A 57,671-nucleotide genomic window follows, 5' to 3' on the forward strand; every position below is an offset into this window, starting at 1 on the left:
AATATTTAGACAGAGTTAAAATTAACTTTCTCAGCTTAATAAAACGTCCACCCATCTTAGAAGATGCGGTAAAAATGGTTGTCTTATCACCTTTGTTAGATTTAGCAGGATTTTATCGCGAGCCTTTTTCTTTGGCTACCGAACAATCTATAGAAATTGCTTTGGAAGATAAAGAAGAAATCGTCAGAGGGCGAATTGATGTTTTAGTAATTCAACAACAGTTGTGGTTGTTGGTAATTGAATCAAAAAGGGCTAGTTTCTCTCTTCTAGAAGCGATACCCCAAGCACTAGCTTATATGTTGGCTAATCCCGATCCTACAAAACCTGTGTTTGGATTAGTGACGAATGGAGAAGATTTTCAATTTCTTAAGTTATCAAAACAAGTTACAGCAAAGTATGCTTTGTCTGATAAATTTACTTTATCTCGAAGAGAAAATGAATTGTATCGGGTTCTGAGTATAATGAAAAAATTGGGTACAATTTTGATTTGAAAATTTGGTTATCCTTTTTAGGTAAATTGGATTTTTGGTATATTCTATGCTTTTTGCCTTTTGAGGAAAAGGATTAGAAAGAAAAAGCCTGTAATTATTCAAATACATATTTTTCAGCAACTTTCCAGTAACGAGAGAAGCGCTTAAGGTCAATATATCCGTCATAATCAAAAAACGGCTCTACCTCAAAAACTTCTAATTCTACAGAAAGTTCAATTTCATCGCAAATAGCACTAAAGCGAGGGCTTGGGCTAGCTGATGTCACTACTTTATTAGCATTATGCTCTTTCGCAAAAGCCAAAACTTCTTGCGCTACATTACCACGTCGGATAATCACAGGTAACTCTAATAAGCATTCGTAGATAAAAGCAATACGTTTGAGACTGAGCTGCCATTCCTCTATTAACGCATCGTCCCATACCCAAATAGCAGGTGCATCGGGGTATTCTTGTAATGCGGGGTTGTACGGACTTAAGCAGTCTCCATGTACCCAAATAACAGGTTTATTCATAAAAGCTACTGGTAAGGTGCTGAAAAGCCTTTACAAAACTTTACTTTAACCGAAAAAGCCAAATATATCAAAAATATGTACATCAAACACTTATTCTGGTTATCTATCTTCATGGTTGCTATCGGTTTGTTATCTGGCTGTCAAGAAATTGAATTTAATGCAGCAACAGAAGCATCTCAAAAATGTCCTGGAGAAGATGAAAAATTCAGTATTAGTTTCTTTAAAACTGATAATCAGGGTAGAAAATCTGCAAGAGGGATTAATCATGTCATAATTTTTAATCCCAAATCAGAAGTATTAGATTTTAAAGTGAATGTTGGTTTAGCTCATCAACTTTATGCGAAAGATAAGCGGGGAAAATTACGCAAAGAGTATGTTCCAAAAGTATTTTATGAATTAATTACTGGTGAGAATGCTCAGTTAAACGAGCAATTACCCATCGCAGCAATTAATGCAGATTATATAGATACTGAAAATAAACCGCAGGGGCTGAATATTTCTCGTGGTTATGAGTATTCTGGTGCGTTTAAAAATAAGCGCTCTTCCTTTGGTATATCAGCAGGCAAACCACAGCAACGAAAAGCCACAATTCAGACAGGAAGAAGAAATAATGAGATTCTTAACTATAATATTGTAGGTGGAAATGGTAGATTTTATAGTAATGGTCAATTCAAAGATATTTGTGTAAATTTAGGTGAATTTGCTTGTAAAGTTGCAACTAATCGCTCAATGGTAGCAATTACTAATCAAGGTTATGTAATTTTCTTAGTTAACGATATCAAAGCTAATTCAGAGGTTGAAGTTTCTCAACTCAATCAAGAGCTTTTGCCAGATATGTTTGATAATGTTTTAGAAGGTATTGCTCGTTCTAATTGTTTAGGTAAAATTCAAGAAGGTATGTTATTTGATGGAGGTCAATCTCCAGGACTGTACTATGATAATAAAATTTACGTAGAAAATACAGGGCCGATTGGTTCGGTATTTTTGATTTATAAAAAAAGAAATGATTAGGAAAAACAAATTTGATAGATGATGTCCTGTGAAAACAAAAAATTTCTTTTGTGAACTCACCTCTACTAACTATCAGCTATTAACCATTAACCATTAACTACTATCTATAAAGCGAAACTCACAATCGCAAGCATACCTAAGCTGCGGTAGGCTAGATAATGACGCAAAAAAACGATTATGACACCTACAGAAATTGCAGGTACGCTGGCAGAATTGTTTGGTGCAGAAGCAACAGTTGCGATCGCACCTGGTTCCTGGCAAGTAGAAACTCCTGCTTTTCGCTTATTAGTACTACTTTCGGATGATGAAAGTTGGTTGCGATTATTGCTACCAATTGTACCAGCACAACAGGCTCGACCCTTTTTAGAACAATTTTTAGAAGCCAACTTTGATGAAACTCTCCAAGTACGCTATGCCTCACACCAAGGTGTAATCTGGGGGGTATTTCAGCACAACTGTAGCAGTTTAAGTGTAGAAGATTTTCGAGATGCGATCGCTCAACTTATTTCTTTACATGAAGTTGGTTTAGATGATGTATTTAATCGACTAGTTGAAAGTCGTGTACGACAAATTATCTTAGCAGCAAAAATGCAAGGTCAATCCCTAGAATTTACCATGCAAAACCTGGAACGTTTTTATGCAGAAGGTTTAATGGGAGACGAAAATCAAACTTCACAAGCACGAGAAGAAACTTTAGCTGCTTGGCGGCGTCAGTTAGAACGGCTTTGGCCAGAAATAGAACCGTAAATTGATGGGAGACTTGTAAAAAGGCTTATGTATTCTATTACTAGCAAGAAAAAAGCTTGGTTAGTTTGCTCTAACCAAGCTTAATCTCATATCACACAACTACATGAGGTACTAAATTTTTAAGTTAGTTGACAGCCTCGGCTAACTGAATAGATACTCAAAACAAATTAGGCAGCATCTTGTTCCAAATTGACTTTGACGACTTTATTCTTTTCTGCTTGAGTTTTGGGCAGTGACAAATTCAAAATACCATCTTTGTATTCTGCTTTCACATCAGTATTTTGAATTTTAGCAGGGAGAGGAATTACACGTTGAAATTTGCCGTAATGGAATTCAGTGCGAGTATAACCTTTGTCTTCAGTTTTATTTTCAGACTTGCGCTCACCGCTAACATATACGGCATTCTCTGTAACTTTCACATCTAAGTCTTTAGCTTCAATTCCTGGCAGTTCTAATTTCAGGTGAATAGCATCTTCAGTTTCTTGTAATTCTGCAGCAGGAACTTTGATTAAATCTCTTTCAAGCAATTTATTTGGTACCCTTGTATCTTCAAATAAACGATTGATTTGGCGTTGGAAAGTGTTAATTTCTTGCCAGGGGTTGTAACGAATAAGCATATTGTGTTTTTCCTAGGATCAGTTTTATTGTTTCCACCAACCAATGCAGGAGTTAAATCCTTGCTTTGATTCTTATATTATTAGTAATTGATTAGGGCGTAAATTCGGTTTTTATCACTTAGTTAATGATGATTACCGACCATTATTTATAGATAATAAAATATGTGGAAAACCCGATTTTTTGGTTCGGTAAACGCTATAGTAATCCTATTTCATTTATAAAAATCTCAGGGTACAGATTCCCGGCTTCCTTTGAGAAATAGGGGATATCATCTTGTCCCAACAATAAATTGAGGAAAACAGCTACTCTGATACTTGAAAGAAAAGGTACGCTAGGGTAACTTACTATGCTGTCAGTCCAAGATGCAGAAACAACTATTTTTAATTTGGTACAACCATTAAATCCTCAACGCAATACAGAAGTTGTAGATTTACTAGCAGCCAATAGCCGTGTTCTAGCTTCTCCTGTAACGAGCCAGCTTGACTTTCCCCATTGGGATAATTCGGCAATGGATGGCTATGCAGTTCGTTACACAGATGTGCAGCACGCCAGTCAACAACAGCCAGTTACTTTAGAAATAGTTGAGGAAATCCCTGCTGGATATCAGCCCCAATCAACTATTCAACCGGGGCAAGCAGCGCGAATTTTCACTGGTGCGGTAATGCCAGCAGGCGCGGATACAGTGGTGATGCAAGAACGAACGCAGCGAGAAAATAATCGGGTGTCGATCCTGGCTGCACCAAAACCGCAAGAATTTGTCAGACACCGTGCTTCTTACTACAAAGCTGGAGGGCAATTACTTCCTGCAGGAATAATGCTAAATGCTCCAGAAATAGCCGTCTTAGCTGCTGCTCAATGTACTCAAGTAAAAGTTTATCGCCGCCTATGCGTAGCAATTTTATCTACAGGAAATGAACTAGTAACCCCTGAACAGCCTCTACAACCCGGACAAATTGTCGATTCCAACCAATATGCCCTAGCAGCTTTGGTAAAACAGAGTGGAGCAGAACCACTGATGTTAGGAATTATCCCCGATCAGGCGATCGCTATCTCTGAGGCGATCGCCCATGCCATATCAAAGGCTGATATCATTCTTTCTTCCGGTGGTGTCTCTGTAGGAGATTACGACTATGTTCAACAAATTATTGAGTCTTTGGGGGGGAAAATTCACATTTGTGCCGTAGCCATGAAACCTGGTAAACCTCTTACTGTTGCGACATTCCAGGAAAATCAGATATCTACTCCACGATTATATTTTGGTTTACCAGGAAATCCTGTTTCGGCATTGGTGACTTTTTGGCGATTTGTACAACCAACAATCAAAAAACTTTCTGGAATTAGCGAGGGTTGGGAACCAAAGTTTGTTAAAGCACTTACTTGCCATGAGTTGCGATCGGATGGCAAGCGCGAAACTTATGTTTGGGGTAAGTTGCGTTTACAAGATGGAGTATACGAATTTCAACTTGCAGGCGGAAACCAAAATTCTGGTAATTTAATTAATCTTGCCCAAACAAATGCTTTAGGAATTTTAATAGAAGGTCAAACTTTAATTTCTCCAGGAGAACAAGTGCAAGTTTTACAAGTTGGCTGAAGCGCAGGCATTAAGTAGAAGGCAGTCCCAATGAAACAAGTTTCATCACTTCACATCTGTCTTGAAAAAGGGTTAAAAGGCAGCTAACGGAGCACACCCATAACCCATCTGTATGTATCTGTGTCTATCTGTGTGTATCTGTGGTCGATTTTTCATGCCCTGATTGTGGGCAGTCGTCCATGAGAGTCTTGCAACAGTTCCGACAGCCTGGAGGCGGCAGCCCACAAACTCTCGTTACCAGGTTGAACCTGGTAACGAGAACTCTCCTCTTCTTCTCAGTGAGCCTCAAAGGGCGATCGCTTCTGCCAGAAGAAGTAAGACTTAGAACAGAGGTGCTAATCCTAAAAAATTAGTTATAATTTATTGACATTACAGAAAAATGGTTACAATAAATACAGAAAAATCGTTCATCTCCTGAAGCAAATGATTCCAGATCGTACTCACAGGCAGAGAGTGTGATTTTGTAGACATAGCTTTCAACACCTGTGAATGTTATTTGGTAAGAGATTCAGATCAGGAGACGGAAGTAAGGAGAAATCCTGAAGGAACGCGCCTCATTTAATTCCAATCGAAGCAGCAAAAAATTTAAAGCGAGGCGAAGCAGATGAAACTTACTTATCGCGGTGTTGATTATGAACACAATCCTTTAACCGTGGAACTAACCCCAGAAGAAGTAGGTGGTAAGTACCGTGGTGCAACTTGGGAGCGTCGTTATCCTAGACATATTCCTGTACCTCAACCAGTGGCTGAGTTGAAGTATCGCGGAGTTCCTTATCATATTGGCGATCCGCTAGACGTAGAAGTGATGATGCACCGGAAACAGCATACTGCTACTAAAACTGAAGCAACCGTCACTAGACGCAAGAAATTGAGTGAGGATTTAGCGAGAACTCATTTGGTACATATCCGGCGTAATTTGGAACATCGCTTGCAAGTAGCCAGAGAACAAGGAAATCAACACCTGATTCAGCTACTAGAAGAAGAAGCAAAGCAGTTGGCTTAAAGGTTAATTGTTAATAGCTAATAGCTAATGGCTAATAGCTATTGATTACTAACTTTCACGGTTAATCCAAATGCCTCTTAATCCTGCTGCTTTTGCTCCGTGATAATCTTCTGTAAAACTGTCCCCAATGTGCCATGCTGCGGCAGGGGGACAGTTATGTTTTTCTAAGGCTATGGTAAAAATTTTTGGATCGGGTTTAGCAGCACCTGCTTGGGTAGAAATGGTTATAGAACTGAAAAAATCTCTCAATTCTAAAGCCTGCAATACTGAGTAAATGCGAGAATCAAAATTCGATACTATCCCTAGTTCAATTCCCATCTGCCGCCAGTTTGTCAATGCTGGTAAAACATCGGTGTATAAGAACCACGGTTCGGCTGTGCCAAAGTGAATGTAAATTTCGCTAAAAAAAGTAGAAAAATCGGAAAATTTATCTATAACACCTGCTTGCTCAAAGGTTTTAGAGGCTATACGAAACCACCAGTCGAATTCGTACTGGAGAATATCTTGGTCTTGTGTATTTGGAAATACAGGTGGCGGTGCGGCTTTAAAGCTAGAGATGAATGTTTTATTCAAAATTTCGGCTGAAACTTCGACGCCAAATTCCTGTGCTAATTGACTATAAACCTCACCCACACTACCCTTAACGTTGAAAAGTGTGCCAACAGCATCTAAAAATATAACTTTCGGTCGTTTCATCAACCTTTGACAACTTTGAATTTTGGATTTTAGCTACTTACATTAGGCGGTCATTAGGCGGCAGAAATCAACACATTTCCCGTGGTGACTGTTAGTGGGTAGTAGAGAGTGGATAGTGAGTCATATAAATAACTAACTACTGTACGGCCTTTCTGGTCGTTTGCCTCTACTAACTACTAACGACCTTGGTAGATTATGTTTATCTACACTCAGTTACTGAAATTTATTTTGAGAGTGTCTCTATAATAGGACGAGCTAGCCAGTTAAAACCAACTTTTAGTTTATGATCTAAAGTTGGCAGGCGATAGAGGTAGGCTAGACGACGAGCTATATAAGCAAAAGTCCCTTCTAAAGTGATGCCCAAACCACTGAAAGTAGCACTATCTATCCCCAATGTCATCATCTCACCTAAGTGCTGGTAGCGTAAAGGAAGTAAGGGGCGATTAGTTAAGCTTGCCCAAATATTCCAACCAGCATAATCGGCTTGTTGAAAAGCTGCTTGAGCAGTAGCTGGAACTTGTTGTCCTTCAGCATCCCGACAATCTGCTAAATCTCCTAAGGCAAAAATTTCTGGATGATCTAGGATTTGTAAAGTGGGTGTAGTAGTAATTTGACCACGCTTATTTTGTTTAAGAGCAAGATTACGCACTACAGGTGCCACTTGCGTTCCCACTGTCCAAATTACTAAATCTACGGGAATAGTATCTACTTGAGCTTTATATTCTAAGGAAATAGTATCTTGTCCGATTGATACTACCTTGGTTTCCAAGTCAATAAATACACCTCTCTCATCTAGGGCTTTTTTTGCTGCTTGGCGATTAAATTCAGGAGAGGTTCGCAAAATTTGATCTGTCAATTCAATTAAGCGAAAGCGTCCTTTTTGCCCCAGTCTATCTGCCAATTTACAAGCTAATTCAACACCACTATAACCAGCGCCAACAATTGCTACTCGAATTTTATCTGCATCTGATTCTTCCAAGACTCGCAGGCGTTCTTCTAAACGATATGCATCTGTAATAGTCCGGAATGTGTATGCATAAGCTGTAGCTCCGGGCACCATATCTAAGGGTGTTTCGCCACCCAGCGCCAACACCAGACGATCGTAATTGATTTCTGGGCCGTCGTGTAAGTGTACTCGGCGTTGATCTATATCAATTCCTGACACAGTAGCTTGATAAAAGCGCACACCTGTGTTCTGTAAAAGTTCTTCAAAGGGAGGGGCAATTTCCCAGGATTGTAGTTCCCCAGTTAGTAGTTCGTAGAGGAGGGGAGAAAAAAGAAAGCGATCGCTTTGATCTACCAAAACTATTTCAGGTTTTGAAGACGGTTGCCAAGGTAACTGGCTTAACCGTAGTGCAGTGTAGAGACCACCAAAGCCTCCACCCAGGATACAAATTCTAGCTCTTTGTTCGGTCATGTGTCTAATGGGCAGTCAATCCCAGTAGGGCAACTTCTATCAGTGTAATGATTTCTTTCGGTCTATAACCATCAACCAGTTATCTTGGTATTTTCCCTCATGTAGTTCATGTTTTGGCAAAAGCTTTACTTTTACGAAGCCGCATTTCTCATAGCAACGAATAGCGCGAGTATTCCTCACATCTGGATCTATGACTACTTTTATCGCTTGTAATTGCTCAAAAAGATAATTTACAATCCCCAATACCACTTTCGTGCCAATTCCTTGGTTCCAATAAGTACTTTCGCCTATAAATAGGTCAATACCATAGATAAAATCAGTATTTTCCAAACAATACTTTTGCCTATCGGTTTCAGGTAAGTCATTGAGGAAATAATACTGTATATAACCGATGGGGATATTTTGATCGTAGAACAGGCAGGGTACAACTGGATCATATCCCCTAACTATAGGTTGATATGTTTCTATAATTCTTTCTAAAGGAAAAGGATTATCTCTACCTTCATAAAATTCTAATACTTTTTCGTCAGTCAGCCATTTCGCCATTAATTGATAATCATGGATATCATCTTGCATGAGGCGAATGCTGATTCCATCTTTTTCAAAAAGCATCTCTATTATCTAATTTTTTTGGTTTGCAATTGTCAATAGCCTCTTCTAATAAATTATTATCCACATCCCACCACTCTTTTAACCGGATTAAAACTGAATATAATCTTGAGTCTCTAATTTCCTTTGCTGCTTCTATAGCTAATTTACCAACCCACTTAGATGTAAGCTCTTCTATTAATAAAGGTACGACTCTTTCATCTCGTCTTATAGATAAACCTAGTAATGCTTCTCCACGAATTTCACTTTCAGTTTCAGTTTCATTCTTCTCAGCGATAAGACGTTGAAACAAAGCATCTCTAATAGCTGGCGTATTAATTTCTATCATTGAGCCTAATCCAAAAGTTGCCCAATTTCTCACATCTGCGTCTTCATCTGCGGATAAGTCAATTAACGTATTAATTGCTAACTCATCTGTTTGAGATAGTAACCCAAAAACGACACCAAAACGGACATTAGCACTAGAATGGTCTTTTAATTTCACTAATGGTTTTATTGCTCTAGAATCCTTAAGGTGACCTAAAGCAACTCCAATCGCGCCCAGAACTTCAGTATCTTCTTCCTTCTCAAGCAGTTGGAGAAGTATATTCACAGATTCATCAGGAAAAGTTCTTTTTGGTATTCCTAGCTGTGCTAATATATCTACTCCTAACTCTCTTTCTTTAGGATTTTGACTATTACATAATCGTGATGCTGCTTCAAATACTTCATAGCTACCACGGAAATGTAGAATACTGACAATATCCCTAAAAGCATATTCATTCTCTTGTGCTAGCGCAATTTGAATTAACTCTTCAGTACTTCTTGGATCGTTACGTTGTTCTTCAATATAATTATCTGACGGTTTCATAAGCTTAAAATCCTGAATTAATCTCTAAGAGGAAGTCTGAGAAGTTTAATTTCATGCTTAACCTAGCAACTAGAAGCTGCACAACAGATGACGCCACTTGACGCCAGTAGGGCGATCGCACAGTGTGGAGTATCGCTAACGGCGGGACTTCTCTTGGCAGTGCTGGCTTACCACGGCAGTGGCTTGGCTACACAGACAAAACTACCTGTGCAGGTTTAAAACTCTTAATTTTTCTTTAGTCAGCACAGGCAGACTTTGTTTGTATAGTAGCGAATTATATTTGCCCAATACTTTTCAAAGAACTTCAAAAATAGACACAATTATTATTTATCTAGTAAATTTTGTGTATTCACTTGGTAACCATTATAAAAACAATTAAAAAGCGGTTTGTGGTTTGCACAAACCGCTTTAAATCTAACATATATTTACAAGGATATTAGTTGCCGCCAGAGGTAACAGCTTTATAATGTTGGGCGGTAACTTCACCCTTGGCGTGCCATTGACCATCTAAGCCTTTTTCAAACATCTCGCGGACGCTGTTCCAAGCGATTTGACGAGCGCCCTCTTCACTTATACCGTCACTTTGGGCAGCTTTCATAGCAGCAACAAAAATTTGTTGAGCTTCTTGGGGCAGGTTTTCTCCTCTGATTTCTTCTGGCAATTCCTGCTGGTTATTACTTGCACTTTCCTGTGTGGTTTCCTGTTGTGCTTGCGCTGCGTCGGCATTTCTAGTTTCTTCTGTCAATTCCTTGTTAAAACTCATCAGTTTACTCCGATTATTTAATCTTGAATTATTTGTTGAGTTAATCGTAAAAAGTTAAAGACTTGTTCTCATCTTTCTGCAAGCATAGATATGACTTACCCATTGGTAGGAATTTAATGATGGAATTTACTCTTCATTTTTCTTTATAGACTGGTATAAATGTATAAATTATCTCCTAGATCCCTGAGTGAATAAACTTATTTTTGATTTCTGAGTCTTTTGATTGTTCTGAAGTAGTTTCTTCTAAAGGTGGACGCAAGCACAGGTAAAGTAACGGGCCAAACAAAGGTAAGAGTGCCACTGCCCAAAAAATGCGAGTATCCTTAATACCTCTGCGTGCCATGTCATCCTCAAACAAAGATGTGATGGGGAATATCAAGCACATCAAACAAAAGTCGATACTGATCAGATGTACAAAATGCCTAGTCTGAAATTGATGAACGTAGTCTTGCCAATCTCCGGCAGTGACTGCATAAACTAGTAAGGCAATAGTGCCGACTAAAAGAAAAATTCCTGTTGAACGTTGGTCAAAAAATTGCAGCCACTTATCTTTTTGCCCGTAAAACTCCTGATTTGATTTGCGCAAGATTAAGTAGGGTAAAAGGCAAATTACTCCAGTGAAATTTGAGCCGATAAAATAAGGCCAAACACGAAAGTTTTGCATTCTGCCATCGGCAAACATCATTGCGCCGTAAATCATCGGCCAAACACCCATCAAAGAAAAGATAACTGGAATGAAGGCATTGAGTTTATCCCATTGGAGTGTTAACAATTTCCATCCTAAAGGCCAGGTGTCGGCTTGATCTAGGGGAGCTAACCAAAGGGTGTAGGCGACAAATGCCACCCAAATTACCAAGAGAATAATTTTTCTAATAGCCATAAATTTAAACAAGGTTCTGTGGAGCTAAAACACAAGGATTATTTGGATCGCCAATTTCTAATTGAATAGTTGTATGTTCAATACCAAAAATATCGTGGAGTTCTTGGACAACTTTAGCTAAAAATGCATCTCCTGGATGTCCATTTGGCATCACTAAATGGGCAGTTAAAGCTACTTCTGAAGAACTCATTCCCCATATATGTAAATCGTGAACTTCGATTACACCTGGTAGTTCACTTAAATAAGTACGAACGGCAAGAAGTTCAATGCCGATGGGGACAGCATCGAGTGCTAAGTTAAGAGATTCCCAAAGAAGTTGCCAGCTGTTAATAATAACAACTGCAACCACAATCAAACTAATCGCGGGATCGAACCACAACCAACCTGTTGTTAAAATGGCAACACCTGCCAAAACAACACCAAGAGACACCATTGCATCAGCCGCCATATGTAAAAATGCACCACGGATGTTAATGTCTCGTTTGCGACCAGAAAGAAACATTAAAGCAGTGATAGTGTTGATGATAACTCCCGCGATCGCTACTCCTATAACTACATTGCCGGGGATAGGACTAGGATTGCTGAAGCGGCGTATTGATTCCCAGGCAACTCCCCCCATTACCAACAGCAGGATAATAGCATTTAACAGAGCAGCCAAAATTGAAGAACGACGAAGCCCATAGGTATAGCGTTTGGTAGGTGGGCGCTGAGAGAGGAAACTTGCTCCCCAAGCCAGCACTAACCCCAAAACATCACTCAAATTGTGTCCGGCATCAGCCACAAGTGCCAAAGAGTTAGTCAAAAAACCGTAGGTTGCCTCTACAACGACAAATCCGGCATTTAGGATGAATCCGATCGCGAAGGCACGATTGTAATTCAACTGTTTGTGACTATGACTGTGATTGTGGCTAGCAGACATAAGTTAATCACTGCCTTCTACTTGAGAAGTGAAGCTGCCATGTAGTCCATAGGGGATGTGGTGTTTAAGGTGTAGATTGGCGATCGGCCCTTTTTCTAGATTTTTGCTATCTAGAATTACTACGTCGGTACGGTGATGAGCAGCGTTGTAGACTAGTGTAAACACCCAACCATCATCTTCATTAGTAGCACCCGGTTTAGGTACAAACACTGGTTCGCCCACAAATCCCTTGGGTGCTGCACTCCAGAATTGCTGCTCGCCAGATTCTGGATTGATTTTAATAATTGCTTGCTGGGGGGCATCTCCTTCTGGTTGATGGGCAGCGGCTAAGAATATCCAACGATGATGTTTACCAACAAGTGCGGGATGAACAAATGGAAATTCACAAGCACGTTTATCGATGAGATGCCGTTGTGATGTCTGCGTTTGAAAATTGATGCGAAAACGCCAAAGTTGGGCTGGAGGGCGGCTGTCAAAATCAATTTCCTGATAATTCAGGTTGTGATCGACACCAGGAAAGGTTTCGTAGCAAATTGAGTCTACAACGATTTCGTCATCCTGCTCAAAGGCGTTGGCATGATGGAAAACAAAACAGGGATCGGCTGGAATACATTGTGCCGGATGTGAGCGATCGCGAGGAATTACCCAAATTTTTGTCGGGTTTTGCTCCTGAAATTTGATACACTCTGCCGCACCTCGAAAGCCTAATACGTAGGGCAGAGGATTAAAAGAAACAGGGTTTTGAAAGAACAGACAATAGTTGGGCGTAATGGCAAAGTCATGGATGAAGGCAAAGCCTGGTACTTGATGGTCATGTTTTTGTACAACCTTACCCGTTAAGTCTATTTCATAAACAGTAATAGTTGTTAAAGGGCCTGGTTTGATAGCAAACGTGACTAAGCACGGTTCCCGACTTTCATCGCCTGGATCTATCATCGGATGCGCGGCAAAGGGCGAATCTTTACCCAGTACACCATCTAGAGTTTCGATGCCCAAAGTCTCTAATGTCTGCGGCTCTAGACGATAAGGGTGGGAAGCTTCCCAAAGGGCTAATAATTTTCCACCCCAATAGATGATATTGGTGTTGGCAACGTTTTTCTTTCTCAAGTCAAAGGCATTTGCCAACCACCCTCCTGGTTTCTCAGTACCGAAAACTCCCCGATACAGCATTCGCCCTGCTGCTTGTTCTGCACCATAACCTTCTGTACGAACAAAGCGATTGCGAAAATGAGCACGTCCATTTGAGAAGGAAATAGCACACACCATGCCATCTCCATCAAAAGGATGGTGAACAGGGCGACCGAAGATATCTAGTAGCCCAGGGCCGTTACGAAATAGAGTACCGTTGAGATCTGTAGGAATTTCTCCCTCCACATCTTCAATCCAGTAGTCAAATTCCTGTGTCAGCGAACGGTTGGCTCCCCGCCAGTCTTCCATTGTGTAGGGCTTGGACACAGAGGAGGTAAAATTTTGTTGGGATCTAGTTGTTTGCATGAGCCGCATCAATGAAAATCAATACTAGGCTGGAGAAGTAGTGCGATCGCCCCTACAATCACAAAGGATATTGTTATCCAAAGCAACATCATATTCAGCTTCATTATGTGCTCCTGATTGATGAAATTTCTCAAAACAGAATGTTAAAAGTAAAACTAATTAGATGCTATGAAGAGAAAACAGAAATCATCGTCTTTCTTGGGAAAGGTTTGATTAGTTAGATTCAAGCCACAAAATATAAAAAATTACCATACTTTTGGGAGAAGCTTAAATAGCTGATGAGATAACTCATACAAAGATTTAACTTTTTTCATCTCGGTGCCGAGATTTGAACCATCAGAGAGTTCTTGTACGAGCAACTACTTTCGTCAGTGAATACGAACAAATCTCCAAAATTATCTGGTGTATCAGAGTACAATTACTGAGTTATGGCTCGTTTATAGTACAGAATCCTCGGATTTTAGATTTAAAACGCCAATTTACAATCTAAAATCTAAAATTTCTAATCTACGACTACAATGACAGATCTGACTCCTAACTCTAGTTTTAGTTTGACACTCCGCCTAGAAATTCCCAACCGCGTGGGAATGTTAGCTAACGTAACTCAAGCAATATCTAATAGTGGTGGTAATTTCGGTCAAATAGATCTTATCGAACAAACCAGACATATTTCCATTCGCGAGATTACCGTTGATGCCGCAAGTACCGAACACGCTGAAGCGATCGTGCAAGCAGTCAAGGCATTACCAGACATCAAGGTGCTGAATGTTTATGACCGTACCTTTAATCTGCATCGTGGTGGCAAAATTAGTATAGCTAGCAGAATTCCTCTTAAAACTGTATCTGACTTGGCAATGGCATATACGCCTGGAGTCGGACGTATCTGCAATGCGATCGCTCAAGATCCAGAAGAAGTTTACAAATTAACGATTAAACAAAATACTGTAGCTATTGTTACTGATGGTAGCGCAGTTTTGGGCTTAGGAAATCTCGGCCCAGAAGCAGCATTACCAGTAATGGAAGGAAAAGCAATGCTATTCAAAGAATTTGCAGGCATCGATGCTTTCCCCATCTGTCTTGCAACTCAAGATACAGATGAAATTGTTAGTACAGTTAAAAATATTGCCCCTGTTTTTGGAGGCGTAAATTTAGAAGATATTGCTGCTCCTCGTTGCTTTGAAATAGAAGAGAGACTGCGGCGTGAGTTAGATATTCCCGTTTTTCATGACGATCAGCATGGCACGGCAATAGTGACTTTAGCAGCACTTTTCAACGCTTTAAAACTAGTGCATAAATCAATGGATCAAATCCGGATTGTGATTAACGGTGCAGGTGCAGCAGGAATCGCGATCGCTCGTTTACTCCGCAAGGCAGGAGCAGAGAAAATTTGGCTATGCGATTCTAAAGGAATTCTCTCTGTTAGTCGCACCGACTTAACAGAAGAAAAACGGGAATTTGCCGTTAAAGCCCAGGGTACTCTAGCGGGTGCCATGCAAGGGGCAGATGTATTTATTGGCGTCAGCATACCGGGAGTATTGACACCAGAAATGGTACGTTCGATGACCAAGGATTCTATTGTGTTTGCAATGGCAAATCCAATTCCAGAAATTCAACCAGAATTAGTGAGCGCAGAAGTTGCCGTTATCGCCACTGGTAGAAGTGACTACCCAAATCAAATTAATAACGTTCTTGCTTTTCCTGGAGTATTTCGCGGCGCTTTAGATTGTCGGGCACAGACAATTACCACTTCAATGTACTTAGAAGCAGCAAGCGCGATCGCTTCTTTAATCAAACCAACAGATTTAGACAAGGAACACATTATTCCTTCTGTGTTTGATGAGCGAGTCGCCACTACTGTTGCTGCTGCGGTGCAACGTGCGGCACGCCAAGATGGTGTTGCTCGCTCTTAGTGATTGGTTGTTTTACTACTGTACGGGCGGGTTTGGCAAATCAATAGTCGCTTTCAATAGAGATATTATTGGCAAAACCTGCTCCTAATAACTACTTATCGCGTGATATTTCATGCGGGGAATCGAGCGATCGCCGCGTTTACGTTAGATAGCCTCCTCCCCGTTACTTTTTGCTGTCTGGATTTATCGCTATTGTTCCAAATCTTTCTCGGTAAGTTCAGCGTCCTTCATGATGCTTTTTAAAGTCCCTTTTGGCAAATCACGATTGCTGTAAACTGGTACGCAGAGAATAGCGTCAACGCCTTCTTTTGTATAAATGTGATGACTTCCAGTAATTCGCTTTAGCTTCCAACCATTGCGTTCTAAAATCTTGCAAAGTGCCTTACCAGAAATCATTTTCATAAAGATAGCTCGATCAAATGCTGATCTGGTTCAAGCTCCTCTCGCTCACTGGCAACTTCCAGCCAGCCTTGAATGGCATCTTGCAGCATTTCTAATAGGTGTTCGTAGCTGTTTCCCCAAGTGTGACACCCTGGTAGAGCAGGTACAGAGCCACACCACACCCCATCTTCTTGCCAGATCACTGCTTTGATTTTCATCGCAAATTACGTCCATCAGGCTTCACTGAAGATTTTAGCGTACAGGGCAACTTCCACCACTGAGCCATGATGCAATCTTCTTAGCTCCTTTTTTTGGGAGCCTCACACCCAATTCCCTCACTAACAATTATTCTGCACTCAAAAACTCCAAATACCCATTACTAAGTTCTTTCACTGCCAATTCATAAAACTGCTTGCCGTGTTCGGGTGTTGCCAAGGCAGGATTTGAACCCATTCTGCCATCTGGGTAGTACTGGCGAAAGTCTTTAGCACCATAAATTCTATGCCCACTGCCAACTTCAGAGGAAAGGGGTGCTTGCTTAATCGCCTCTGGATAAACATACTGAGTGAGGGCTACTTCACTTGGCGTCGCATGGGAGCCTTCTTGATCGCCGTATAATTCTTTTGCTAGCTTGTATACCGAACTGCACATAAACCAGTTAGCAACTTGGCATTGCACCTTGTGGGCGTTTGGAATCTGCAAATCATCTAAATGTGCGTAAGTTTCAGAGAAAGCAGCTTTCAGCGTGGCGATGTTGCCACCGTGTCCATTAATGAAGTAGAACTTGGAAAAGCCAGCTTTAGCTAAACAGGTGATGTAATCTCGCACTACCTGAATCATAGTGCTAGGACGCAGACTGATTGTGCCGGGAAAAGCTGTATGATGTAGTGCCATTCCTACATTGATTGTGGGAGCAACTATTGCCTGGGTTGTTTCACCCACACCACGAGCGATCGCTTCTGCACAAATCGCATCAGTACCAATTAATCCTGTTGGGCCGTGTTGTTCTGTAGAACCAATCGGAATAATAATACCACCAGATTGTTGCAGATATGTTTCTACTTCTTGCCAAGTACTCAAATGCAGTAACATTGATGCCGACCTATTTATGAAACGCTTTCATATTGTAGTCACCATCACGCTACTACGATACTCAAAGGGGCACCAGGAGCAGAAGAGATAGGGAGAACAACTAACCACTATCCACTGTACGGGAGGCAGCGCGTTGTGGAGCCAGTGCGCCCTTGCGCTTTGCCGACTTGTAGACGCCCGAAGGGCGGCTTCCCGCAGGGTAGCACCTGGCGTCGGGTTTCCCGCGTTGTAGCAACTGCCGTGCGGGTTTAGAAGATAAATTATCTGTTGAACGTCAAGATGATTGGCAAAACCCGCCCCTACCAACGAACCAATGACAAATGACTAATAACTAACCAAAACAATAATGCTTTTTAACATCACTTCTAATTTCCCACGTGCAGGACATACCAGCAGGAAAAGTTACCAAATCACCTTTGCCCATCTGCACTGGTTGCCCGCCATCAGGAGTAACTGTTACATCACCTTCTAAAAAGTAGCAAGTTTCTTGAGTGTCATAAGTCCAAGGAAATTTTGAGACTTCTTTTTGCCAGATTCCCCATTTGGATACACTCAATTCATGAAGCTGTTCTTGACTGGGCTGACGCTCAATTTTAATTTCCATGCTTTGTGTTCTCAGTTGTATTCAACAGTAAGACTGAATATCTTCACCACAATGATCTACTAAATAACACAAAGCGCGAAAACGCAAGCCTACAAACTGATCGTAAAATGGATTGAGTTTACACAAGGGGGGAATGTGGGCAATTTTGCGACCAAATAGAATAATATCCCGCTCAAACGGACACTGAGCAGGAATCAGTTGAGCGATAAATTTTGCCAATTGACGATTTTCAATATCGAATGAGTCTAGCCATTGACGCAGTGGTTGTAGCAAGTCATATTTAGGCTTAATCAATTGGTTTTTATTTGCTAATCTATGGCTTTCTACAGTGGGATTAATAAAAGCTGAGAAAATAATCTTTTGATTGTTGACTTTAAGCATAATAATTCTCCCCTCCAATTAATGGATAATTGGCATTTCTGTTCTATTGCTATTAAATCTTGCTGAACTATGAAGAATTGTTCAGTTAAGTACAAAATAACAAATAAAATCTTAAATTGTCACTTTTACAATTATTGATTTCTAATATTTCACATATCCATCACCTATCTTGAATGTAAATTGTTTACCTGAAATTCAACAGTACCCAGGGATGTACTTTTACGGGTAAAAGCAGGATTTTTCTCCATCTATGGCAACATTTCACTAGGAAGAGCCTGTGACGAATGTTGATTTTAGAGTATTCACTCTCCTATAAAATGTTACCTGCGTTACAAAAAGTTACGATTTAGTTTATCTAATAGTAGAAATTACCATAATTTAATAAATACAAGTAATTATGAACTTTAAACTAACTAATAAAAAACATGGACATCTTACCTGTTGAAATAAGGATTAATCAAGAGTTGTAATCAGTTTCAAAAACTGAGTAGATAGTCAGAACATTTAGTAGAAGATACTAGAAAACCGCCTGGAAATTTTTAACTAGTGTGGGGTTTGGGGAGCAGTAATTCCCTCGACATAATCGTTTGATTTGGCGGCGGGAGGCACAGACTTGCAGCTAGCTGCGGAACTCGCAGTCAAACTGCCTGTGGAAGTATCGTTGTCGCAGACGCAAGTCTAGACGCAACCAATTAAGCAGGAATGTCTTGTTGTGAGGTTGACAGCCCACACCATAATCTTTGATTTGCTGTGGTAGGATTCACTAGTAAGCTCCTACAAGACTGTAAATTAAAGCAGTCAGTACTAAGGTGGTAATTGTCACGTAAATCCAGTTGCGTTGTTTAACAAAAAACAGCAGAGAAACTACTACCCGCAAAATTGGTGTAGCTACCAGCAATAACAATCCCAGTTGAATTATGCCACGACGACTACCAGACAAAACTGCTGTTACAACACCAGTAGGAGAACAAAACTCGGATGGTTCACCGTAAAAAAATTGGTAATGAACGGGTTCAGCCCCATGTTGTAACAAATAGAGTATGCCACCAAATAACACCACACTACTAGCAAGCAAAACACCATATTTCAGCAGATAACTTAGTAAAATACTGAGTGGTTGTGAATTCTGTATTATCCGCGATTGTTGACTTTCAGCGTCAAATTTGGTGTCTGTACTTTCAAGACTTGGCTTGGCTAATGTATTGATATCAGAGTTAGTATTTTGTAGCTGTAATGGTAAGGAAATAACTTGACTATCTGGCTGTATAGAAGTTGACAACAGATTAGAATTTAATTTAAACATACTCAACTGTTTTCAATTGCAATTACCTAGTGCAGTCTGCCCAGTCGCTTTTCAACACTGCTGTTTTTAGATGTTAAAGTTTGAATTGCTTACATTCCCCCAGCGAAATTTTGATAAACCATTTTTGCAGCCATTGATACCAATACCAGACTAAAGACAAGTCTTAATATCTGCGTTTTTGCTCCAACTAGAACTCTTGCTCCTAAAAATGCACCAGGCAATATTCCTAACATCACTGGCATAGATAACCCTGGATCAATGTAACCACGGGCGAGATAAACTCCTGCTGATGCTGCGGCAGTAACACCAATCATAAAATTGCTTGTGGTAGTCGAAACTTTGAAGGGAATACGCATAATTTGATCCATTGCTAGGACTTTAAACGCTCCTGAACCAATTCCCAGTAATCCAGAAATGACTCCAGCAACCAACATTACGGTAAATCCAGCTGGCACAGCATGAACTTGATAAAACATTACACCTTCAGGTGTGGGATAAGTACTGTTGAGTTGGAGGTAATCAGCCAGAGGATCGATTGTGTCGTTTTCTGGATTTTCTAGCTTGGGTTGCCCTGAAAGATAAGCAGAGTAAAGTAGAACAATTACCAGGACAATAGTTAATGCTTTGACAGAAACAAATGTCGCAATTAAAGCACCAAATATTGCCCCAATCGTTGTTGCCACTTCTAAAAACATTCCCAAGTGTAGATTAGCAAAGCCTTTTTTAATATAAGTTGAGGCTGCACCAGCACTTGTAGCAATGACAGAAACGAGTGAAGCACCTACAGCGTAGCGAATATCAACACCAAATACAGAAGTTAGCAGAGGAACAATGACAACTCCTCCTCCCAAGCCTGTCAGTGCCCCAACAAAGCCTGCACTGAAAGATCCCAGCCAAACTAATAAAGAGAATTCTAGGATGTTCAAATTTCATACCTCTTTAGTCAGTAGTCAGTGGATAGTGGATAGTAGAGGCGGGTTTTGCTGATAATTTTTCGGTTGAAACAAACTATTTATCTTCTAAACCCGCTCGTACAGTGGTTAGTAGTTGGTAGGCATGAAATTGTTGTTGTAACAAAGCAGAAACTCTGCGATCGCTTGTTGATGCGTTAGGTTTTATTCATGTTGCCAAGTTGAGCGTGAATTGATTAGTCTTTATAAACCAAAGAAATCTATATAGACACAATTTCATCTATCTTTTTCTCAATGTGCAAATAGCTTATTTTATTTTTCACCACAAAGTAAATACTATTTCAAGTACTTTACATAATCAATAGTCGGACACAAATATTTTTGAGGTTTTATTAATAATTTTAAATGACCGTTAACCCCATCGGATTTACTAAGATTTATTTATATAAATTTCACACCAACATATACAATATATAAATGTATTTTAAATTCTCAAAATGGTTATAAATAATACCCGGTAAACAAGTAGCATTTGTCCTGTTTAGGTTGTAAATTCACATTCAATTGAAGAAGACTACAGAATTCAAAATGAATAATTTATTATGGCTTCTGGCTTCTGAATTCTGTTTTGATAAAATTTAGTATAAATTGACTGTTAGCAGACAGCTTTAAATTAGTATTAACAGATTGAACTTCTGTGTTTTCTATATTCTTGATTTAGTAATTGCTTAATCCCAATTACAATAGGTAATATTCTTAATATTTATATCCAGGCTCTTGGTACTATTAAAACACCAAAAAATTTTGGTAAGCGACAACAATAATGGCGGCAAAATCAAGATACTCACTGACTAAAATATTTCGGTGGTCAAAATGAGTATTTAGCTGTGAAAAAAATAACAATAGTACAAATAATGTCATCAATATTAGTGGCGACAAAGGCAGCGATCGCCTCAATGATAATTTTGCTAATTTAACTGATGTGGGGTTGTCAGGAATTATGATTAACTCATTAGACATTGTGCAAGCAACTTTAACTTGGGTAGATAAAGCAGCTCTGAAAATAGTTAGAGCAGAATTTTCATTCTCTAAACGAGTTTTTGCAACACAACCCACTACACTAGTAGAACGCCCCTAGTTTAGAGAAACTGTCCATGCAAATACTGAAAACTACCGACCAAGATTTTTCTACCAAATTCCAAGCATTTGTGAATGAGCGAAGGGAAGCGACGGTTGATGTCAGTGGGACAGTACGAGATATTATCGCTGATGTCAGAGTGCGCAAAGATGCAGCAGTAAAAGAATATACTAGCCGCTTTGACAATTTCAATCCCCAGTCCTTTCGTCTGAGCGAAACTTTTATTGCCGAACAAGCGGCACAATGCCCTGCCAACGTCAAGTCTGCACTAGAAGTAGCAGCAGAACGAATTGCTACTTTTCATGAAAAACAGCTACCTCAAAATATTGCTTACACTGATGCGGTGGGAGTGAAATTGGGATTAAAGTGGGTAGCACTGCCGACAGTGGGAATTTACGTACCTGGTGGACGGGCAAGCTATCCAAGTTCTCTGCTGATGAATGCTCTGCCTGCTAAGATTGCCGGAGTAGAGCGGATCGTAATGACAGTGCCAATGCCGCGTGGTGAGATTAATCCTGTAGTATTAGCTGCTGCCGAAGTTGCGGGGATTACGGAAATATACTGTATTGGTGGAGCACAAGCAGTGGCAGCCCTAGCCTATGGTACAGAAAGTATTGCTCCTGTAGATAAAATTGTCGGCCCTGGTAACGCTTACGTTGCGGAAGCTAAACGGCAAGTCTTTGGCAGAGTTGGTATTGATAGCATTGCTGGGCCTTCAGAAATTCTTGTGGTAGCAGATAGTAAGAATAATCCAGATTGGATTGCTTGGGATTTGCTGTCGCAAGCGGAACACGATCCTAGCGCTCAATCAATTTTGATTACTGATTCGGAAAGCTTTGCTCAAAAGGTAATAGCTGCTGTTGGAGAAGTTCTGACAAACTTGCCTACCAAAGAAGTCGCAAGCACAAGTTGGGAAAAGCATGGTGCGGTAATAATTGTGAGCAACTTAGAAGAAAGTATTCCCCTTCTCAATCAGTTGGCACCAGAGCATGTGGAATTATGTGTAGACGCTCCCCAATTACTAGCTAACCAGATTAAATGTGCTGGCAGTATGTTTTTAGGACGCCATACTCCAGAAGCGATCGGTGATTACGTAGGCGGGCCGAATCATGTATTACCTACTGCACGTTCTGCTCGCTTTGCCTCTGGCTTAAGTGTTTATGATTTTGTCAAGCGAATTACCTATTTACAATGTGATGAACAAGCACTACACAGCATAGGTGAGGCAGCCATTACCCTTGCAGAATCAGAAGGATTGCCTGCTCATGCAGGTAGTGTAGCTATACGCTTAAAAGAAAACTAACTTTCACGGCGATCGCTCTAAGTCTGCCATTTGCCAAAATAGGGCAATCTTTATTTAATGGGTTGGATGGAAGCGATCGCTGAAATAAAGCTGTATAAACTAAACTGTTCGCATCTACTATACCAAGCGAAAAATAAACGGATAGCGGTAGGGTACCTCAGGCTCGCTGAGAACTCTGATAATAGCAATAATTGGCATGATTAAACTAACAATCCACAATATAATCAGCAAGGGAATACCAACACCAATAAAAACCAGCAATCCAAATATAATCCCATAAATGTAAAGGTTGATGTGAAAATTTAGAGATTCTCTTGCATTTGCTTTAATTACAGAATCATTACTGATTAACAAAATAGCAATGGGTATACCTATAGACACAATCAATGAGCTAAAAAATATTGCTCCATGACATAGTGCTGATAAAAGCTTGCGTTTAGTGTAATCTTCCATAATTAATAAGCTATTAATCATTCAAAATTTTCTTATTATCCTCCAATCCTAACTATTGAAATTTTGGTTGCCCTCATTCTGTTAGAAGATATTCTGGCTGTAGAAATTGAGATGGGAATTCAAAGGTATTTTTACCAACAATTGCCTTATAAGCGGGTACACTGCAACCTGATGCCAATGCCACAAGTTTAGATATTTTCAACAAACTAGGAGTGTCAATACCTAAATCCATACCATGAATGCATTTTAGAGCCATGACTACTTCTTCCAATGCAGCATTTCCGGCTCTCTCGCCTAATCCGTTTACCGTTGTATTTATTGATAAGGCTCCGGCTTTGATTCCGGCTAGGGCATTAGCAGTTGCCATGCCAAAATCATTGTGGGTGTGCATTTCTATTGGTATCGATAATGCGATCGCCAATCGCTTCACTTTCGCATAAGTCGTGAAAGGATCGAGAATACCTACCGTATCGCAGAAGCGAAACCGCGACGCACCCCATTGTTGGGCGTAAAGCGCTAGATCTAGGAGGAAATTTTCATCGGCTCTAGAAGAATCTTCTCCACCGACGGATACAAACAGCCCTCGATCGCAGGCAAAGCTGATACTATTTTTGAGTTTTTGCAAAACTACTTGCCACTGTCCTTGAAATTTAGCAGTAATTTGGATTTCTGAAACAGGAATGGAAATATGTACTCGCTGCAAACTACAAGCAATAGAAGCTTGAATATCTGAAATTACGGCGCGATTCCAGCCAAGCAGTTGGGTTCGCAAACCCAAGTTACAAATGGTGGCTATGGCTCGCTGCTCTTCCCCACCCATCGCTGCAATTCCGACTTCTAACTCGTGAATGCCGATCGCATCGAGAAGAGACGCGATCGCCACTTTTTCATTTAAATTAAAGGCAACGCCAGCTGCTTGTTCGCCATCACGCAGAGTTGTGTCATTAATGAGAACTTGATTCATTGCTCGAATGCCCCTTATAGATTCTCCGCGCTTTGCCTTTGTTCCATTCACATCAAATCTCCTACCAACAGCCTAGAAGCGGCAGCCCACAAACCCTCGTTACCAGGTTCAATCTGGTAACGAGAACTAAGTCATTTGTGTTTGTTACAAATGACTAATAACTGTTATTTTTGTAGAGCTTTACGCAACCACGGAGGCGGATTTCCTTGCAAAGTTTGCACTAATTTATTGAGAATAAAAGCAATATCTTCTTGTTCGGAATGTGGTCGTACTGGCATCACACCTTGTTTGATTAATTTAGCAGCAGGAATACCTCCAATAGACGCAACATAAACAATTGCACAATCAGCTAATGCCTCAAGTTTAGCTGCTACTTTGTCATCACTTTCACTATCTTTATTTGTTTTTATTTTACTTTCATCTTGCTGAGATTCTACTTCTAATTTTTTAGATTTACCATCAAACTTGAGAGTTTCTACAAAATTATACCCAGATGCTGAGATTTCATAAACATCTATTTCCTGTGCCCAGCCAAAGTGAGCATTTACGTTAATCCGGTCAGTTGTTGCGAAGGCAATTTTCATCTTTATGTTCCTCTCCTTAAGTTAGGAGTTATGAGCAGTACATCGGCATTTACAACAGCCAGATTCCCGAAGAAAAACTCCTCTAATAGAGTAGTTGCTTTCAGATTCTACTTTTAATCTTAGGCTCAATTTATTCTGTGGTGGTAACTACCGCATAAATTTTCGCTTCTATTACTATTAATTACATACTGCAAGTCTTATTTAATCGGATGATTACCTGACATCTTGTACATCTTTAACAAGAGCCAGAGGCTCTAATTCTCATTACCAAGTTCAACCTGGTAACGAGGGTAGTGGGCTACCGCCTGGTGACTTTTACATAGGCGTGTAAGATATCAGTTACCGAATTGGTTGTAATTATTTTGCAGCTACAAATTTTACTGTTTTTCACAGTCATTTAGAAAGTTATTACCTACCAAGATATTAAAATAATTTGATATCTTTACGGTGGTAATTACTTAGTAACAACTACATCTATGACGTTAATTGTGTTGGTTCTTCAGAAATCTCAGGGTGAGTAATTTTGACGTGTTCAAAAAAGCGAGACATCCAAGGTATCGCAATTAAAATTACTCCTAATACTATTAAAAATACAGATATTCCAAAAATTTGGTCGCGGGGGATTTCAAGTACACCACGTAAAATCACTTCTCTTAAAGCAGAAACAATCGTGATTTCTACTGCTGCGACTACAGAAATTTGCTGCTCTTGTAAGTAATCAATTAACAAGCGAAATAACTCTACTAGAATCAAAATAAACAAGATATCAGATGTTACTTGCCTTAAATCTAGTGGATGCAAAAGAGAGAAGAACATATCTACCAGCCGGATCAGCATCACACAGAATAAACCAAGGCAGAGAGAGATAACAATAATATCTTGAAAAATGACGAGATTACTGACAATTCTATCTCGCTGAAACCAACTATTTAACCCTGTAATTAGCCGTTTTGGCATGGCATCTCCGGACAGTCTCGTTTCGTCCAGTTCCATGATAGGCAATTCAAAATTTAAAATTAGTTTCAGGAGAAACTAATTTTGCTTTGCTTAAAGATTTTAAATTTACCTGTACCCTGTACCCCGTTCCCTATTACCTACTTTTGGTACTTAAAGCTTGATTGATATGGTTTAATAAATCTTCCATAGATACCGAGCGGGGAAGAATTTGGCTTGCGATCGCACCTACCAAATTTTCTAGAGAACCTTCGTCGGAGATGTCGGGATTGCGTCGCTGATCGAGTACTAACACTGGTGGCAACTTAAAAGGTAATTGCCCCAATGCCTTGAGTGCTGAAAATACCTCTTTTCGTGTCTTGGTTTCTCCCAAGCAAATTAGCAATAAGTCAACGCTTTCGTGGCGCAGCTGTTGTAGTAATTCTGCCCAAGAACGCCCCATTGTCGCTTTCAGCCCAGCGGTTTGCAAATACTGAATCAAAGCTTGGAACCACTCCGATCCGCGAGAGATAGTTGGAGATTTTAGACTTTGGCTAGGAAAAGGGGTGTTTTCGTCTGCTGTTAACTCCCCCAAGGAAGCACCTTTGCCAGAGCGATCGCTATCTAACTTTGCCGATGCTCCCACACTACCCCTGTTGTAGCCATCCCTACTGGCTGCCCGTTTGTACTTGGTGTCTGGTAAATCAGGCAATAGTGCCAAATCCACCACTAAGATACTGGGAGGACAGCATATACTAGCTGCAATTTGTAATACAGACAACAAAGTATCTACTTGTTTGTCGTTATTACTGTTGTCTGCGCTGTGTTGTGTTAAGCAAGGAAATACTGATAATCCGGCTACTTGAGAAGCTACTTGGGTAGTAGCTACATCACAGGTTACCAGTGGCAGCGATGCCAAACGAGGATTAGCTTTGAGTTTTTGCAAGCAAGTTTCTGCTGTTGGCATTTCTGCATCTAGTAACACTACATCGAATTGCCAAACCCTAGCTAAAAGTTCTGCCTGTTCAATGTCATCTACTTCTATTACCCGGTGCTGCTGTAAAAACGGGTGGAAATTTAAAGCATCTCCTTGATGATTAACTAATCTGAGAATTCGCAGTGGTGTGTTATCAACTGTAGCTTCATGAACTGTATTTTGCGGCTTTGGTTCTGGGATGGTACACAAACTTTCTAACAACGGTGTCAAAACTTGCTGCTGTACTGGCAAACTCAGAAAACCATCAGCACGATTGGCAAATGCTTGTTCTTTTTCGGCTGCTGTTGCCGTCACAATCACGGGTATGCTGCGAGTTAGACTATCAGATTTGAGTAAGGTGAGTACATCCCAACCCGAAAGCAAAGGTAGTAATGGATTGAGGAATATTGCTTTCGGTTGCAGGCGGCGAGCTTTTTCTACTGCCTCACATCCCGATCGCGCGATGACGACTCGATATCCCAAAGCTGTTAGTGGTTCGGTTAAATCTTCAATATATCGGGCTACTGCCTCCACAATCAAAATCAAACTGTTGCGATTGGTTGGAGAAGTGGAAACTAAGGAATGGGGATTTGCGGTGGGGGCGAGTGGGTTGAGAGCTGGGGGCGGATAATAACTACTTTCTGTGGCAATTTCATGGCTATGCTCTCCTGCTCCGATTTTGTGTGGAGGAGTGGGCGGTAATAACAAAGTAAACTGACTACCTTGTCCTTCACGAGATAAAAAGCTCACATCACCACCGTGGAGACGAGCCAAAGCCCTGGTTAATACCAATCCCAAACCAGTTCCTTCAAACTGACGGGTGAGGGGATTTTCTAATTGTTGGAATTTTTGAAAGATTAAATGTTGCTGGTGTTCGGGAATACCAATACCCGTATCCCAAACTGTGAAGGCAACCCAACCTTCCCAGCGGTTCACCCGCACTCCAATGTCACCTCCTGTTTCGGTAAATTTAAAGGCATTGGAAAGCAGGTGTACTAACATCTGCCGGAGGCGAAATTCGTCTGCGACAATTTCTTCTAAACCTGGTTCAATTGAGAGGGTAAATTGGTGTTCTTTGGCAGTTGTTGGTGTTGGGGGGGCAACTGTAGTTTTGCGGCTTTGGGTATGCATCGCTTTGGCTTCTGATAGGGCGCGATCGCATACCGTGCGAATGTTAACACCTGCCAGCATTAGCTCCATCTGTCCGCTTTCCATGCGGGTCAAGTCTAAGATATCATTGACCACACTCATCAGATGGCGTCCGCTTTGATGAATTAGCCCAGCATAACGCGCTTGCCTTTCATTGAGTTTTCCTAATTGCTGATCTACCAACAACCGCGATAATCCTAAAACTGCCGTGAGAGGAGTCTTTAGTTCATGACTAATACAGGCTAAAAATTCGTCTTTTAGACGATTTAGTTGAATTAAATCGGCATTTTTCGCTGCTAGTTCTTTGCTGAGTTGTTGCTGTTCAGTTACATCTGTTGCCAGCATCAGCCATAAGTCAGTGCTTGTCACTATGCCTGGCTCAGAGCTTATAGTTTTTAAATCAGGGCTATCTAAGGGAATTTTGGCAAATTGCCAAACTCGCTCTTGCCCACTTTGCACTTCCACAACACACGTACAAGTACCCTGCTGACTATCTAAAAAGCAGCGATTTGAGTTCGTAGACGCATCGGTTGCATCCCGTGGGGTAGATAGGTGTGGAGGTAGATCGTGTAAGGTATTGGCATCTGGTGTAGTTAGTTTCGATCGCACTACTGTGTTGTCACTATCTGATGCCAGAAATGGGATGGCTGTAGGTTGTGCTTGATAGTAACTGTCATTTGGCTTAGTAGTTGTACTACTTATGACTTTGGCAGTTGTATATTCAGGTTTTCTCACAACAGCGGGAGTGAGGATTGCTTCTACTTGTTGCCTTACTCCTTCTGGATCTTTTAGAACTCCTAATTGCTGCCACCAAGCCGGATTTTGTGTGACTACCTCACCAGTACTAGTTTGCAACATCAAAGGCCACGGCAACCTTTCCAACAACTGTACCAATGGTTGGTGTACTGGTGTTCTCGATTCTGGTATCACAGGTGCAGCTTGTGCTTCCCGCAGGGTAGCTTGTTCTGTAGCTAGCTTGCGACGACGGGATTTTACCTTGGAGGAAGCTACCCAAGAGGAATCTTTTGCTCTGTTGTCTGTGCCAGAGTGGATACCAGAAAGCTTACTTTCGTCAGGCTGAAGTTTTACTCTCTGCTTCGCTAAAAATTGCAAGAGCCGCAAACTGTCTACTAGTCCCAAAAACTTGCCATTTGAGTCAATTAGTGCCCAATCTAAGTTAGGATGATTCTGGCTTTGTTGCGATCGCACAAACCAGTTCAACTGCTCAATACTCCACGTAGCTGGTAATGTTTTTACTGGCTCAATTAAAGTTGAGTGCCATTTGGCAAGAGGCTCCTGCAACTCAATCAACCCAACACCTTTGCGCTCTGCTGGATCTGCTGCTAAAAGTGCGGTGAGCAAACGCCTAGAATAAACTAACCCTATAGGGCATTGCTGCTCATTTAAAACTACCAAGCGCTCGCACTGCTCTTGCTCAAAAATTCCCAGCACTATTTTTAAAGTAGTAGTTTCTACACAGCTGGGTGCGGTAGCGATAAATTCATAAAGCGGGTACTTTAGCATTGACATAGGGCTTCAGGGGTCATTCTTCCTGCGGAAGCATCCAGCATTACCAAGCTGCCAGTATGGTGTGTGGTTTTTTGCACCTCAACCTATATCCTCAAATTGTGCAGGAGCTAGGTGATATTTGTCACAATTGCGACACTTTGTACATTACCTTCGTAAAGTATGCTGGTTGCAACTATCAAGTTTTTCCAGCAACGGCATTTGGTTTTACCGCTTAGAAGTTCCGGAGGCTAAGTTGCCCTACACTGTGGGAATTTCCCTGAGGGATCTATTGAAAAGCTACCTTTTAGCCAAGGTAGTTCACAAAGAACGGTAATTACCGCCACAACGAGAGCCTCCTGTTCACCAGTGTCTTTCTGGTGTTAAAACTCTTCTTTAAGATAGCGACAGCTAAACCAATTATGGCTCTAAATATTCGCTTTAGAACCTTTAGGAATTATAATGATTTAGAATGCGACAAACATTTAACTTCGTTTAAGTATCTTATCAAGGAGTCAAAGTCAAAATATATATTTGGATAGATATGAAGGTGTCAATTTCAGAGTAGCTAGCGAATGTAGCACCCAGACTGCAATTTGTGTTAGCAGGCAAGTTCCTATCTGCACAACATTCCTCAGCGATCGCCCCAAAAGAAGCATTTTCTTCATGTCCAACACCTCCTCAAAGACTGATTAAATGCTTGTGCTCAACAGTAGGGCAATATTTGTTAATATTTAGTTTACAATTTGTTATTAAAGCTAAAAAGCTTTAAATAACTTCACACATTGACCCTAGCACCTACTTGGACTAGCAGAAGCGGTGTCTAAATTGATTGCATACTTTTTTTACGAATTTAAAATTGCCTTAAGCAAAGGAGGACGATGTAACTCTGTTTAAAATATATAAATACTATGTTATGTGTTCCCGATCAAGATTCTTCAACCGGATGCTACTAGAAAAATTTGGGTAACACTAGTTTCATTAATCAGTGGGTAGGTTTTTCTTGGAGGTTATGTTGAGAAAATTACTTGGCAGATGCTAAAGTTTTGCGTTTGAGATGTTGCTACCACTACAATTTTTCAAATTTACCGTATCCTGAAGTGGTTGCCAATAACATTGAGTGAAAATTTTTCTCGTTCCTATTTCGTGTGTAGTTTAGATGCCATCAGTCAGAACAGCAGTAAATATTTCAAGAAATGATAAAAGCCGATCACCAGGCATTTTTACAGCAAATCAAATCAGATTACCGTGAAATTCTCATAAATTACTTTACCACAGACAAAAATTTGCAAGAAAAAATTGATAAATTTATCAATGCAGTATTTTGTGCTAATATTCCTGTGCCGCAAATTATCGAAATACATATGGAGCTAATTGACGAATTTTCCAAACAGCTAAAATTAGAAGGACGAAGCGACGAAACCTTGCTAGATTACCGTTTGACATTAATCGATATCTTAGCTCATCTGTGTGAACTATATAGGCGATCGCTTCCTAAATAGCCTGTTTGCGAGCGGCATGGATGAGTGTTGATATAAAAAGATTGCAGCGAAAAAAGCTAAAAAATTAATTATAAAACCAAAAACATTATTTTGATATCCCATCTTACAGCCATCCTGACTATAGGATTGCCGATAATATCATATTGTTACAACCTTACCTCCAGCCTACACCATCGATATGAATAAGGTCAGAAAAACTTACGTTCTCAAGCTGTATGTGGCAGGGAACACCCCCAACTCTGTCAGGGCATTAAAAACACTCAAGAACATATTAGATCAAGAATTTCAAGGCATTTATGCTCTCAAGGTGATCGACGTGCTCAAAAGTCCACAATTAGCAGAGGAAGATAAAATCTTAGCCACACCAACATTATCAAAAATCTTACCTCCACCCGTTCGGAAAATTATCGGTGACCTCTCAGACAGAGAAAGAGTGCTAATTGGGTTAGATTTACTGTATGAAGAATTGTCTGAAGAAGAACAATTCCAAGAATAGGCTATACAAGATAGTTCAAAATAGACTTCAATTTTTATTAATATAATAACTGGGTTGAATTCCCATTTGTAAAAGTCTACAACAATGAGAGAAAACGACCAACCAGAGAAGAATCACACACCGTTACTTGAGGGTGTAGAGAAAATTCGTACAATGATCGAAGGCTTTGACGATATCAGTCATGGCGGATTACCTGTAGGCAGAACAACCCTAGTCAGCGGTACCTCTGGAACTGGCAAAACTTTATTTTCTCTTCAGTTTCTTTACAACGGTATCAGCTATTTTGATGACCCAGGGGTTTTTGTCACTTTTGAAGAGTCCCCCAATGATATCATTAAAAACGCTCATATTTTTGGTTGGGACTTACAACGTCTGATCGAGGAAGGAAAGTTGTTTATTCTCGATGCGTCTCCCGATCCTGAAGGGCAAGATATCGTTGGCAACTTCGACCTTTCGGCGCTCATAGAGCGTTTGCAGTACGCAATCCGCAAGTACAAAGCCAAACGAGTTTCGATCGACTCAATTACAGCAGTATTCCAGCAATACGAAGCAGTAGGAGTAGTGCGACGAGAAATTTTTCGTTTGGTAGCAAGGCTTAAACAACTCAATGTTACCACTATCATTACTACAGAACGCACAGAAGAATACGGGCCTGTTGCCTGTTATGGAGTAGAAGAATTTGTCTCTGATAATGTGGTCATTGTCCGTAATGTTTTAGAAGGGGAGCGCCGTCGCCGCACAATGGAAATCCTGAAGTTGCGCGGTACGACACACATGAAGGGCGAGTATCCCTTCACCATTACTAACGAAGGAGTCAATATTTTCCCACTGGGAGCAATGCGCTTGACTCAAAGATCCTCGAACGTGCGGGTATCTTCTGGAGTGAAGACATTAGATGAAATGTGTGGTGGTGGTTTCTTTAAAGATTCGATAATTTTAGCCACAGGAGCCACAGGTACTGGCAAGACATTACTCGTCAGCAAATTTTTACAAGATGGCTGTACTAGTGGCGAACGGGCAATACTTTTTGCTTACGAAGAATCACGCGCCCAACTATCGCGCAACGCTTACTCTTGGGGAATTGATTTTGAAGATTTAGAACGTCAAGGTTTGCTCAAAATTATTTGTACTTATCCCGAATCAACTGGTTTAGAAGATCACCTGCAAATTATTAAGTCAGAGATTGCTGAATTTAAGCCAGCCCGAATAGCCATTGATTCGCTTTCTGCCCTAGCGCGGGGTGTGAGCAATAATGCATTCCGGCAATTTGTGATTGGTGTCACTGGTTACGCCAAGCAAGAAGAAATTACAGGCTTTTTCACCAATACAACAGATCAATTTATGGGATCGCATTCGATTACCGATTCCCATATCTCTACGATTACTGACACGATTTTGATGTTGCAATATGTAGAAATTCGTGGAGAAATGGCACGAGCCATCAATGTATTCAAAATGCGCGGCTCTTGGCATGACAAGGGTATTCGCGAGTACAATATAACAGCTGATGGGCCAGAAATTAAAGATTCTTTCCGTAATTATGAAAGAATTGTCAGTGGAGCACCTACCCGCGTTAATATCGATGAAAAAGCCGAACTATCTCGCATAGTCAAGAGTTTTCAAGACAAAGATAGTTCCGGAACCTCCAGTTAGCATAGTGCTATAGTTCTGTGGTGATCAACGGTTTGAAGCCGCTTAATTGTCGTGTGAGGGGATGCGGTGAAAGGACAGCAAATCTTCTATAGTTTCTTGCCTGGTGTGACAGCAGCTGTATTAACAACCCAACCCACTTGGGCTGAAACGGCGAAAGCCAGTGGGATACAGCAGGTTGTCTCTCCAAGTGTTTCAACTTCCACCATCGCCAGTGGTAGTTGGCTAACAAAAGCAAACAATTTAGATTTAGATCGGCAACTGTTTGCTGCTAGTGATCGCACTTTATCAGCAACCAGCAGTAAAAATATTGGAGTTGTAGTCACCGGAAAAACTGGTATACCAGTAAAACGGATATCTGGACATGAGAAAGCAGCAATTTTTGGCTTGAGTGCTACCTTGCCTGCCAAGTATCTGTCAGGAAACAACCTTGCTGTGACTGACAACCCAAAACAGCGTAGTGACGGATCTGGAGCTAGTTTGGGTAAACTTGCCAGCACACCCAAGCGCCCTGTCAGAACATCAGTTCGGATTCCGGTTCCCAAAGTGGAGCCAAATGCCCGTCCTATCTCCAAGAGTAAAGACAATGGGCAGAGGCTGCGTGAAGCGATCGCCAAAATGCGATCGCAAAAAACAGTTGTATCTAAAACAACTGGAAAAATAAGTTCTGCTCCAGAAAAAAACTCATATATACTTGCGTCTGCGGAGCCAAAACGCCATAAAAACCCTGAAACGAAATTATCAAATTTTATACAGAGTAATGCAAGCAATTCGAGAGCGGCAAAACTGCTAGAAGTGCAGAACTGCCAACAGCAACCCTTTGTTTTGAATTCTGTTGGTTGTGGGCAAAAGCCTTTCGTTACAGAATTAGTGTCGCAATTACCTCCAGGTACGCCAAAAACTCCTGCACCAGTCACTCCTTCCGTTCCGAGTGCGCCAACCGCTCCTGCTGCACCTAAAACCCCACAACAAATTCCCGATTATCTCAATCCCAACCCCAATCCCCTGCAATATCCTACTCAAATAGAGGAAGTCAGAGTTAGGGGAACGCAACCAATTAGCTTAGAACAAGCAATAGAATTGGCTCGGCGCAACAATCGGGAACTACAAGTGTCCTTATTGGAGCTACAACGGGCGCGAGCTGCTCTGCGGGAAGCACAAGCTGATTTGTATCCCGATCTGGGATTGAGCGCTGAGATTGCTCGTCAGCAGTCTGCTAGTTCCCAATTACAGAGTGAACGAACAGCTGAGGCTGAAGCTGGTGTACCACCCGAATTACGCACCCCATCCCAAGATGAACCCACTTCCGCTTTCACTGGTACAGCACAACTTACTTACGATCTCTACACTTCTGGGAGACGGCGGGCTAATATCAACGCTGCTGAAGAGCAGGTACGCTTCCAGCAATTGGATGTAGAGCGCTTGTCTGAGCAAATTCGCCTAGATGTGACAACCAATTACTACGATCTGCAACAAGCAGATGAAAATGTGCGGATTCAGCAAGCTGCTGTCACAAATGCCGAAGCTAGTTTGCGGGATGCCCAGGCATTAGAACGAGCTGGGGTGGGTACGCGCTTTGATGTACTGCGAGCACAAGTAAATTTAGCAAATGCTCAACAAAACTTGACGAGGGCACTGTCTCAGCAACGAATTACTAGCAGCCAATTGGCAACTCGGCTGAGTATCCCTGGATCGATTAATATTAGTGCAGCAGATCCTGTTAACTTAGCTGGACTTTGGAATCCAACATTGGAAGAAAGTATTGTACTCGCCTTTCAAAATCGTCCAGAACTGCAACAGTTTTTGGCACAACGCAATATTAGCGAGCAGAGACGACGTTTGGCTCTTTCAGAATTAGGCCCCCAAGTGAGTGTAATTGCTAGCTATAACTTGCTGGATCAATTCGATGATACTATTAGCGTCACTGACGGCTACTCGCTCGGACTTCGGGCAAGCCTAAATTTATTTGATGGGGGAGCAGCCAGAGCCAGAGCAGCTCAAGAAAGAGCTAATATACGAATCGCTGAAACTCAATTTGCTCAACAGCGCGATCAGACTCGCTTTGACGTAGAACAAGCCTACTCGAATTTGCAAGCTAACCTGGAGAATGTCCAAACTGCCAATGCTGCACTAGATCAAGCCAGAGAAGCTCTCCGTTTAGCCCGTTTGCGCTTTCAAGCAGGTGTGGGAACTCAAACCGATGTCATTGCCGCTGAAACTGATTTAACTACTGCTGAGGGTAATCGTGTAGTCGCAATTTTGGATTACAACCGCGCTTTGGCTAATTTACAAAGAGCTGTCACTACCAGAGCATTACGTTAAGTTGGTCATTAGTTAGTAGTTAGTAGGGGCGGGTTTTGTTGATTAACTTTGGTGAAAAGCGACAATTTATCTTTTAAACCCGCACGGCAGTCGCACTCGACGCGCTTAACCCGACGCCAGTTGACGCCAGGTGCTACAACGCGGGAAACCCGCGCAACGCACTGGCTCCTTTATGCCGGGGAACCCTTACTTTCAGAAGCCACTTCGTGTCTACGGCAGTCGCTACCTTCGGAAGTCGCTTCGCGCCTACAAGTCGGCACTAGACGCGAAGCGGCTTCCCGGAGGGTAGCCGCCCAACGCGCTGCCTCACCACCGCACTGGCTCCGCAACGCGCTGCCTCCCGTACAGTAGTTAGTAGTTTACTGCTCCTCTGCCTTCTACTTACAATCAGTCGTGTGTTTGTGGGCAACAACTAACACATGATAAATTACTTTTGACTAAATTTTTACTACTTGAACGAAAATAACTTAGCGTTTCGTTAGATTTCTATCTAGCCTGCTCAAAGCCAAATCGTATTGTAGTTTGACTAGTACTTTTACTTAGCAAAAGTTTAAAATTTATACAAAATAGCTGGCGATCGCAAAATCGTACAGCTATGACAAACTGCTCAATTCCTAGAATCAATTTTTACGATTTAGAGCAGGTTAATTAATATAGGTCAAAATTGGAATAACATAGCTGAGAGGTAAATCCCTGGCTAAAAAATAACTATCCCATGACTACAGTGACAGTCCAAGAAATCGCCCTCTTTCGTTCACAACTAACAAATGATCCCAGAGCCATGGAAGCATTGGATATGATTGAAGATTGTGAAGGCGATTTGGAAGATGCTGCAATGACGTTAGCTATTCGGGTAGGGCAAGAACCAGAAAGAGCCAATGCAGAGTGGTTAGATGCCTTAGCAAGAAAGTGGCGGGCTGTGATTTGCGAACAAGGATTTCGTGAGGACTTGCTCAACGGTTCAGTCAAGGGGATGATGGAACATTTAAATACAATGCCGACGTTTCCGAAAATTTTAGCCGCACCAGTTTTAATGTATATTCTCAAGCAAGGTATAAACAATTTTTGTGAGCCATTGGATGCATTGTTGGAGTGAATGGTATAGAACTCCCAGCGCTGATACCCTGGTAATTAAGGCAAAACTGCTTTCAGACAAATAGAGTTATATCCAGTTATATCAATGAATTACCTTATTGCCGTATTATCAGACCGCATCCAAGCAGAAGCAGCTTACTTAGCCTTAGAAAAAGAAGGCATAAAAAGCACAATTCTGGGTAAAGGCTACAAATCCGCTGATGAGTTTGGCTTGATCGATCCTAAAGAACCAGCCAAAAAGCAAGCCAGGCTGATGGCATTCTGGCTCGTACCCTTTGGATTTTTTGCAGGAACGACTTTCAGCATTATTACTGGGTTAAATACCTTTGCTTGGGCAGGTGAAATTGGCAATCACATCATTGGAGGATTATTAGGAGCTGGCAGTGGTGCTTTGGGAAGCTTGTTTGTAGGTGGTGGAATTGGCTTAATCGTCGGTAGTGGTGACGCTTTACCATACCGCAACCGCTTGAATGAAGGTAAATACTTGATAGTGGTTCAAGATTCTGAAACTCTTATCCGCCAAGCAACCCGAATTTTACGTCAATATGAGCCAGAAAATATTCAAGGTTACCAAGGATAGTTAATGGCTAATGGCTAATAGCAATTAACAATTAACAATTAACAAATCATAAGTAATGCTGCCAAGGGAAGAAATTTTAAAAGGTGTTGAAAATCGAGATGCTTTAGCTCGTGTCATCGATCAAGCCGAACAAGCCATTAAAACTTGGGAAGTGGTTTTGACAGATTTTCTGTCTCCGCCAGAATTGGCTGAAATTCAGCAGGTATTTGGTCGATTAACAGAAGTACAATTGCTAGCGTGGGGAGGATATCCGCAAGCAGAACGTCAAAGAATAGCGATCGCTCGTTCTGAACTCCCCCTCGATAGATCTCAAGTCGATGTCGCCACGTTAGATATTGCTGGCAATTTTCTATTTGATACTGCTACTCACCGCGACTTTTTGGGTGCAATGCTGGGAACTGGTATTGTCCGCGAAAAGACAGGGGATATTATTGTCTTGGGCGAACGTGGAGCACAGGCAATAGTTGTACCAGAATTGGTGGAATTTTTAGAGATGAACCTCAAGCAGGTGCGATCGGTGCCTGTGAAAACTCAGCGCATTGATTTAAGCGAGTTAAAGGTGCGCGAACCAAAGAAAAAAGAATTAACCACCGTGGAAGCATCTTTGCGGTTGGATGCGATCGCCTCGGCTGGATTTAGTATGTCTCGCAGCAAGATGGTGGAATTAATAGATGGAGGTGATGTAAGGGTGAATTGGAAGGAAATCACCCAAGCTAGTTCTCAAGTTAAAACAGGTGACTTAATAGCAATTCGCGGCAAAGGGCGTTTAGAAGTTGGTGAGATTGCTATTACCAAAAAAGATAGATATCGCGTCCAACTCACACGGTATATGTAGAGTTAGTAGTTTAATTGCTAATGGCTAATAGCTAATAGTTAATTGCTATTAGCTATTAACCATTAACTATTAACTCTTATACCTTAAATTGCTTTTCCAAAATATTCACTAAAGTTGTGCGTGGAACAAAACCAGCTAATTTAGTGATTAAATGAGTCGTCAAGCCACCAATTACCACGGTAGAATCACCTCTTTCCAGAGCTTTTAGTGTTTCCTCCACTACCTCCTTGGCTGTAGATATTTTATTTGTTCTTCCTGCCAGTTCTGGAGGAAATTTAGCTTCAGTAAAAAAATTTGTTTCCACAGGCCCCGGACAAGAGACTAGAATGCGGATACCGTAGTGACGATTTTCTGCCCACAATGCTTCACTAAAATTGCGAACAAAAGCTTTGCTAGCGGAGTAAACCGAAAGGTATGGGATCGGTTGAAAAGCAGCTAAAGAAGATACATTGATGATGCTGCCTGAACGGCGCTGTCGCATCAGAGGTAGAAATTTATGGGTTAAATGGACTAATGCCAAAACATTTAATTGTACCATCTTAATTTGCCTTTCTTCGTCTGTTTCGGCAAAATCCCCATAATCTGCAAAACCAGCATTGTTAATTAATAAGTCAATCGTTAATCCCCTTTTTTGAGTGAAGTCAAACACCGCATTAGTAGCGCCTGTTTCTGTCAGATCTGTGACTATAATGTCAACTTGAATTTGATATTTTTCTTGTAGTTCTTTTGCCAGTTGGTTTAACTTTTCTTGAGAACGAGCAACGAGCACAAGATTTGTATTGCGTGCGGCTAGTTCCTCTGCAAAGGCTTTTCCAATGCCATCAGAGGCTCCTGTAATTAAAGCAGTCGGCATTCTCGGTACTAAAATAATTTGTTAATCACTTTACAGATACTAACAATATTAGTTGGAAGTTTGACCCGCCTATAGTCATATACCCAACAAGGCAAAGCAGCACCCCGTTATTTATATATTTTTTCGTTACTGACGGGAATACTAAAATCATAAAATCCTGAGTTTTTGTATGTACCGTCTCAACAAGCGAGCTTTTGAAATATTGGCTACTGAAGTTCAAAAATGTAGCAGTGATGGCGAGATTGGCAAAACTGAGTGCCTAATCGTTATGAAACGTTTAGAACAACTGCGGCGAGAAAAAGGTCATCCTGCTAATGTAGATGAGTTACGCGATACAGTTGTGGATGTATTTCCTCAATTCAGCGAAAAGGCAATCAAGCAAGCTGCAAAAGCTAATCAGTCACCTGCTATTTTCAGCAAAATAAGATGGGCGGCTATTTTAGTCACAACTGTAACTGGAGTTGTTTGGGTAGTAAATTTACCCTATCCTATGATTCGCTGGCCTATTGCCAAAACAGCGCCTATTTTGCTGTTACCCAGTTTTATAAGTATGGATCGTAACTACCGTGGGGCAGTAAACTACGTTGAACAAGCAGATCAGCTCATCAATAAAGCTACAAGCCAAGCTGATATTGAGCGTGGAGCAGAGAAAAATAAAGAAGCACAAAAGTATCTGGATAATCTACCAGTTTGGTTTTTGGGGTACTATCCTCAAGCTTACTGTCGCTTCTTTAGTTGCACTTGGAAGTTTACCTTCGATGAGTTTGAAGATGCTCGTCGCAGGGTAGCACGGATGGATGCGAAAGTTTTTCAAGAAAAAAATGCTTTTACGCTCTTAGCAGAAGCAGAAAACGCTCTTGGGGTTGCAAAGCAGCAATACGAACAAGCCAAAAATGCACAAGAGCAACAGCAAGCGATCGCATCTATGCAAGTGGCGCTGGATACTCTAGAGCAAATACCCAAAGAAACACTGGCAGGAAAAACGGCACAAACAAAGCTAGTAGCCTACGATCGCGATTTTAGTAAAGTCACTCACAACATTACAGGAAATAGCCAAACAGCCTCATTAATTGAGGCTGCAAAGGTATTTGCTTTGCAAGCTGCGCAAGTTTCACAAAATCCACCCCATCCAGCCGAAAAATGGCAACAAGCAGAAAAATTGTGGGTTGAAGCAATTGAACGACTCCAAAAAATTCGAGTAGAAGAACCAAATTATTTGGAAGCACAAAAGCTACTGGCTGCATATCAAAGCAACTTAGGGGATGTGCAATCTCGCAAGCAAGCAGAAAGCGAGTCAAAACAAGCTCTCAATGAAGCTAACAGGCGAATTCAAAGGCTGGTTGCTTACCCTCCTACAGATCGCAATCAATTTAAAGGTGAGTTAATGGGAATTATCAAGGAACTGAAAACAGTTAAACCAGGGACAAGTGCCTACGCAGAAGCACAACAACTGCTCATATCAGCACAAAGGTTGCAACAGTAGCTTTTTGTGGAAGTTGCTTTTTTAAGGAAATATATGTTATGCTTACAAAGGCACAAACGGACGTATAGCTCAGTTGGTTAGAGCGCTACGTTGACATCGTAGAGGTCACTGGTTCGAATCCAGTTACGTCCATCTAAAATATAGACTACATAAGGGTTCTAGAAATAACTGGATTTGAATATTCTCAGTTAAATGGTCTTATTGACTCAGAAAAAGCGATCGTTCTATGCAAATATGGTGGAGGTTCTAGCAAGTGGCAGCATTTCGCCTGACCTCTGGAAATCTACTTCTACTACAGATGCGATTGCCTGCTTTGAAAACTGTTTTATTCTTCCTCCTCAAGCTCACCAAGAGCGTCATCAAATTTGTTGATGATGTCGAGTAATTTTGATACGACTCGCGCAAAGATTTTTTTACGATCTAATAATTTGGGTTTTTCGTTACAAGCACTCAGCACAGTTTCTCTTAATGGCTCTTTCCCTGAAAATTTATAGTCGGCAATCATTTGATTAACAGCTTCGACCTTGAGATTTTCCTCTATACAGAGTTGCTGAATTGCTTCAATACGTTCTTGAGTCCAGAAGTTTTGAAAGACGGTTTCGACTTTTTCTTCAGGTTCAAGGGTAGGTAGCCGCTCTTCAATGAATTTCTCCAGCAGATCCCGTTTACTTCGTAATTGGGCTTCTTTGCCAATGAGTTCAAGGATAGAGGCTTTTTGGCTCTGGTACTCTTCTGAGGTGACATCTGCTTGCCGATCGCGCTGGAGGTTAGCCAGCAGCTTGAGAATATAGCTTACATTGATTTCGTCTCGCTGGATCAGTTCCAGTTCAAAATCGACTTCCTCAACCAAAGATTCTTTCTCTTCATCAGGTTTGGATCGCGTTCTATCATAAATGTCCAGATATTTGCTTTTATAATCTTCAAAGGTTTGTTCATCCAGATTCAAGTCGGAAAAACTAAATTCAGTGAATGATTTACTTACATTCTGTAAACGGATAAGATTACGAAATGCTTTAACAAACTTAACTTGGTCGTCTTCACTAATCAGCTTATTGACATCGTTAGGGATAGTGGCGATCGCTCTCAGTTCTTGGACACCTTTATTAAATTCCTTAATGTAGTAATCGTAGGTTTCAATGAAAATTTGTTCATTAGCGTTGGTATCGGAAAAGAGGGCAACGGCTTGATCGGTATTCTCCTTAAGATTGCGAAAGCAAACAATATTTCCCTGAGATTTCAGTTCGCCCAAAATACGATTAGTACGGGAGTATGCTTGAATTAACCCGTGGTACTTCAGATTTTTATCGACATAGAGCGTATTGAGTTTCTTAACATCAAAACCCGTAAGAAACATATTAACTACTAACAGAATATCAGCACGTTCCTGATCCTGAAAGTTTTCCCGATCCCTATCCTTCATTCGTTTGGAAATATCTTTGTAGTAGGCATAGAATGCCTGACTATCTTTAGCTGAATGTTGGGTTTGGTACATCTGGTTATAGTCGGCGATAAATTCATTTAATTTGTCGCGGCTATGACTGCGGCTGCTCGTATCTGTGCTGATATTGAAATCAGGTTCTCCAATTAAGCCGTTTGCGTCTTCGTCTTCTTCGTTATCGCTGGGTGTAAAAATAGTGATGATTCGGAGGTCATGGAATCCCTGTTTCTGTTTATTTTTGAATGTTTCGTAATAAGTGATGAGGGTATCTACGTGACTGACACAGAGCATAGCAGAGAATTTTCTGCCGTGGGTTTTACGGATATGGTTGGCAATAATCCAATCAACAATCAGAGAAATTCGGTCGGGATTTTCAAAGAATTCGGGGTCTGATTTTGGCTCTGTAATGAGTGTTCCATCTTTGCGTTTGAGTTTGCCCCAATACTCGACGGAAAATTTAAGAACGTTTTCATCAGCGATCGCATTGGTGATCACATATTTATGCAGACATTCTTGGAATAAGTCTCTAGTAGTCCGTTTACCGTGTTGATTACTGGCAGCGTTATCTGCAAAGATGGGAGTCCCGGTAAAGCCAAACATCTGGGCTTGGGTAAAGAATTTGACGATATTTTTATGAGTTTCGCCAAATTGAGAACGGTGGCATTCATCAAAGATAAACACAATGCGCTTATCTTTCAAACTCTCCATTGCGACTTCATGCCGTTGGGATTTGATCGCACGGTTGAGTTTCTGAATCGTGGTGACAATGAGGGGATTATCCCCAGCCATTTGTTCTACCAGTTGTTTAGTGTTGTCAGTGGTGTCTACGCAATTAGGACTGAAATAATTAAATTCTTTGCTGGTTTGGTAGTCAAGGTCAGCGCGATCAACGACAAACAGCACTTTATGGACTTTGGGGAGTTGGGTGAGAATTTGGGCAGCTTTGAAACTGGTGAGGGTTTTGCCTGATCCAGTGGTATGCCAGATATAGCCGTTTTTATCGGTATCCTTCACTCGCTCAATAATGGCTTCTACTGCGTAGTATTGATAGGGGCGCAGCACCATCAGCACTTTGTCGGATTCGTGCAGGACTATGTATTTGCAGATCATTTTGGAGACGTGGCATTTCTCCAGAAAGCTATCGGTAAAGTCCTCCAGTTGGGTTATGAGGTTATTGTCTTGGTCTGCCCAGTAGAAGGTTTGTTTAAATTCTTGTTTACGGTTGTTGGCGTAGTAGCGGGTATTGACACCGCTGGAGATGACGAAAATTTGGACATATTGAAACAGTCCATTGTCTGCACTGTAGGAATGGCGTTGGTAGCGGTTGATTTGGTTAAAGGCTTCTTTGAGTTCCAGCCCTCGGCGTTTCAGTTCAATTTGGACGAGAGGTAAGCCATTAATCAGCAGGGTTACATCGTAGCGGTTTTTGTATTTGCCTTACTGGGTGATCTGGTTCGTGACTTGATATTGGTTTTGACACCAATGTTCGGTGTTGAGGAATTCTAGGTAAAAGGTGGTGCCATCGTCGCGCCTGAGTTCCATTTTGTCGCGCAGGCGTTTGGCGCGGTCAAAGACGTTACTTTTATCAAGGTGGTTGAGAATGCTTTTAAACTCTGTGTCGCTGAGTTTGATGTGGTTATGTTTTTCTAGTTGGGTTTTCAGGTTGGTTTTGAAGTCTTCAGCATTGCGAAGGGTGACAGGTTCGTAGCCTAGTCCAGTTAGGCGATCGATCAGCTTTTGCTCTAGTTGCGCTTCAGATTCCGTCATGGCGACCTACTCTTCATTTAATATTGCTTGTTCATCAAGGAAAGCTTGTAGCCGGATCTCGTAGTCTTCATAGTAAAGGGTGTAAAGTGCTTGGCTATAAAGTAGTTTTCCGTCTAAGGGATATTCTTCGTCTAGAAAGTCATTGAATTCTAGATTCTCTTCGTATCCAATGATGATTTCTTCTTCCTTGACTTCTGTTACCTCAAATTCTTGTGCTTTTTTCTCTAAATCTAAAATGAAGAACGACGCTAGTGTATATCGTAATAAGCTTTCAGTTATTTCTACAATAAGCCTTGATAGATTTATGTCGCTTTTCAAAAGTTTTGGCACTTCTCTTCCATGAGAAATATCGCCCCTGTCATTTCTAAAATTACTGATTTTGTTAATTAAAGTTTGACAAGCTCTTATAAAATCAATTTCAAGTATATCTCCGTGATCAGATAAAAGCTTAATAGCTTGTTTAAAGTTAGCATCCTCAGAAGTGGGTTTTTGATTTAATGAGAAAGAGGAATTTTGTATGAGTTCAAAAAATGATGTTTTCTCATCACAAATTAATTTTTCGCAAGCTATTAAGAATTGAACTTCTTCACCGTCCATACCTTTTTCTTGTGAAATTTTTATAGCTTCCTTAAATATTGATCCAATTTTATTGATATCATTATTATTTGGCTTCTTGTTTTGAAGCGATTGAAAAGCCTTTTCAATTAAATCAAAAAAAACAGAGTCACCCACATCCTTTTCTAGGATACCTAGAGCCGTAGAGAACTGTATATGAACTGATTTATTATTTATCAGCTTTTTAATATCAACTTTTGGCAATTTAGATAATGAAGTAATAAATGAAGACAATAGAGAAAAGATAATTGTCTTAGAAATACCTTGAACAAGTGAATTGCAACATTCAATAGTAATATCAGGATGTTCTTCTTGATTCCTTTCTGCTGTTTCAATTATAGGAATATAGTATTCAAATTCGGGAAATTTTTCTGTGTTTTTAATAATAAGTTCTTTTAGGCTATCCATCATATCCTCCACTACACAAACATTTTTTGAAGTAAACCTTTTTTGAATTGTTCGTTGCAATCGATATAGTGGGAGATAGCTTCAATTTTTTGGTCAATAGCAGTTAGAAAATTCGCTATTTTACCTTGCTCTTCAATTGATCTACAGAACACGATAGGGACTTCGCTTAATGAGTCTTGTCCCACATTAAATCTTGTACTGCCGCCACTGCGATTAGTAATTTCTTTGCGAACAGCTTCGGTTTTTAATAAATTATGAAAATAAACTGGATTGAAACTTATTTTTGGACGACCGCGAATAACGAAACCTCCAAAAGTAGCTTTTTTATTCCTGTCTAAATAAACATTTGATTGTCCTGCTTCTTCTCTGATTTCAGAACTTCTTTGAAACAAGATATCGCCATACTTTACGTCATTATTCTCGAACTCTTGTTCTGTAATTTCAACACTGCCAATAATAGAATCATGGTATATTGGAGCATCATTAATTATATCCAACACATTAATGAATTTTTTCCCACGACCATATTTTGATTTGTCAGCATTAATCCCATTTTTAAAGCCGAATACTTCGCCGAGCTTTTTTTCTTCCCAGTTTGAGAAGGGGGAGCCGTCTGATTGTTTGAAGCGAACGCACCACTGCATCTAAATCAATCGGTTCGTCCTCCTCAAACGTATCCACATAGCGCGGAATATTGAGATTAAAATTATTCTCCTCAATCTCCGCTAAAGGTGCGCGATAACTATACTTTTCCTCCTCTAACCTTTGGCGATAGGTGGAAATAATTTTGTCAACATCCTGATCCCGTAAAAGATTTTGATTCGTTGCCTTCTCGAAATAGGCACTAGCGTCAATGAACAAAATATCTTCAGGAGATTCCCGGCACTTTTTCAACACTAAAATGCAAGTGGGGATACTGGTGCCATAAAAAATATTGGCAGGCAACCCAATCACCGCATCCAACCAATTCCGCTCCTTGATTAGATACTGGCGAATACGCCCCTCTGTCCCCCCTCGAAACAAAACCCCGTGGGGCAACACCACTGCCATAATGCCATTCTCATCCAGGTGATGAAGCATGTGCTGTACAAAAGCAAAATCAGCTTTAGACGCTGGAGCCAACGCCCCATACTGACTAAAGCGATCATCTGACTCAAATAGCTTATTAGCACTCCACTTGGCTGAAAACGGCGGATTTGCCACCACCGCCTCAAACCGCATTCCCTCATGCTGGGGGTTCTCTAACGTATCCTCCTGGCGCAGATCAAAATTCCGATAATGCACCCCATGCAAAATCATGTTCATCCGCGCCAGGTTGTAAGTTGTGCGGTTCATTTCTTGTCCGTAAAAATCCCCGACTGATTCCACCTCCCGCGCCACCCGTAGCAGCAAAGATCCCGAACCACAAGTCGGGTCATAAACCGACTTCAGCCGCTCCTTCCCCGTCGTCACAATCTTCGCCAATACCTTAGAAACCTGCTGCGGCGTGTAAAACTCTCCTGCCTTTTTACCTGCACCACTGGCAAACTGCCCAATCAAATACTCATAGGCATCCCCCAGAACATCGCTCTCGGTGTCTCCCAACCGAAAATCAATCTTATCGAGATGCACTAAAATCTTGGCAATTAAAGCATTTTTTGCCTTCGGAGTCCGCCCCAACTTCGTCGAATTCAGATCCAGATCCTCAAACAAATGATCAAAATCTTCCTCACTTTCCTTGCCCATTGTGGAGCGTTCAATGCTGTTAAGCACCTGGGCGAGATCATCCAAAATAAAATTTGACGACTCAAAATCCTCATCCCTCAAATTTTCTTCATGGGCTTTTTTCGCCCCTAACGCCCGCTCCGCTAAAGAACTGAACAACTCTGAGGGTTTCAGAAAATATCCCAGCGTGGCGATCGACTCTTCCCGAATCGCCTCTAAATATTCTTGCCCCTCCTCGGAAGATTCGTCAATCTCCAGAAAGTCAATGCCATCCTCCGCTAACACTTCATTGGCATAAAGATGCTGCCGCTCAGAGAGGTACTTGTAGAAAATAAACCCTAAGCAATAATCCCGAAACTCATCAGCATTCATCTTGCCCCGAAGCGAGTCGGCAATATTCCAAAGCTGGGTTTCTAGCTTTTTCTTGTGTCCGTTTTGTCCGTTCAGTCCGTTCGTCATTTATCTCTCGTACTGGGCGATCGCTAGCACTGCCAAGAAGTGGTATCTGAGCAACGTATAGACTAACACACAAGATGATTCCTTGGTACAGTGTGTAAGTCCTAATATTGTGCTAGATGAGCATAGCAAGTTTATAGTCATTGACCCGCGAAACAAAACGCCGCTAAAGATACTAATGGCTTACCAAAAATCAAAATCTCAACTTTGCGATCGCATTTTTATCTACAGCAACGCAAAATCCGCAAATTTGGACTTCTGTTAATAAGAATGAAAACTAAATAAGTCGGTGGAAATAAACCAAACTATGTTACGAAGCCCATGCACTATAACCATACATAATATTGCAGTCATTCTTACTCTTGGATCTTATATTTTGAGTTATTTTTACGACGGTTAATTTGATGCAAGTGTTGAATTGCTAATTCGTGCATTGCATATAGGATTGGTTTGAGACTTTCTCCTAAAGGTGTCAGTGAATATTCGACTTTTGGGGGAATTTGCGGATAAATTTCGCGATGAATAATACCATCTTCTTCCATCTCCCGGAGTTGCTGCGTCAGCATTTTTTGTGTAATTCCTGGTAGCAATCGCTGCAATTGGCCAAAACGTTTTACTCCTGCCATTAATTCTCTGATAATTAATACTTTCCAGCGCCCGCCTATCACTTGCAGGGTAATTTCTAGTTCACACGTCAGCTTGTGATGATTTTCTGATTCAGCTTTCATGGTTGGTTGGGTAAAATAATTTACAAAAAATTAAACAAGCGATCGCGTAGCAACTCAACAAGCATGGTCTAATAGCTTTTGAAATTTTTAATAAAATAATGAGTATTTGCGTCCTTGATGGTTTATATTTACCGAGGGAGTGGTACTAAATCTGTGCACCTTCAGTGATGGAGGTTTCTGCAACTAAAACTCTCACACAATCACCAAGAGGTATGGCTGGTTTGGTGTTCGATTGGCAAATTCATACCACTTGCTTAATTGGTACAGATAAACATTAAACTTATAAATTCTACCAACTGCATTACCTCTAGCTTAAAACTTAAAGTATCATGTCTAAGGTTCTCGTCTCCGATCCTATTGACCAAGCTGGGATTGATATTTTATCCCAAGTTGCCACTGTTGATGTCAAAACAAATCTCAAACCAGAAGAACTAGTACAAATCATAGGTGACTATGATGCACTGATGATTCGTTCTGGTACTCGTGTCACAAAAGAAATCATTGAAGCTGGCACGCAGCTAAAAATTATCGGACGTGCCGGCGTGGGTGTAGATAATGTAGATGTTCCCGCCGCTACTCGTAAAGGGATAGTAGTTGTCAACTCTCCAGAGGGCAACACGATCGCCGCTGCCGAACACGCACTAGCGATGATGTTGTCTTTATCTCGCTACATCCCTGATGCGAATGCATCTGTAAAACGCGGCGAGTGGGATCGCAAAAGCTTCATTGGAGCAGAGGTATACAAGAAAACTCTTGGCGTGATTGGCTTGGGTAAAATCGGCTCTCATGTTGCCACTGTTGCTAAAGCAATGGGCATGAAACTGCTTGCCTACGATCCCTTTATTTCTACAGAACGAGCAGAACAAATCGGCTGTCAACTGGTAGAACTGGATTTATTGGTACAGCAAGCAGACTACATCACGCTGCATATGCCTAAAACTCCAGAGACTACCCACCTAATCGATGCCAAAATGCTGGCAAAAATGAAACCCACTGCTCGGATTGTCAATTGCGCTCGCGGTGGCATCATTGATGAAGAAGCTCTAGCTGTGGCTCTCAAAGAGGGGCAAATTGCCGGAGCTGCCCTGGATGTGTTTGAATCAGAACCCTTGGGAGAATCTTCCTTAAGAGCTTTAGGCAAAGAAATTATTCTCACTCCCCATTTAGGTGCATCGACGACAGAAGCACAAGTGAATGTGGCGATTGATGTTGCCGAACAAATCCGCGATGTATTGTTGGGATTACCAGCGCGATCGGCAGTCAACATTCCTGGACTCGGCCCTGATATATTGGAAGAACTCAAACCTTATATGCAGTTGGCAGAAACTCTGGGTAAGTTGGTGGGACAGCTGGCTGGCGGTAGAGTAGAATTACTCAACGTTAGATTGCAAGGTGAATTAGCAACCAACAAAAGTCAGCCTTTGGTAATCGCATCTCTAAAAGGACTTCTTTACCAAGCACTGCGGGAAAGGGTAAATTATGTAAATGCTACCCTTGAAGCCAAAGAACGAGGAATCCGCGTGATTGAAACACGCGATGCTGCGATTAAAGACTACGCAGGTTCTCTGCATTTAGAAGCTACAGGTTCTTTGGGTACTCATTCTGTCACTGGTGCTTTGTTGGGTGACGGAGAAATCCGCCTGACTAACATTGACGGTTTCCCTGTCAACGTTCCTCCCAGCCAGCATATGCTGTTTACCCTCCACCGCGATATGCCGGGAATTATCGGTAAACTTGGTTCCCTGTTGGGTAGTTTTAATGTCAATATTGCCAGTATGCAGGTAGGTAGGAAAATTGTTCGCGGTGATGCAGTGATGGTTCTCAGTCTCGACGATCCCTTACCTGAAGGGATTTTGAGTGAGATTAAAAAAGTGGCTGGCATTCGGGATGCTTATACAGTAACACTTTAAAAGAATGAAGGATAAAGGATGAAGGATGAAATATTAAGTAAGTAGGTGGACAGAATGAAACATAAAAAGATTTATCTCTGATTTACCGTCAGCATAACTGCCTTCTACTTAAAAATTCTTTCATCCTTTAGCCTTTACACTTCATACTTTAGATATGGCTAATACTTGGTGGGAATTACAAATTTTTTGTGAACCAGACTTAGAAGATGCTATTTTTTGGCGGCTAGGGGTTTTTGGTTGTCGTGGCACAGCAAGCGAACAAAAAGGAAATTACAGTCTGGTTAAGGCTTACTTGCCGATATTTCAGGCGCAGCTTTTGGATTTAGCAGCACTATCGTTGTGGCTGCGTCAAGACGCCATTTGTATGGGAATTTCTGCACCTACCATGCATTGGCAGTTGATAGACGAACAAGATTGGGCAAGTAGTTGGAAACAATACTGGCAACCGCAGGAAATTGGCGATCGCTTTTTGATTAATCCTGCATGGCAGCCACTTCCAGAAAATTCTGATCGCTTGCTAATCCTGCTCGATCCTGGTATGGCTTTTGGTACGGGTACTCACGCCACAACTCAATTATGTTTGGAATCTTTAGAAATGCGGCTGGGTAATTCTTTGGCTCAGGCAACAGATGCGGTAATTGCCGATATTGGCTGTGGTTCGGGAATTCTCTCTATCGGTGCGTTGAAATTGGGAGCAAAAAAAGTTTACGCGGTAGATAACGATCCCTTAGCAGTGCAATCTACGGAAGAAAATCGCGCCCTCAATAATATCGAGCCTGAAAGCTTAGTGGTGGCGCAAGGAAGTGTAGATGTTTTGACAAAACTGGTTGCAGAGCCAGTTGATGGTATTGTTTGCAATATTTTGGCTGATGTAATTATTGAACTAGTACCGCAGATGAGTGCGATCGCTAAATCTACAACTTGGGCTATTTTTAGCGGTATTTTAGTTGAGCAGTCGCAAGCCGTTGCCGATAGTTTAGAAAAACATGGCTGGATAGTAGCGACATTGTGGAAACGTAAAGAGTGGTGTTGCTTGAATGCGAGACGCTCTTAAGAAAACCTTGTACCAGACGCGATATATCGCGTCTGGGCATCTGGATTTATACCGCGATTCAGCAACACCATTTAAAAAAAAGCACCTATAGAATCAAGAGAATATTTGCCAGCCACAAGTGCTTACACTCTAGTTACATCTTCCTGACTTAACTGCTGCTCCACCTTACTAATAGCAGCATTCAGCCCAGCAAGCTTTGTCTCTAAATCATCTCGCATCGTCTTGAGAAATCTCAACTTTCGCTCTAGCTGGGTTTTGCGAGAGACAGACTCTCCGCTGTAGCAAGAGCTATACCAAACATTAAAGGGAAACATAGTAATCCTGTCTAAATAAAACCCTACTTAAATTTTGACTAAAATTATTGTGAGATGAGGGAGAAGAGTATAGAGGGAAAACCGAATAATGCTTTGATACTCTCTAGGTAACTAGATGTACCAGACGCGAAATTTCGCGTCTGGTACAAACTATAGAAAACGTCTGGCAATATCCTTGTAGAAATTTGGATCAGTCCAGTAGCCTAGATGGGCTTCTACACCCCATTTGCTTGGATACTCCATCTTAACATTATCTAATTTTTCGTAATAATCTAGATGACCGCTAATCGGATCTTGTAGATGATAGTAATTAACCCATTGGATTTGTTCTAGTTGGCATTGCACAGGGTTAACATTCAAATACGGAAGTTTCCAAATATATAAAGGTTTAATCCGAAAGGAATTTAACTGTTCTAAAATACGCCGTCTAATATACTGATGATGCTGCCCCATTTCTCTAAAGAAAAAAGCGATTTTGTCTAATGGGGAACCGAAGGAAATTAAGCCTGTAATTTTGTCAATCTCCAAGCTTTTACCCAAATCTTGAGCAAGACTAGCTTCTAAACACAGAAGATTTAAAGTGTCATAGGCAATACAACTACCAAGAGAATGCCCAGCTAGTATTACTTGATCGTAATTTGCTTGTTTATCCTTAAGAAGTTCTTTCAACATTGTTAAGGATTCTGCTAATATTTTCTCTCGAATCCAGTGGTAAGGAGATTTCATATCAGTAGTAGTGTAAATAGCAACATCAGCTACAAAATTTACTAGCAATGGAGTGACTATTTCTTTACTCAATTGCCATGCTGGTTGCAAAAAACGACCACTCATAAATGGACTTAATAACAGCAGAATTAACCACACTATCAGTCGCAAAATAGGGAATATTAAGTTAAATATACGTAGGAATATTGTCAGCCAACGTAAGCGAAATATAAAAATTCCTTTTCCTTGCTTGTCTTTTAACAGTTCTTCTAGTAAATGTTTATTCTCCTTACGGCTATAAAAGTCTATTGTCCCTTGTAGTGTTCGTTCAGCCCACTGCAAAATTTCCGGAATACTAATTTTATTTTCTGTATCAGGTGCCCAATAGTACTCATGAATGTCTATTAAATCTTCTGCTTGAGAATTAGCCGAACTGATTCTGACAAAACTTTCTGTCCAAGGGTAGCCTGTTGATAGTTTTCGCTTCGTAATCAGATGTTCTAGCTTAATCTGCAAATTTCGTGCTTCCAAGAATTTGATCAGGTTCTGAGCGAAATAGTCCATAGTTTCAAATGGACTTTGTTCTCCAACGCCGTGAATGACAAGAAATGCTGTGTGACCTTTAGGAAATTTAATATTAATATCTTGATTATTCATATTAATTAACATTTACTTGCAAAATCTTGATTTTTCAAATCCGCTTACTTCTTCAGTTAAAAAGCATCTACTAAATACATCCAGCATGAAGAGAGTTTATTTCGGAATTATGAAATGCAGATTTAGATTGGATGAAAAATACGTTATTAAAATAATTATTTGATTATAACCGCAATTAATGAAGTAATAATTAGATTAATCGCTATTTATAGTCATATTTAGCAATATTTACTTGATTATAGAGAATAAAGCTTCCTCTCCCACTTTCGATATAGTGATCCCAAATAAAATATGAAGTAAATTACGAAATATAGTAGTTCGTTAATAAAAAGACTAGCTATTTTAAAGTCACGAACTACACTGCTTGTTTTTACTGAATAGGCAGAGACTTAATGAGGGAAATAATACTTATGACTACAGTTATAAAAGAAACTTTTTTATCAACTTCTAAAGAACGATCGCTCATTCTCTGGTTCGACGAAGTTGGCATTGCTGACATAACCCTAGTTGGGGGTAAGAACGCATCTTTAGGCGAAATGATTCAGCAGCTCATGCCTAAAGGCATCAAAGTTCCGATTGGGTTTGCAACTACTGCTTATGCTTATCGTTATTTCATTCAATCAGCAGGGTTAGAAGCAAAGCTCAGAAAACTCTTTGCTGACTTGGATGTAGAGAATATCAAGAATTTACAAGAACGAGGGAAAAAAGCGCGATCGCTCATATTGGAAACACCATTTCCACCGCAATTACGGGATGCGATCGCCAAAGCTTACCAAAGTCTTTGCGAACTATACAATCCAAATACAGATGTGGCTGTTCGCTCCAGCGCCACCGCAGAAGACTTACCTGATGCCAGTTTTGCCGGGCAACAAGAAACCTATCTTAACGTTACAGGTGTGGAAGGAGTTTTAGCAGCTTGTCATCAATGCTTTGCTTCCCTATTTACCGATCGCGCTATTTCCTATCGCCACATCAAAGGATTTGACCACTTTAGCATCGCTCTCGCTGTTGGGGTGCAAAAAATGGTGCGTTCCGACTTAGCATCCTCTGGAGTCATGTTTTCAATTGAAACGGAAACAGGCTTCAAAGATGCTGCACTCATTACAGCAGCCTATGGCTTGGGTGAAAATGTGGTTCAAGGAACTGTAAATCCTGATGAATATTATGTATTTAAACCAACTTTAAAAGCAGGTTTTCGCCCCATTATTGATAAAAAATTGGGCAGCAAAGAATTAAAAATGGTCTATGATAACAGCTCTAAATCGACTAAAAATGTAGCAGTTACAAGCGAGGAAAAAAGTAAATTTGTTCTTTGTGATGACGACATTTTACAACTAGCACGGTGGGCGTGTTTGATTGAAGATTATTATTCCCAAATCAACGGCACTTACACACCGATGGATATCGAATGGGCAAAAGATGGCATCACTGAAGAATTGTTTGTCGTGCAAGCACGCCCGGAAACGGTGCAATCTCAGAGAAAACAGAATGTCTTGCGGAGTTATCGTCTTTTGGTAGAAGACACGAAGAGGGAAAATATCCCCGCACCGCTTGTTACTGGAAGAGCAGTAGGTTCAGCCATCAGCCAAGGGAAAGTGCGAGTAATTCTGGAAGCCGACAAAATTGAGCAATTTCAGCCAGGAGAAGTACTTGTCACCGAAAGAACAGATCCTGACTGGGAACCAATTATGAAAAAAGCTAGTGCGATTATTACTAATTCTGGTGGGCGCACTTGTCACGCTGCTATTATTGCACGGGAATTAGGTGTACCTGCAATTGTCGGATGTGGTAATGCTACGGAAATCTTGAAAACTGGTCAAGAGGTAACTGTTTCTTGCGCCGAAGGAGAAGAGGGGCGAGTTTATGCGGGATTGTTGCCTTTTGATGTTCAAGAAGTTCCTTTAGAAGATTTACCCCGCACCCGCACGCAAATTTTGATGAATGTGGGTAATCCTCAAGAAGCCTTTAATTTATCTGCCATTCCCAACGATGGGGTAGGTTTGGCGCGCACAGAATTTATTATTGCCAACCAGATCCAAACTCATCCAATGGCATTGATTCATTACGATCAGCTAAAAGATAAATTTGTGAAGGGAAAAATAGCCGAAATCACCGCCCTTTACGATGACAAACCCCAGTATTTTGTTGATAAATTGGCGCAAGGCATCGGTAGAATTGCTGCGGCATTTTATCCAAAGCCAGTAATTGTCAGGATGTCGGATTTTAAGAGTAACGAGTATGCAAATTTACTGGGCGGGAAACAGTTTGAACCTGATGAAGAAAATCCCATGCTGGGTTGGCGAGGAGCAGCACGTTACTATGATGAAGGTTATCGCCAGGCTTTTGCGCTAGAGTGTAAAGCCATCAAGCGAGTCAGGGATGAGATGGGTTTGACAAACGTTATCCCGATGATTCCCTTCTGCCGCACACCCGATGAAGGGCGTCTGGTGCTAGCAGAAATGGCAAAAAATGGTTTAAAGCAAGGCGAAAAGAATTTGCAAGTTTATGTAATGTGTGAGTTACCCAATAATGTCATAATGGCTGAAGAGTTTGCTGAGGTTTTTGATGGTTTTTCCATCGGTTCTAACGACCTCACTCAGCTGACATTGGGATTAGATAGAGATTCGGCGTTGGTAGCGCGGTTATTTGACGAGCGCAGTCAGGGAGTAAAGCGAATGGTGAAAATGGCGATCGCTGCTGCAAAAAAACATCACCGCAAAATCGGTATTTGCGGGCAAGCACCTAGTGATTATCCAGAATTTGCCCGGTTTTTGGTAGAACAGGGAATTGATTCCATCAGCCTCAATCCTGATTCGGTGTTAAAGACTATGCTGGAAGTGGCAAAAGTAGAACAGCAAGCTAAATAGATTCTAAATAAAACGGCACAGGAGAATTTTCGCTATTTTATGACATTCTCCTTGCCATAACTTAATAAAACACTCCAGAAGAGTAATATCAAGTTCATCTAATTAGTTATAATAAACACTCGTGAAAACTCTCTGCGCCTCTGCGTAACGCCAGTTGCTACAACGGGGGGAACCCTCCGAAGTCGCCTCAACGGGGGGAACCCCCGCACGGCGCTTCTCTCCGCAACGCACTGGCTCCTCTGCGTGAGCTTTCATCATAACTGTTTTGCCGGACATTATACAAAACCTCCAATTTACTCCTAATTTAAAATGGCAATCCTTTTTGAAACAGAGCGCTTGATGATTCGCAGATGGATACCCGAACGTGATGCCGAACAAGCGTTTGAAATTTATGGCGATCCAAAAGTTACGTATTTTCTTGGTCGTGGTTTTCCTGAGCCTAACATTGAGTCACAACGTCAGAGCTTGATTAGAGTAACTGAGCGTTACAACCAACTCAACAATGGCACCGGATTTTGGGCAATTGTGGAAAAAGAAACCACAAAAATTGTGGGAAGTATCATTATCAAACAATTACCCGGCACAGATAATGTAACCACAGATGATTATGAGGTGGGTTGGCACTTGCGGCGAGCTGATTGGGGGAAAGGGTATGCAACAGAAGCAGGACGAGGAATGCTTGCCTACGGATTTGATATCCTGAATTTGCCAGTGATTTATGCTGTTGTTAAGCCAGAGAATCATGCCTCAATTGCTGTGACACAGCGACTAGGGATGAAACCAATCGGGAGGACAAATAAGTATTACGGTGGTGTTGAGCTGCTTCTATTCCAACTAGATTCATCCCTTGTGTAACTCCTACGTCTAAAGTGAATATATTGAAATAAATCTAAGACTTTCAGAATGAGCGCAACGATAACAAAGCCTAAACGATTCAATCGTCAACTGTGGCAGAGATTTGTGACGCTTGCCAAACCTTACTGGTTTTCTGAACAAAAGTGGAAAGCCAGAGGACTGTTAGCACTGCTGATTTTATTGGCATTATTAGTTAACGTCATCAATGTCAGTATTAGCTTTATTTTCAGAAACATTGATACTTCATTGGCAACTTTTCCCCAAACAGGAGATACAACAACTTTTTGGCGATTCATCGCTATTTATGCGGGACTTTTAGTGATTGGTACTCCAATTGTTGTCATGTTCGGCTATCTCCAAGACAAGCTGGGATTGTACTGGCGGGATTGGCTGACAAATCGTTTTCTGGATAAATATTTCCAACATCGTGCCTATTACAAAATAAATTTTAATGAGAATATTGACAATCCAGATCAACGAATTTCTGAAGACATTAGGTCATTTACTCGCACCAGCTTGTCTTTCTTACTGCTAATTCTGACATCAATTATTACTCTAATTTCTTTCACTGGAGTCTTATTATCTATCTCTGTTTCCCTATCAATTGCACTGATTGTATATGCACTTGTCGGGACTGTAGTCACAGCTTGGATCGGTCAACGTTTAATTGGTATTAACTTCAATCAACTTAGAAAAGAAGCAGACTTTCGTTATGGTTTAGTTCATGTTCGAGATAATGCTGAATCCATCGCTTTTTACCAAGGTGAATATCAAGAATCTCTTCAACTCAGACAGCGTTTTTTGGCAGCAATCCGCAACTTTGATTTGTTAATTAACTGGCAGCGAAATTTAGGTTTCTTTACCCAAAGTTATAACTACTTTGTGCGTGCCCTGCCCTACGTAGTCATTGCGCCTATCTACTTTGCAGGCGAAACTGATTTTGGAACATTTACCCAAGCTGGAATTGCATTCCTGCAAATTTTCTCAGCTTTGTCGGTGATCGTAAGTCAATTTGAAAATCTAACCGCTTTTGCCGCCGGGATAGAACGTATGGGTGGCTTGGCTGATGCCCTAGAAATAGAATCAAAGCCGCAGCCAGGAATGACAACTATCGACACGACAGAAGATTCCCAGGTTGCCTTACGAAATCTGACGTTGCTGACTCCCAATTATGAACGTACTTTGGTGAGGGAACTGTCACTCAGCTTGCAGCCAGGGGAAGGTTTGGTTATCGTCGGCAACAGTGGTAGCGGTAAAAGTTCCTTATTGAGGGCGATCGCAGGATTGTGGAATGCGGGTACAGGACAAATTATTCGTCCACCTTTAGCACAAATGATGTTCTTACCGCAACGTCCTTATATGGTGTTGGGTTCCTTACGCAGTCAGTTACTTTACCCCAAAACTAGCGGCGAAATTAGTGAAAGCAAGATGCATGAGGTATTAGAGCAAGTTAACTTAACCGACTTGCCAGAACGAGTGGGAGGCTTTGACGTAGAGTTAGACTGGTCAGGTGTATTATCTTTGGGAGAACAACAACGCCTTGCCTTCGCGAGACTGCTGTTGAATATACCCAACTATGCCATCTTAGATGAAGCAACTAGCGCCCTCGATCTTGCCAACGAACAAAAACTGTATCAGCAACTACGGACACAGCCAGCTACCTTGATCAGCGTCGGACACCGTCCTAGCTTGCTACAATACCACGAATATGTATTAGAACTGGATGGAAACTCTAATTGGCAGTTGGTACCTACCGAGGAATATACGGCTAATCTGAGTGCATTTAACTAATGAGATTTTCAAAGTTTTGCTGTTCAAACTAGACAGTAATGTCACAAATTCTACAACTATTAATTGAAGCCTGTCTTTCCTCCTGCCATCTGCCCTCTGCCTTATTTTCAAGTTAGATATCCCGAAAACCGCTTTATGATGGGAAAATGACGAAACAGCCAAGTAAAAAGATTGATTATTGGTTTTGGTTAGGTATTGCAGGTATATTTATTCTCTCACTTGCCCTGCGGTTTTGGGGACTGGAGAGATTTAATACCTTAGTATTTGATGAAGTTTACTACGCCACTTTTGGCAATAACTACCTTACCCACAAACCTTTTTTTGACGGTCATCCACCACTGGGTAAACTGATTATTGCAGTGGGAATATGGCTTGGCAGTCACCTTGGTTTTGGACAA

Annotated in this window: 57 protein-coding genes, 1 tRNA gene and 2 pseudogenes (1 of these 60 running past the window's edge); 27 read left to right on the forward strand and 33 right to left on the reverse strand. The window is 41.1% G+C overall.

What is annotated here, in order from left to right; translation table 11 throughout:
* Window positions 1-491: type I restriction endonuclease (locus UYC_RS0111725; RefSeq protein WP_016879522.1), on the forward strand; the 491-nt coding region annotated here is incomplete at its 5' end.
* A 94-nt stretch (window positions 492-585) separates the two neighbouring features.
* Here UYC_RS0111725 and UYC_RS0111730 read toward each other — a convergent pair.
* Window positions 586-1,002, reverse strand: a complete 417-nt coding sequence (locus tag UYC_RS0111730) for a hypothetical protein (RefSeq protein ID WP_016878758.1) — start codon at window positions 1,000-1,002, stop codon at window positions 586-588.
* Between the two features lie 75 nt (window positions 1,003-1,077).
* Here UYC_RS0111730 and UYC_RS0111735 point away from each other — a divergent pair, with 75 nt between their 5' ends.
* Window positions 1,078-2,013 carry a phosphodiester glycosidase family protein gene (locus UYC_RS0111735; protein WP_026087738.1) on the forward strand — a complete coding sequence of 312 codons (936 nt, stop codon included), beginning with the start codon at window positions 1,078-1,080 and terminating at the stop codon, window positions 2,011-2,013.
* Window positions 2,014-2,190: 177 nt separating this feature from the next.
* Entirely contained in the window at window positions 2,191-2,760 is a 570-nt protein-coding gene (locus UYC_RS0111740; RefSeq protein WP_016878756.1) for a hypothetical protein, read from the forward strand.
* 167 nt (window positions 2,761-2,927) lie between these two features.
* On the opposite strand, the gene UYC_RS0111745 is transcribed toward UYC_RS0111740, so the two are convergent.
* Window positions 2,928-3,377 carry an Hsp20/alpha crystallin family protein gene (locus UYC_RS0111745; RefSeq protein ID WP_016878755.1) on the reverse strand — a complete coding sequence of 150 codons (450 nt, stop codon included), beginning with the start codon at window positions 3,375-3,377 and terminating at the stop codon, window positions 2,928-2,930.
* Between the two features lie 347 nt (window positions 3,378-3,724).
* Between UYC_RS0111745 and UYC_RS0111750 the strand changes: the two genes are divergently transcribed.
* The 3 genes from UYC_RS0111750 (at window position 3,725) to UYC_RS0111755 (ending at window position 5,972) form a co-directional block, all read left to right on the forward strand.
* The gene (locus UYC_RS0111750) at window positions 3,725-4,969 is read left to right on the forward strand and encodes a molybdopterin molybdotransferase MoeA (RefSeq protein ID WP_016878754.1); all 1,245 of its coding nucleotides are present in this window, start codon (window positions 3,725-3,727) and stop codon (window positions 4,967-4,969) included.
* A gap of 179 nt (window positions 4,970-5,148) precedes the next feature.
* Window positions 5,149-5,322, forward strand: coding sequence for a hypothetical protein (locus UYC_RS37745; protein ID WP_157171236.1), 174 nt, complete (start codon window positions 5,149-5,151; stop codon window positions 5,320-5,322).
* Window positions 5,323-5,573: 251 nt separating this feature from the next.
* A complete protein-coding gene (locus UYC_RS0111755; protein WP_016878753.1) occupies window positions 5,574-5,972 on the forward strand; it encodes a DUF4278 domain-containing protein in 399 nt (132 codons plus the stop codon).
* A 48-nt stretch (window positions 5,973-6,020) separates the two neighbouring features.
* Here UYC_RS0111755 and UYC_RS0111760 read toward each other — a convergent pair whose 3' ends face one another.
* The 4 genes from UYC_RS0111760 to UYC_RS0111775 form a co-directional block, all read right to left on the reverse strand.
* A complete protein-coding gene (locus UYC_RS0111760; protein WP_016878752.1) occupies window positions 6,021-6,668 on the reverse strand; it encodes an HAD-IA family hydrolase in 648 nt (215 codons plus the stop codon).
* A gap of 223 nt (window positions 6,669-6,891) precedes the next feature.
* Window positions 6,892-8,085: an NAD(P)/FAD-dependent oxidoreductase gene (locus tag UYC_RS0111765; protein ID WP_016878751.1), complete on the reverse strand. Its 1,194-nt coding sequence runs from the start codon at window positions 8,083-8,085 to the stop codon at window positions 6,892-6,894.
* 39 nt (window positions 8,086-8,124) lie between these two features.
* Window positions 8,125-8,697, reverse strand: coding sequence for a GNAT family N-acetyltransferase (locus tag UYC_RS0111770; RefSeq protein ID WP_016878749.1), 573 nt, complete (start codon window positions 8,695-8,697; stop codon window positions 8,125-8,127).
* Window positions 8,687-9,544: a HEAT repeat domain-containing protein gene (locus tag UYC_RS0111775; RefSeq protein WP_016878747.1), complete on the reverse strand. Its 858-nt coding sequence runs from the start codon at window positions 9,542-9,544 to the stop codon at window positions 8,687-8,689. Before UYC_RS0111775 ends, UYC_RS0111770 begins: the two co-directional genes overlap by 11 nt.
* 87 nt (window positions 9,545-9,631) lie before the next feature.
* Here UYC_RS0111775 and UYC_RS39905 point away from each other — a divergent pair, with 87 nt between their 5' ends.
* Window positions 9,632-9,763: a hypothetical protein gene (locus UYC_RS39905; RefSeq protein ID WP_268744034.1), complete on the forward strand. Its 132-nt coding sequence runs from the start codon at window positions 9,632-9,634 to the stop codon at window positions 9,761-9,763.
* Window positions 9,764-9,980: 217 nt separating this feature from the next.
* Here the strand turns inward: UYC_RS39905 and UYC_RS0111780 are convergent, their stop codons facing one another.
* The 4 genes from UYC_RS0111780 to UYC_RS0111795 form a co-directional block, all read right to left on the reverse strand.
* On the reverse strand, window positions 9,981-10,307 hold the full coding sequence (locus tag UYC_RS0111780; RefSeq protein ID WP_016878746.1) for a ChaB family protein: 327 nt from the start codon (window positions 10,305-10,307) through the stop codon (window positions 9,981-9,983).
* Between the two features lie 175 nt (window positions 10,308-10,482).
* Window positions 10,483-11,187 carry a hypothetical protein gene (locus UYC_RS0111785; protein WP_016878745.1) on the reverse strand — a complete coding sequence of 235 codons (705 nt, stop codon included), beginning with the start codon at window positions 11,185-11,187 and terminating at the stop codon, window positions 10,483-10,485.
* A gap of 4 nt (window positions 11,188-11,191) precedes the next feature.
* Window positions 11,192-12,106, reverse strand: coding sequence for a cation diffusion facilitator family transporter (locus UYC_RS0111790; protein WP_016878744.1), 915 nt, complete (start codon window positions 12,104-12,106; stop codon window positions 11,192-11,194).
* A gap of 3 nt (window positions 12,107-12,109) precedes the next feature.
* Window positions 12,110-13,600: a carotenoid oxygenase family protein gene (locus tag UYC_RS0111795; protein ID WP_026087737.1), complete on the reverse strand. Its 1,491-nt coding sequence runs from the start codon at window positions 13,598-13,600 to the stop codon at window positions 12,110-12,112.
* Between the two features lie 518 nt (window positions 13,601-14,118).
* Between UYC_RS0111795 and UYC_RS0111805 the strand changes: the two genes are divergently transcribed.
* On the forward strand, window positions 14,119-15,510 hold the full coding sequence (locus tag UYC_RS0111805) for a malic enzyme-like NAD(P)-binding protein (RefSeq protein ID WP_016878741.1): 1,392 nt from the start codon (window positions 14,119-14,121) through the stop codon (window positions 15,508-15,510).
* 189 nt (window positions 15,511-15,699) lie between these two features.
* Here the strand turns inward: UYC_RS0111805 and UYC_RS0111810 are convergent, their stop codons facing one another.
* The 7 genes from UYC_RS0111810 to UYC_RS0111840 form a co-directional block, all read right to left on the reverse strand.
* Entirely contained in the window at window positions 15,700-15,912 is a 213-nt protein-coding gene (locus UYC_RS0111810; RefSeq protein WP_016878740.1) for a type II toxin-antitoxin system HicA family toxin, read from the reverse strand.
* Window positions 15,909-16,109: a type II toxin-antitoxin system HicB family antitoxin gene (locus UYC_RS0111815; RefSeq protein ID WP_016878739.1), complete on the reverse strand. Its 201-nt coding sequence runs from the start codon at window positions 16,107-16,109 to the stop codon at window positions 15,909-15,911. The genes UYC_RS0111810 and UYC_RS0111815 overlap by 4 nt, the downstream gene beginning before the upstream one ends.
* Before the next feature lie 127 nt (window positions 16,110-16,236).
* Window positions 16,237-16,983: a creatininase family protein gene (locus UYC_RS0111820; RefSeq protein ID WP_016878738.1), complete on the reverse strand. Its 747-nt coding sequence runs from the start codon at window positions 16,981-16,983 to the stop codon at window positions 16,237-16,239.
* 331 nt (window positions 16,984-17,314) lie between these two features.
* The gene (locus UYC_RS0111825; RefSeq protein ID WP_016878737.1) at window positions 17,315-17,587 is read right to left on the reverse strand and encodes a cupin domain-containing protein; all 273 of its coding nucleotides are present in this window, start codon (window positions 17,585-17,587) and stop codon (window positions 17,315-17,317) included.
* Between the two features lie 21 nt (window positions 17,588-17,608).
* Window positions 17,609-17,968, reverse strand: a complete 360-nt coding sequence (locus UYC_RS0111830; RefSeq protein WP_016878736.1) for a Mo-dependent nitrogenase C-terminal domain-containing protein — start codon at window positions 17,966-17,968, stop codon at window positions 17,609-17,611.
* A 763-nt stretch (window positions 17,969-18,731) separates the two neighbouring features.
* The gene (locus tag UYC_RS0111835) at window positions 18,732-19,271 is read right to left on the reverse strand and encodes a DUF1634 domain-containing protein (protein WP_016878735.1); all 540 of its coding nucleotides are present in this window, start codon (window positions 19,269-19,271) and stop codon (window positions 18,732-18,734) included.
* 89 nt (window positions 19,272-19,360) lie between these two features.
* Window positions 19,361-20,197, reverse strand: a complete 837-nt coding sequence (locus UYC_RS0111840) for a sulfite exporter TauE/SafE family protein (protein WP_016878734.1) — start codon at window positions 20,195-20,197, stop codon at window positions 19,361-19,363.
* 54 nt (window positions 20,198-20,251) lie between these two features.
* On the opposite strand from UYC_RS0111840, the gene UYC_RS39910 reads away from it, so the two are divergent.
* The 3 genes from UYC_RS39910 to hisD all read left to right on the forward strand — a co-directional run bounded on the left by UYC_RS39910 (window position 20,252) and on the right by hisD (window position 22,623).
* Complete coding sequence (locus UYC_RS39910) at window positions 20,252-20,383, forward strand: hypothetical protein (RefSeq protein WP_268744033.1); 132 nt, start codon at window positions 20,252-20,254, stop codon at window positions 20,381-20,383.
* 799 nt (window positions 20,384-21,182) lie between these two features.
* Window positions 21,183-21,320: a hypothetical protein gene (locus UYC_RS39455; protein WP_016878733.1), complete on the forward strand. Its 138-nt coding sequence runs from the start codon at window positions 21,183-21,185 to the stop codon at window positions 21,318-21,320.
* A 16-nt stretch (window positions 21,321-21,336) separates the two neighbouring features.
* Window positions 21,337-22,623: a histidinol dehydrogenase gene (gene hisD, locus UYC_RS0111850; RefSeq protein WP_016878732.1), complete on the forward strand. Its 1,287-nt coding sequence runs from the start codon at window positions 21,337-21,339 to the stop codon at window positions 22,621-22,623.
* 117 nt (window positions 22,624-22,740) lie between these two features.
* Here hisD and UYC_RS0111855 read toward each other — a convergent pair whose 3' ends face one another.
* The 6 genes and pseudogenes from UYC_RS0111855 to UYC_RS39460 form a co-directional block, all read right to left on the reverse strand.
* A complete protein-coding gene (locus tag UYC_RS0111855) occupies window positions 22,741-23,076 on the reverse strand; it encodes a DUF4870 domain-containing protein (RefSeq protein ID WP_026087736.1) in 336 nt (111 codons plus the stop codon).
* A gap of 109 nt (window positions 23,077-23,185) precedes the next feature.
* Window positions 23,186-24,040: pseudogene (locus UYC_RS35505) on the reverse strand (homocitrate synthase); the annotation flags it as partial.
* A 164-nt stretch (window positions 24,041-24,204) separates the two neighbouring features.
* Window positions 24,205-24,624 (reverse strand): nitrogen fixation protein NifX, encoded by a 420-nt coding sequence (gene nifX, locus UYC_RS0111865; RefSeq protein WP_016878729.1) that lies wholly within the window; start codon window positions 24,622-24,624, stop codon window positions 24,205-24,207.
* A gap of 474 nt (window positions 24,625-25,098) precedes the next feature.
* Entirely contained in the window at window positions 25,099-25,581 is a 483-nt protein-coding gene (locus tag UYC_RS0111870) for a phosphate-starvation-inducible PsiE family protein (RefSeq protein WP_016878728.1), read from the reverse strand.
* A 133-nt stretch (window positions 25,582-25,714) separates the two neighbouring features.
* Complete coding sequence (locus tag UYC_RS0111875; protein WP_016878727.1) at window positions 25,715-29,206, reverse strand: ATP-binding response regulator; 3,492 nt, start codon at window positions 29,204-29,206, stop codon at window positions 25,715-25,717.
* A gap of 503 nt (window positions 29,207-29,709) precedes the next feature.
* Window positions 29,710-29,856 (reverse strand): hypothetical protein, encoded by a 147-nt coding sequence (locus UYC_RS39460; RefSeq protein ID WP_157171237.1) that lies wholly within the window; start codon window positions 29,854-29,856, stop codon window positions 29,710-29,712.
* A 528-nt stretch (window positions 29,857-30,384) separates the two neighbouring features.
* Here UYC_RS39460 and UYC_RS0111885 point away from each other — a divergent pair.
* From UYC_RS0111885 to UYC_RS0111915, 8 genes are all read left to right on the forward strand, one after another.
* Window positions 30,385-30,690, forward strand: a complete 306-nt coding sequence (locus UYC_RS0111885; RefSeq protein ID WP_016878726.1) for a circadian clock protein KaiA — start codon at window positions 30,385-30,387, stop codon at window positions 30,688-30,690.
* 178 nt (window positions 30,691-30,868) lie between these two features.
* Window positions 30,869-31,186: a circadian clock protein KaiB gene (gene kaiB, locus UYC_RS0111890; RefSeq protein WP_026087735.1), complete on the forward strand. Its 318-nt coding sequence runs from the start codon at window positions 30,869-30,871 to the stop codon at window positions 31,184-31,186.
* Window positions 31,187-31,270: 84 nt separating this feature from the next.
* The gene (gene kaiC, locus UYC_RS0111895; protein WP_016878724.1) at window positions 31,271-32,839 is read left to right on the forward strand and encodes a circadian clock protein KaiC; all 1,569 of its coding nucleotides are present in this window, start codon (window positions 31,271-31,273) and stop codon (window positions 32,837-32,839) included.
* Window positions 32,840-32,905: 66 nt separating this feature from the next.
* Window positions 32,906-35,158, forward strand: coding sequence for a TolC family protein (locus tag UYC_RS0111900; protein WP_016878723.1), 2,253 nt, complete (start codon window positions 32,906-32,908; stop codon window positions 35,156-35,158).
* Window positions 35,159-35,278: 120 nt separating this feature from the next.
* A complete protein-coding gene (locus UYC_RS38905) occupies window positions 35,279-35,509 on the forward strand; it encodes a hypothetical protein (protein WP_200862372.1) in 231 nt (76 codons plus the stop codon).
* Window positions 35,510-35,873: 364 nt separating this feature from the next.
* The gene (locus tag UYC_RS0111905; protein WP_016878722.1) at window positions 35,874-36,254 is read left to right on the forward strand and encodes a hypothetical protein; all 381 of its coding nucleotides are present in this window, start codon (window positions 35,874-35,876) and stop codon (window positions 36,252-36,254) included.
* 84 nt (window positions 36,255-36,338) lie between these two features.
* A complete protein-coding gene (locus UYC_RS0111910) occupies window positions 36,339-36,833 on the forward strand; it encodes a hypothetical protein (protein WP_016878721.1) in 495 nt (164 codons plus the stop codon).
* 55 nt (window positions 36,834-36,888) lie between these two features.
* Window positions 36,889-37,668, forward strand: coding sequence for a photosystem II electron transport protein, Sll1252 family (locus UYC_RS0111915; RefSeq protein ID WP_016878720.1), 780 nt, complete (start codon window positions 36,889-36,891; stop codon window positions 37,666-37,668).
* Window positions 37,669-37,744: 76 nt separating this feature from the next.
* Here UYC_RS0111915 and UYC_RS0111920 read toward each other — a convergent pair whose 3' ends face one another.
* Complete coding sequence (locus UYC_RS0111920) at window positions 37,745-38,521, reverse strand: SDR family NAD(P)-dependent oxidoreductase (RefSeq protein ID WP_016878719.1); 777 nt, start codon at window positions 38,519-38,521, stop codon at window positions 37,745-37,747.
* 169 nt (window positions 38,522-38,690) lie between these two features.
* On the opposite strand from UYC_RS0111920, the gene UYC_RS0111925 reads away from it, so the two are divergent.
* Window positions 38,691-40,004: a hypothetical protein gene (locus UYC_RS0111925; RefSeq protein WP_016878718.1), complete on the forward strand. Its 1,314-nt coding sequence runs from the start codon at window positions 38,691-38,693 to the stop codon at window positions 40,002-40,004.
* A 58-nt stretch (window positions 40,005-40,062) separates the two neighbouring features.
* A tRNA-Val gene (locus tag UYC_RS0111930) sits at window positions 40,063-40,136 on the forward strand.
* Between the two features lie 193 nt (window positions 40,137-40,329).
* Here the strand turns inward: UYC_RS0111930 and UYC_RS39465 are convergent.
* The 6 genes and pseudogenes from UYC_RS39465 to UYC_RS0111965 form a co-directional block, all read right to left on the reverse strand.
* Entirely contained in the window at window positions 40,330-41,244 is a 915-nt protein-coding gene (locus tag UYC_RS39465) for a type I restriction endonuclease subunit R, EcoR124 family (protein WP_235181619.1), read from the reverse strand.
* A pseudogene (locus UYC_RS0111935) lies at window positions 41,218-43,209 on the reverse strand (type I restriction endonuclease subunit R); the annotation flags it as partial. The gene UYC_RS39465 and the pseudogene UYC_RS0111935, both read right to left, overlap by 27 nt.
* Before the next feature lie 6 nt (window positions 43,210-43,215).
* The gene (locus UYC_RS0111950; RefSeq protein ID WP_235083175.1) at window positions 43,216-44,235 is read right to left on the reverse strand and encodes a hypothetical protein; all 1,020 of its coding nucleotides are present in this window, start codon (window positions 44,233-44,235) and stop codon (window positions 43,216-43,218) included.
* 8 nt (window positions 44,236-44,243) lie between these two features.
* A complete protein-coding gene (locus UYC_RS0111955; RefSeq protein WP_071588496.1) occupies window positions 44,244-44,876 on the reverse strand; it encodes a restriction endonuclease subunit S in 633 nt (210 codons plus the stop codon).
* Complete coding sequence (locus UYC_RS0111960; protein WP_016878712.1) at window positions 44,788-46,395, reverse strand: type I restriction-modification system subunit M; 1,608 nt, start codon at window positions 46,393-46,395, stop codon at window positions 44,788-44,790. The genes UYC_RS0111955 and UYC_RS0111960 overlap by 89 nt, the downstream gene beginning before the upstream one ends.
* 353 nt (window positions 46,396-46,748) lie before the next feature.
* Entirely contained in the window at window positions 46,749-47,120 is a 372-nt protein-coding gene (locus UYC_RS0111965) for a winged helix-turn-helix transcriptional regulator (protein ID WP_016878711.1), read from the reverse strand.
* A 329-nt stretch (window positions 47,121-47,449) separates the two neighbouring features.
* Between UYC_RS0111965 and serA the strand changes: the two genes are divergently transcribed.
* Together serA and prmA are read left to right on the forward strand one after the other, a co-directional pair.
* Window positions 47,450-49,030: a phosphoglycerate dehydrogenase gene (gene serA, locus UYC_RS0111970; RefSeq protein WP_016878709.1), complete on the forward strand. Its 1,581-nt coding sequence runs from the start codon at window positions 47,450-47,452 to the stop codon at window positions 49,028-49,030.
* A 154-nt stretch (window positions 49,031-49,184) separates the two neighbouring features.
* Window positions 49,185-50,084: a 50S ribosomal protein L11 methyltransferase gene (prmA, locus tag UYC_RS0111975; protein ID WP_016878708.1), complete on the forward strand. Its 900-nt coding sequence runs from the start codon at window positions 49,185-49,187 to the stop codon at window positions 50,082-50,084.
* A gap of 122 nt (window positions 50,085-50,206) precedes the next feature.
* On the opposite strand, the gene UYC_RS0111980 is transcribed toward prmA, so the two are convergent.
* Complete coding sequence (locus UYC_RS0111980; RefSeq protein ID WP_016878707.1) at window positions 50,207-50,398, reverse strand: hypothetical protein; 192 nt, start codon at window positions 50,396-50,398, stop codon at window positions 50,207-50,209.
* Window positions 50,399-50,548: 150 nt separating this feature from the next.
* Window positions 50,549-51,760 (reverse strand): alpha/beta hydrolase family protein, encoded by a 1,212-nt coding sequence (locus UYC_RS0111985; RefSeq protein WP_026087734.1) that lies wholly within the window; start codon window positions 51,758-51,760, stop codon window positions 50,549-50,551.
* A 410-nt stretch (window positions 51,761-52,170) separates the two neighbouring features.
* Here UYC_RS0111985 and ppsA point away from each other — a divergent pair, with 410 nt between their 5' ends.
* Window positions 52,171-54,627: a phosphoenolpyruvate synthase gene (ppsA, locus tag UYC_RS0111990; protein WP_016878705.1), complete on the forward strand. Its 2,457-nt coding sequence runs from the start codon at window positions 52,171-52,173 to the stop codon at window positions 54,625-54,627.
* Between the two features lie 102 nt (window positions 54,628-54,729).
* On the opposite strand, the gene UYC_RS37755 is transcribed toward ppsA, so the two are convergent.
* On the reverse strand, window positions 54,730-54,903 hold the full coding sequence (locus UYC_RS37755; RefSeq protein WP_157171238.1) for a hypothetical protein: 174 nt from the start codon (window positions 54,901-54,903) through the stop codon (window positions 54,730-54,732).
* Window positions 54,904-54,936: 33 nt separating this feature from the next.
* Here UYC_RS37755 and UYC_RS0111995 point away from each other — a divergent pair, with 33 nt between their 5' ends.
* The 3 genes from UYC_RS0111995 to UYC_RS0112005 form a co-directional block, all read left to right on the forward strand.
* Window positions 54,937-55,482, forward strand: a complete 546-nt coding sequence (locus tag UYC_RS0111995) for a GNAT family N-acetyltransferase (protein WP_016878704.1) — start codon at window positions 54,937-54,939, stop codon at window positions 55,480-55,482.
* Window positions 55,483-55,530: 48 nt separating this feature from the next.
* Window positions 55,531-57,273: an ABC transporter ATP-binding protein/permease gene (locus tag UYC_RS0112000; protein ID WP_071588495.1), complete on the forward strand. Its 1,743-nt coding sequence runs from the start codon at window positions 55,531-55,533 to the stop codon at window positions 57,271-57,273.
* A 146-nt stretch (window positions 57,274-57,419) separates the two neighbouring features.
* A protein-coding gene (locus UYC_RS0112005; protein WP_016878702.1) for a dolichyl-phosphate-mannose--protein mannosyltransferase crosses the window boundary here: on the forward strand, window positions 57,420-57,671 show its beginning. Its footprint extends 1,296 nt past the window's final position; only the first 252 of its 1,548 coding nucleotides appear in the window; it begins with the start codon at window positions 57,420-57,422; its stop codon lies beyond the right edge, outside the window.

Origin of the sequence: Chlorogloeopsis fritschii PCC 6912 (genome assembly GCF_000317285.1) — a bacterium.
In the GTDB taxonomy this organism is placed as follows: domain Bacteria; phylum Cyanobacteriota; class Cyanobacteriia; order Cyanobacteriales; family Nostocaceae; genus Chlorogloeopsis; species Chlorogloeopsis fritschii.

Bases quoted from the DNA above. Each gene is read 5' to 3' on its own strand.
- UYC_RS0111830 (WP_016878736.1), bottom strand. From the start codon at position 17,968: ATGCTTAAAGTCAACAATCAAAAGATTATTTTCTCAGCTTTTATTAAT.
- UYC_RS0111870 (WP_016878728.1), bottom strand. From the start codon at position 25,581: ATGCCAAAACGGCTAATTACAGGGTTAAATAGTTGGTTTCAGCGAGAT.
- hisD (WP_016878732.1), top strand. From the start codon at position 21,337: ATGCAAATACTGAAAACTACCGACCAAGATTTTTCTACCAAATTCCAA.
- UYC_RS0111955 (WP_071588496.1), bottom strand. From the start codon at position 44,876: ATGCAGTGGTGCGTTCGCTTCAAACAATCAGACGGCTCCCCCTTCTCA.
- UYC_RS0111855 (WP_026087736.1), bottom strand. From the start codon at position 23,076: ATGGAAGATTACACTAAACGCAAGCTTTTATCAGCACTATGTCATGGA.
- UYC_RS0111815 (WP_016878739.1), bottom strand. From the start codon at position 16,109: ATGAAAATCAAAGCAGTGATCTGGCAAGAAGATGGGGTGTGGTGTGGC.
- UYC_RS0111790 (WP_016878744.1), bottom strand. From the start codon at position 12,106: ATGTCTGCTAGCCACAATCACAGTCATAGTCACAAACAGTTGAATTAC.
- UYC_RS0111995 (WP_016878704.1), top strand. From the start codon at position 54,937: ATGGCAATCCTTTTTGAAACAGAGCGCTTGATGATTCGCAGATGGATA.
- UYC_RS0111875 (WP_016878727.1), bottom strand. From the start codon at position 29,206: ATGCTAAAGTACCCGCTTTATGAATTTATCGCTACCGCACCCAGCTGT.
- UYC_RS0112000 (WP_071588495.1), top strand. From the start codon at position 55,531: ATGAGCGCAACGATAACAAAGCCTAAACGATTCAATCGTCAACTGTGG.
- UYC_RS0111920 (WP_016878719.1), bottom strand. From the start codon at position 38,521: ATGCCGACTGCTTTAATTACAGGAGCCTCTGATGGCATTGGAAAAGCC.
- UYC_RS0111765 (WP_016878751.1), bottom strand. From the start codon at position 8,085: ATGACCGAACAAAGAGCTAGAATTTGTATCCTGGGTGGAGGCTTTGGT.
- UYC_RS0111910 (WP_016878721.1), top strand. From the start codon at position 36,339: ATGAATTACCTTATTGCCGTATTATCAGACCGCATCCAAGCAGAAGCA.
- UYC_RS37755 (WP_157171238.1), bottom strand. From the start codon at position 54,903: ATGTCCGGCAAAACAGTTATGATGAAAGCTCACGCAGAGGAGCCAGTG.
- UYC_RS0111775 (WP_016878747.1), bottom strand. From the start codon at position 9,544: ATGAAACCGTCAGATAATTATATTGAAGAACAACGTAACGATCCAAGA.
- UYC_RS39460 (WP_157171237.1), bottom strand. From the start codon at position 29,856: ATGAAGAAAATGCTTCTTTTGGGGCGATCGCTGAGGAATGTTGTGCAG.
- UYC_RS0111785 (WP_016878745.1), bottom strand. From the start codon at position 11,187: ATGGCTATTAGAAAAATTATTCTCTTGGTAATTTGGGTGGCATTTGTC.
- kaiB (WP_026087735.1), top strand. From the start codon at position 30,869: ATGAATAAGGTCAGAAAAACTTACGTTCTCAAGCTGTATGTGGCAGGG.
- UYC_RS0111755 (WP_016878753.1), top strand. From the start codon at position 5,574: ATGAAACTTACTTATCGCGGTGTTGATTATGAACACAATCCTTTAACC.
- UYC_RS0111915 (WP_016878720.1), top strand. From the start codon at position 36,889: ATGCTGCCAAGGGAAGAAATTTTAAAAGGTGTTGAAAATCGAGATGCT.
- serA (WP_016878709.1), top strand. From the start codon at position 47,450: ATGTCTAAGGTTCTCGTCTCCGATCCTATTGACCAAGCTGGGATTGAT.
- UYC_RS0111980 (WP_016878707.1), bottom strand. From the start codon at position 50,398: ATGTTTCCCTTTAATGTTTGGTATAGCTCTTGCTACAGCGGAGAGTCT.
- UYC_RS0111745 (WP_016878755.1), bottom strand. From the start codon at position 3,377: ATGCTTATTCGTTACAACCCCTGGCAAGAAATTAACACTTTCCAACGC.
- kaiC (WP_016878724.1), top strand. From the start codon at position 31,271: ATGAGAGAAAACGACCAACCAGAGAAGAATCACACACCGTTACTTGAG.
- UYC_RS0111960 (WP_016878712.1), bottom strand. From the start codon at position 46,395: ATGACGAACGGACTGAACGGACAAAACGGACACAAGAAAAAGCTAGAA.
- UYC_RS0111835 (WP_016878735.1), bottom strand. From the start codon at position 19,271: ATGTTTAAATTAAATTCTAATCTGTTGTCAACTTCTATACAGCCAGAT.
- UYC_RS0111750 (WP_016878754.1), top strand. From the start codon at position 3,725: ATGCTGTCAGTCCAAGATGCAGAAACAACTATTTTTAATTTGGTACAA.
- prmA (WP_016878708.1), top strand. From the start codon at position 49,185: ATGGCTAATACTTGGTGGGAATTACAAATTTTTTGTGAACCAGACTTA.
- UYC_RS39905 (WP_268744034.1), top strand. From the start codon at position 9,632: ATGACGCCACTTGACGCCAGTAGGGCGATCGCACAGTGTGGAGTATCG.
- UYC_RS39455 (WP_016878733.1), top strand. From the start codon at position 21,183: ATGATTAACTCATTAGACATTGTGCAAGCAACTTTAACTTGGGTAGAT.
- UYC_RS0111740 (WP_016878756.1), top strand. From the start codon at position 2,191: ATGACACCTACAGAAATTGCAGGTACGCTGGCAGAATTGTTTGGTGCA.
- nifX (WP_016878729.1), bottom strand. From the start codon at position 24,624: ATGAAAATTGCCTTCGCAACAACTGACCGGATTAACGTAAATGCTCAC.
- UYC_RS0111730 (WP_016878758.1), bottom strand. From the start codon at position 1,002: ATGAATAAACCTGTTATTTGGGTACATGGAGACTGCTTAAGTCCGTAC.
- UYC_RS0111795 (WP_026087737.1), bottom strand. From the start codon at position 13,600: ATGCAAACAACTAGATCCCAACAAAATTTTACCTCCTCTGTGTCCAAG.
- UYC_RS0111760 (WP_016878752.1), bottom strand. From the start codon at position 6,668: ATGAAACGACCGAAAGTTATATTTTTAGATGCTGTTGGCACACTTTTC.
- UYC_RS0111950 (WP_235083175.1), bottom strand. From the start codon at position 44,235: ATGATGGATAGCCTAAAAGAACTTATTATTAAAAACACAGAAAAATTT.
- UYC_RS0111735 (WP_026087738.1), top strand. From the start codon at position 1,078: ATGTACATCAAACACTTATTCTGGTTATCTATCTTCATGGTTGCTATC.
- UYC_RS0111825 (WP_016878737.1), bottom strand. From the start codon at position 17,587: ATGGAAATTAAAATTGAGCGTCAGCCCAGTCAAGAACAGCTTCATGAA.
- UYC_RS0111820 (WP_016878738.1), bottom strand. From the start codon at position 16,983: ATGTTACTGCATTTGAGTACTTGGCAAGAAGTAGAAACATATCTGCAA.
- UYC_RS0111985 (WP_026087734.1), bottom strand. From the start codon at position 51,760: ATGAATAATCAAGATATTAATATTAAATTTCCTAAAGGTCACACAGCA.
- UYC_RS0111905 (WP_016878722.1), top strand. From the start codon at position 35,874: ATGACTACAGTGACAGTCCAAGAAATCGCCCTCTTTCGTTCACAACTA.
- UYC_RS0111810 (WP_016878740.1), bottom strand. From the start codon at position 15,912: ATGAAAATGATTTCTGGTAAGGCACTTTGCAAGATTTTAGAACGCAAT.
- UYC_RS0111885 (WP_016878726.1), top strand. From the start codon at position 30,385: ATGATAAAAGCCGATCACCAGGCATTTTTACAGCAAATCAAATCAGAT.
- UYC_RS0111805 (WP_016878741.1), top strand. From the start codon at position 14,119: ATGACAGATCTGACTCCTAACTCTAGTTTTAGTTTGACACTCCGCCTA.
- UYC_RS0111780 (WP_016878746.1), bottom strand. From the start codon at position 10,307: ATGAGTTTTAACAAGGAATTGACAGAAGAAACTAGAAATGCCGACGCA.
- UYC_RS0111770 (WP_016878749.1), bottom strand. From the start codon at position 8,697: ATGCTTTTTGAAAAAGATGGAATCAGCATTCGCCTCATGCAAGATGAT.
- UYC_RS0111925 (WP_016878718.1), top strand. From the start codon at position 38,691: ATGTACCGTCTCAACAAGCGAGCTTTTGAAATATTGGCTACTGAAGTT.
- UYC_RS37745 (WP_157171236.1), top strand. From the start codon at position 5,149: ATGAGAGTCTTGCAACAGTTCCGACAGCCTGGAGGCGGCAGCCCACAA.
- ppsA (WP_016878705.1), top strand. From the start codon at position 52,171: ATGACTACAGTTATAAAAGAAACTTTTTTATCAACTTCTAAAGAACGA.
- UYC_RS0111965 (WP_016878711.1), bottom strand. From the start codon at position 47,120: ATGAAAGCTGAATCAGAAAATCATCACAAGCTGACGTGTGAACTAGAA.